The 56,602-nt window shown below is 70.2% G+C and carries 51 protein-coding genes, 1 pseudogene and 1 riboswitch (1 of these 53 cut by a window edge); of the genes and pseudogenes, 25 read left to right on the plus strand and 27 right to left on the minus strand.

Translation table 11 applies throughout. From position 1 onward, the window contains the following. The 3 genes from ACFWV3_RS41695 to ACFWV3_RS41705 form a co-directional block, all read right to left on the minus strand. On the minus strand, positions 1-1,202 hold a 1,202-nt coding region (locus ACFWV3_RS41695), incomplete at its 3' end, for a substrate-binding domain-containing protein (protein ID WP_382419489.1). Between the two features lie 112 nt (positions 1,203-1,314). Then, positions 1,315-2,112, minus strand: a complete 798-nt coding sequence (locus ACFWV3_RS41700; RefSeq protein ID WP_382419490.1) for a hypothetical protein — start codon at positions 2,110-2,112, stop codon at positions 1,315-1,317. A 60-nt stretch (positions 2,113-2,172) separates the two neighbouring features. After that, positions 2,173-2,664 carry a YcxB family protein gene (locus tag ACFWV3_RS41705; RefSeq protein WP_382419491.1) on the minus strand — a complete coding sequence of 164 codons (492 nt, stop codon included), beginning with the start codon at positions 2,662-2,664 and terminating at the stop codon, positions 2,173-2,175. Between the two features lie 175 nt (positions 2,665-2,839). Here ACFWV3_RS41705 and ACFWV3_RS41710 point away from each other — a divergent pair, with 175 nt between their 5' ends. From ACFWV3_RS41710 to ACFWV3_RS41720, 3 genes are read left to right on the plus strand one after another with little or no spacing between them, the layout of a single operon-like run. Further along, entirely contained in the window at positions 2,840-4,831 is a 1,992-nt protein-coding gene (locus ACFWV3_RS41710) for a N,N-dimethylformamidase beta subunit family domain-containing protein (RefSeq protein ID WP_382419492.1), read from the plus strand. Between the two features lie 55 nt (positions 4,832-4,886). After that, a complete protein-coding gene (locus ACFWV3_RS41715; RefSeq protein ID WP_382419493.1) occupies positions 4,887-6,278 on the plus strand; it encodes a sigma 54-interacting transcriptional regulator in 1,392 nt (463 codons plus the stop codon). Then, entirely contained in the window at positions 6,275-8,203 is a 1,929-nt protein-coding gene (locus ACFWV3_RS41720; protein ID WP_382419494.1) for a VWA domain-containing protein, read from the plus strand. Before ACFWV3_RS41715 ends, ACFWV3_RS41720 begins: the two co-directional genes overlap by 4 nt. Before the next feature lie 64 nt (positions 8,204-8,267). On the opposite strand, the gene ACFWV3_RS41725 is transcribed toward ACFWV3_RS41720, so the two are convergent. Next, on the minus strand, positions 8,268-10,691 hold the full coding sequence (locus tag ACFWV3_RS41725; protein WP_382419495.1) for a hypothetical protein: 2,424 nt from the start codon (positions 10,689-10,691) through the stop codon (positions 8,268-8,270). A 38-nt stretch (positions 10,692-10,729) separates the two neighbouring features. Further along, a complete protein-coding gene (locus ACFWV3_RS41730; protein WP_382419496.1) occupies positions 10,730-11,266 on the minus strand; it encodes a DUF4240 domain-containing protein in 537 nt (178 codons plus the stop codon). A 58-nt stretch (positions 11,267-11,324) separates the two neighbouring features. Here ACFWV3_RS41730 and ACFWV3_RS41735 point away from each other — a divergent pair, with 58 nt between their 5' ends. Further along, positions 11,325-12,137 (plus strand): hypothetical protein, encoded by an 813-nt coding sequence (locus ACFWV3_RS41735; RefSeq protein ID WP_382419497.1) that lies wholly within the window; start codon positions 11,325-11,327, stop codon positions 12,135-12,137. Here the strand turns inward: ACFWV3_RS41735 and ctaD are convergent. The 5 genes from ctaD to ACFWV3_RS41760 are packed head-to-tail and all read right to left on the minus strand — an operon-like array spanning position 12,134 to position 24,214. Further along, a complete protein-coding gene (gene ctaD, locus ACFWV3_RS41740) occupies positions 12,134-13,900 on the minus strand; it encodes a cytochrome c oxidase subunit I (RefSeq protein WP_382419498.1) in 1,767 nt (588 codons plus the stop codon). The genes ACFWV3_RS41735 and ctaD overlap by 4 nt on opposite strands. Before the next feature lie 38 nt (positions 13,901-13,938). Next, entirely contained in the window at positions 13,939-15,264 is a 1,326-nt protein-coding gene (locus ACFWV3_RS41745; protein WP_382419499.1) for an esterase/lipase family protein, read from the minus strand. Then, positions 15,261-19,160, minus strand: coding sequence for an AAA family ATPase (locus ACFWV3_RS41750; protein ID WP_382419500.1), 3,900 nt, complete (start codon positions 19,158-19,160; stop codon positions 15,261-15,263). The genes ACFWV3_RS41745 and ACFWV3_RS41750 overlap by 4 nt, the downstream gene beginning before the upstream one ends. A gap of 59 nt (positions 19,161-19,219) precedes the next feature. After that, on the minus strand, positions 19,220-20,002 hold the full coding sequence (locus tag ACFWV3_RS41755; RefSeq protein ID WP_382419501.1) for a slipin family protein: 783 nt from the start codon (positions 20,000-20,002) through the stop codon (positions 19,220-19,222). A gap of 51 nt (positions 20,003-20,053) precedes the next feature. Further along, complete coding sequence (locus ACFWV3_RS41760; RefSeq protein WP_382419502.1) at positions 20,054-24,214, minus strand: glycoside hydrolase family 2 TIM barrel-domain containing protein; 4,161 nt, start codon at positions 24,212-24,214, stop codon at positions 20,054-20,056. Positions 24,215-24,450: 236 nt separating this feature from the next. Between ACFWV3_RS41760 and mshC the strand changes: the two genes are divergently transcribed. Beyond that, a complete protein-coding gene (gene mshC / locus ACFWV3_RS41765) occupies positions 24,451-25,689 on the plus strand; it encodes a cysteine--1-D-myo-inosityl 2-amino-2-deoxy-alpha-D-glucopyranoside ligase (RefSeq protein WP_382419503.1) in 1,239 nt (412 codons plus the stop codon). Here the strand turns inward: mshC and ACFWV3_RS41770 are convergent. From ACFWV3_RS41770 to ACFWV3_RS41780, 3 genes are all read right to left on the minus strand, one after another. Further along, complete coding sequence (locus ACFWV3_RS41770) at positions 25,686-26,171, minus strand: hypothetical protein (protein WP_382419504.1); 486 nt, start codon at positions 26,169-26,171, stop codon at positions 25,686-25,688. The two genes, mshC and ACFWV3_RS41770, sit on opposite strands and share 4 nt — an antisense overlap. Position 26,172: 1 nt before the next feature. Then, positions 26,173-26,415, minus strand: coding sequence for an ATP-dependent Clp protease adaptor ClpS (locus ACFWV3_RS41775; RefSeq protein WP_382419505.1), 243 nt, complete (start codon positions 26,413-26,415; stop codon positions 26,173-26,175). Between the two features lie 91 nt (positions 26,416-26,506). Then, positions 26,507-28,285, minus strand: coding sequence for a S8 family serine peptidase (locus ACFWV3_RS41780; protein ID WP_382419506.1), 1,779 nt, complete (start codon positions 28,283-28,285; stop codon positions 26,507-26,509). A gap of 428 nt (positions 28,286-28,713) precedes the next feature. Between ACFWV3_RS41780 and ACFWV3_RS41785 the strand changes: the two genes are divergently transcribed. After that, the gene (locus tag ACFWV3_RS41785; RefSeq protein WP_382419507.1) at positions 28,714-29,814 is read left to right on the plus strand and encodes a S1 family peptidase; all 1,101 of its coding nucleotides are present in this window, start codon (positions 28,714-28,716) and stop codon (positions 29,812-29,814) included. 59 nt (positions 29,815-29,873) lie between these two features. On the opposite strand, the gene ACFWV3_RS41790 is transcribed toward ACFWV3_RS41785, so the two are convergent. Next, positions 29,874-30,365, minus strand: coding sequence for a GbsR/MarR family transcriptional regulator (locus tag ACFWV3_RS41790; protein WP_382419508.1), 492 nt, complete (start codon positions 30,363-30,365; stop codon positions 29,874-29,876). Positions 30,366-30,448: 83 nt separating this feature from the next. Between ACFWV3_RS41790 and ACFWV3_RS41795 the strand changes: the two genes are divergently transcribed. Together ACFWV3_RS41795 and ACFWV3_RS41800 are read left to right on the plus strand one after the other, a co-directional pair. Continuing rightward, on the plus strand, positions 30,449-31,336 hold the full coding sequence (locus tag ACFWV3_RS41795) for an ATP-binding cassette domain-containing protein (protein ID WP_382419509.1): 888 nt from the start codon (positions 30,449-30,451) through the stop codon (positions 31,334-31,336). Next, on the plus strand, positions 31,333-32,931 hold the full coding sequence (locus tag ACFWV3_RS41800) for an ABC transporter permease (RefSeq protein WP_382419510.1): 1,599 nt from the start codon (positions 31,333-31,335) through the stop codon (positions 32,929-32,931). The genes ACFWV3_RS41795 and ACFWV3_RS41800 overlap by 4 nt, the downstream gene beginning before the upstream one ends. Here the strand turns inward: ACFWV3_RS41800 and ACFWV3_RS41805 are convergent. Both ACFWV3_RS41805 and ACFWV3_RS41810 read right to left on the minus strand, forming a co-directional pair. After that, positions 32,861-34,021, minus strand: a complete 1,161-nt coding sequence (locus ACFWV3_RS41805) for an MFS transporter (protein ID WP_382419511.1) — start codon at positions 34,019-34,021, stop codon at positions 32,861-32,863. The genes ACFWV3_RS41800 and ACFWV3_RS41805 overlap by 71 nt on opposite strands. Positions 34,022-34,099: 78 nt before the next feature. Beyond that, entirely contained in the window at positions 34,100-35,002 is a 903-nt protein-coding gene (locus ACFWV3_RS41810; RefSeq protein WP_382419512.1) for a PAC2 family protein, read from the minus strand. A gap of 287 nt (positions 35,003-35,289) precedes the next feature. Between ACFWV3_RS41810 and ACFWV3_RS41815 the strand changes: the two genes are divergently transcribed. Further along, positions 35,290-35,946 (plus strand): HAD family hydrolase, encoded by a 657-nt coding sequence (locus tag ACFWV3_RS41815; protein WP_382419513.1) that lies wholly within the window; start codon positions 35,290-35,292, stop codon positions 35,944-35,946. Here ACFWV3_RS41815 and ACFWV3_RS41820 read toward each other — a convergent pair. The 3 genes from ACFWV3_RS41820 to ACFWV3_RS41830 all read right to left on the minus strand — a co-directional run bounded on the left by ACFWV3_RS41820 (position 35,943) and on the right by ACFWV3_RS41830 (position 37,807). Further along, a complete protein-coding gene (locus ACFWV3_RS41820; RefSeq protein WP_382419514.1) occupies positions 35,943-36,695 on the minus strand; it encodes a CbtA family protein in 753 nt (250 codons plus the stop codon). The two genes, ACFWV3_RS41815 and ACFWV3_RS41820, sit on opposite strands and share 4 nt — an antisense overlap. Positions 36,696-36,711: 16 nt before the next feature. Next, positions 36,712-36,900, minus strand: coding sequence for a CbtB-domain containing protein (locus tag ACFWV3_RS41825; protein WP_177229632.1), 189 nt, complete (start codon positions 36,898-36,900; stop codon positions 36,712-36,714). A 53-nt stretch (positions 36,901-36,953) separates the two neighbouring features. Then, positions 36,954-37,086: riboswitch (cobalamin riboswitch) on the minus strand. 70 nt (positions 37,087-37,156) lie between these two features. Continuing rightward, entirely contained in the window at positions 37,157-37,807 is a 651-nt protein-coding gene (locus ACFWV3_RS41830; protein WP_382419515.1) for a (2Fe-2S)-binding protein, read from the minus strand. A 108-nt stretch (positions 37,808-37,915) separates the two neighbouring features. Between ACFWV3_RS41830 and ACFWV3_RS41835 the strand changes: the two genes are divergently transcribed. From ACFWV3_RS41835 to ACFWV3_RS41845, 3 genes are read left to right on the plus strand one after another with little or no spacing between them, the layout of a single operon-like run. Next, the gene (locus ACFWV3_RS41835; RefSeq protein WP_030471498.1) at positions 37,916-38,179 is read left to right on the plus strand and encodes a phosphoribosyl-ATP diphosphatase; all 264 of its coding nucleotides are present in this window, start codon (positions 37,916-37,918) and stop codon (positions 38,177-38,179) included. Positions 38,180-38,192: 13 nt separating this feature from the next. Next, on the plus strand, positions 38,193-39,053 hold the full coding sequence (gene hisG / locus ACFWV3_RS41840) for an ATP phosphoribosyltransferase (protein WP_382419516.1): 861 nt from the start codon (positions 38,193-38,195) through the stop codon (positions 39,051-39,053). Further along, complete coding sequence (locus ACFWV3_RS41845; protein ID WP_330853167.1) at positions 39,050-39,361, plus strand: antibiotic biosynthesis monooxygenase; 312 nt, start codon at positions 39,050-39,052, stop codon at positions 39,359-39,361. Before hisG ends, ACFWV3_RS41845 begins: the two co-directional genes overlap by 4 nt. On the opposite strand, the gene ACFWV3_RS41850 is transcribed toward ACFWV3_RS41845, so the two are convergent. Further along, positions 39,322-39,993, minus strand: coding sequence for a phosphoribosyltransferase (locus ACFWV3_RS41850; RefSeq protein WP_382419518.1), 672 nt, complete (start codon positions 39,991-39,993; stop codon positions 39,322-39,324). The genes ACFWV3_RS41845 and ACFWV3_RS41850 overlap by 40 nt on opposite strands. Positions 39,994-40,071: 78 nt before the next feature. Between ACFWV3_RS41850 and ACFWV3_RS41855 the strand changes: the two genes are divergently transcribed. Genes ACFWV3_RS41855 through ACFWV3_RS41865 form a run of 3 tightly spaced genes read left to right on the plus strand, consistent with a single transcriptional unit; the run spans position 40,072 to position 41,571 of the window. Then, the gene (locus ACFWV3_RS41855; protein ID WP_382419519.1) at positions 40,072-40,254 is read left to right on the plus strand and encodes a hypothetical protein; all 183 of its coding nucleotides are present in this window, start codon (positions 40,072-40,074) and stop codon (positions 40,252-40,254) included. Positions 40,255-40,312: 58 nt separating this feature from the next. After that, positions 40,313-40,822 carry an RNA polymerase sigma factor gene (locus tag ACFWV3_RS41860; protein ID WP_382419520.1) on the plus strand — a complete coding sequence of 170 codons (510 nt, stop codon included), beginning with the start codon at positions 40,313-40,315 and terminating at the stop codon, positions 40,820-40,822. Beyond that, positions 40,822-41,571 (plus strand): OmpA family protein, encoded by a 750-nt coding sequence (locus tag ACFWV3_RS41865; protein WP_382419521.1) that lies wholly within the window; start codon positions 40,822-40,824, stop codon positions 41,569-41,571. Before ACFWV3_RS41860 ends, ACFWV3_RS41865 begins: the two co-directional genes overlap by 1 nt. Here ACFWV3_RS41865 and ACFWV3_RS41870 read toward each other — a convergent pair whose 3' ends face one another. Continuing rightward, entirely contained in the window at positions 41,572-42,336 is a 765-nt protein-coding gene (locus ACFWV3_RS41870; RefSeq protein WP_382419540.1) for a thioesterase family protein, read from the minus strand. Next, positions 42,333-43,178: a RecB family exonuclease gene (locus tag ACFWV3_RS41875; protein ID WP_382419522.1), complete on the minus strand. Its 846-nt coding sequence runs from the start codon at positions 43,176-43,178 to the stop codon at positions 42,333-42,335. The genes ACFWV3_RS41870 and ACFWV3_RS41875 overlap by 4 nt, the downstream gene beginning before the upstream one ends. A 95-nt stretch (positions 43,179-43,273) precedes the next feature. Here ACFWV3_RS41875 and ACFWV3_RS41880 point away from each other — a divergent pair, with 95 nt between their 5' ends. Further along, positions 43,274-44,392: a site-2 protease family protein gene (locus tag ACFWV3_RS41880; protein ID WP_382419523.1), complete on the plus strand. Its 1,119-nt coding sequence runs from the start codon at positions 43,274-43,276 to the stop codon at positions 44,390-44,392. Between the two features lie 15 nt (positions 44,393-44,407). Beyond that, entirely contained in the window at positions 44,408-45,232 is an 825-nt protein-coding gene (locus ACFWV3_RS41885; RefSeq protein WP_218133622.1) for a tRNA (adenine-N1)-methyltransferase, read from the plus strand. 54 nt (positions 45,233-45,286) lie between these two features. Here ACFWV3_RS41885 and ACFWV3_RS41890 read toward each other — a convergent pair whose 3' ends face one another. Together ACFWV3_RS41890 and ACFWV3_RS41895 are read right to left on the minus strand one after the other, a co-directional pair. Further along, complete coding sequence (locus tag ACFWV3_RS41890; RefSeq protein ID WP_382419524.1) at positions 45,287-46,144, minus strand: hypothetical protein; 858 nt, start codon at positions 46,142-46,144, stop codon at positions 45,287-45,289. An 86-nt stretch (positions 46,145-46,230) separates the two neighbouring features. Next, on the minus strand, positions 46,231-47,067 hold the full coding sequence (locus ACFWV3_RS41895) for a hypothetical protein (RefSeq protein ID WP_382419525.1): 837 nt from the start codon (positions 47,065-47,067) through the stop codon (positions 46,231-46,233). Positions 47,068-47,783: 716 nt separating this feature from the next. Between ACFWV3_RS41895 and arc the strand changes: the two genes are divergently transcribed. Both arc and ACFWV3_RS41905 read left to right on the plus strand, forming a co-directional pair. After that, the gene (arc, locus tag ACFWV3_RS41900; RefSeq protein WP_382419526.1) at positions 47,784-49,580 is read left to right on the plus strand and encodes a proteasome ATPase; all 1,797 of its coding nucleotides are present in this window, start codon (positions 47,784-47,786) and stop codon (positions 49,578-49,580) included. Between the two features lie 102 nt (positions 49,581-49,682). After that, positions 49,683-50,207: a hypothetical protein gene (locus tag ACFWV3_RS41905; protein ID WP_382419527.1), complete on the plus strand. Its 525-nt coding sequence runs from the start codon at positions 49,683-49,685 to the stop codon at positions 50,205-50,207. On the opposite strand, the gene ACFWV3_RS41910 is transcribed toward ACFWV3_RS41905, so the two are convergent. Beyond that, entirely contained in the window at positions 50,204-50,827 is a 624-nt protein-coding gene (locus tag ACFWV3_RS41910; protein ID WP_382419528.1) for a response regulator, read from the minus strand. The genes ACFWV3_RS41905 and ACFWV3_RS41910 overlap by 4 nt on opposite strands. Further along, a complete protein-coding gene (locus ACFWV3_RS41915) occupies positions 50,824-51,891 on the minus strand; it encodes a sensor histidine kinase (protein WP_382419529.1) in 1,068 nt (355 codons plus the stop codon). The genes ACFWV3_RS41910 and ACFWV3_RS41915 overlap by 4 nt, the downstream gene beginning before the upstream one ends. Positions 51,892-52,003: 112 nt before the next feature. Between ACFWV3_RS41915 and ACFWV3_RS41920 the strand changes: the two are divergent. The 5 genes and pseudogenes from ACFWV3_RS41920 to ACFWV3_RS41940 all read left to right on the plus strand — a co-directional run. Beyond that, positions 52,004-52,654, plus strand: a pseudogene (locus ACFWV3_RS41920) (ABC transporter ATP-binding protein); the annotation flags it as partial. 47 nt (positions 52,655-52,701) lie between these two features. Continuing rightward, complete coding sequence (locus ACFWV3_RS41925) at positions 52,702-53,457, plus strand: ABC transporter permease (protein ID WP_382419530.1); 756 nt, start codon at positions 52,702-52,704, stop codon at positions 53,455-53,457. A gap of 97 nt (positions 53,458-53,554) precedes the next feature. Next, positions 53,555-54,610 carry a glycoside hydrolase family 5 protein gene (locus ACFWV3_RS41930; RefSeq protein ID WP_382419531.1) on the plus strand — a complete coding sequence of 352 codons (1,056 nt, stop codon included), beginning with the start codon at positions 53,555-53,557 and terminating at the stop codon, positions 54,608-54,610. A gap of 66 nt (positions 54,611-54,676) precedes the next feature. Beyond that, positions 54,677-55,555, plus strand: a complete 879-nt coding sequence (locus ACFWV3_RS41935; protein ID WP_382419532.1) for an aldo/keto reductase — start codon at positions 54,677-54,679, stop codon at positions 55,553-55,555. 14 nt (positions 55,556-55,569) lie between these two features. Beyond that, positions 55,570-55,908 carry an antibiotic biosynthesis monooxygenase family protein gene (locus ACFWV3_RS41940; RefSeq protein ID WP_382419533.1) on the plus strand — a complete coding sequence of 113 codons (339 nt, stop codon included), beginning with the start codon at positions 55,570-55,572 and terminating at the stop codon, positions 55,906-55,908. Here the strand turns inward: ACFWV3_RS41940 and ACFWV3_RS41945 are convergent. Next, positions 55,892-56,383, minus strand: a complete 492-nt coding sequence (locus ACFWV3_RS41945; RefSeq protein ID WP_382419534.1) for an NUDIX domain-containing protein — start codon at positions 56,381-56,383, stop codon at positions 55,892-55,894. The two genes, ACFWV3_RS41940 and ACFWV3_RS41945, sit on opposite strands and share 17 nt — an antisense overlap. A 107-nt stretch (positions 56,384-56,490) precedes the next feature. On the opposite strand from ACFWV3_RS41945, the gene ACFWV3_RS41950 reads away from it, so the two are divergent. Further along, on the plus strand, positions 56,491-56,602 hold the beginning of the coding sequence (locus ACFWV3_RS41950) for an FtsX-like permease family protein (RefSeq protein WP_382419535.1). The gene runs 2,282 nt beyond the window's last position; only the first 112 of its 2,394 coding nucleotides appear in the window; its start codon is at positions 56,491-56,493; the stop codon falls past the right edge of the window.

Genomic DNA, 56,602 nt, shown 5'->3' on the forward strand with positions numbered 1-56,602 from the left:
GCGTCACCCGGTGCCGCCTCGGCGCGGTCGAGCGCGAGACCGGCCCGCACACCGAGGTCCTCGCGGAACTCCGACCCGGCGGCCTGGCGGGAGGGGCGCAGCCCCGCGGCGTTCAGCGCCGTCATGCCCTCCTGCGTGCCGAGCCACGCCTGGAACCGCCGGGCGGGCTCGCGGGCGGCGAGGTTCGACACGTCCGGCGCGTCCCACTCGACGAGGTTCACCGGGTAGTCGGCGCGGTAGGTGTCCGACGGGTACAGCGCGGTGAGGCACGGCTTCTGCGCGCAGCTGGTCCTGTTGTGCCGCATCAGCACCTGCTCGGTCGTGATCGTGGCGGCGTCCTGCCGCGGCCTGCCGGCGTCCTCGACCCGGCGTTCCACGACGGCCGGTTCGAGCGACTCGTACAGCGCCTCCGTGGCGAGCCTGCCGTCGATCGCCATCAGCGGGTCGGGCCTGCCGATCGCGATGCCCGTGTTGCCGACCTTGGTGAACAGCTCGCCCCACTTCTCCGGCGTGCTGGAGACGACGTCCTGCGCGATCGGCGTGGGGACGCCGAGCACGACGGGGGAGAACGCGACCGACTCGCCCGGCAGGATGCGCACCGCCGAGCCGATGCCGCCCGTGCGGCGCACCACCTCGGCCGTCTCCGCGGTCGAGTCGGGCAGCCACACGTCCGGGTGCGGTCCCACCTCCCGCAGGTCCTGCGAGGACCACGACGACCGCAGCGCGATGGCGCCCCGGTTGCCCGGCGCCGAGAACACGTACAGCCGCGCCGTGCGGCACCCGTGGCTGCCCGCCGCCGTGTGCTGCTCGAACTTCCGCGCCACCTCGCCGATCACCGGCGCCGCGTCCGCCGACGTGAGCACCCGCACCTCGGTCGGCTGTGGACACCCGAGCAGCAGCACCCGCCCGTACGCCACCAGCGGCGGTGCCGCCAGCGCGACCACGCCCGCCGCCGCCACCAGCACGACCGTGAACACCACCCAGCGCAACCGGATGCGCTTGGCGAGCCGGTTCAACCGGTCGATCGCGGACGCGGACAGCACCAGCAACGCCGTGCCGATGCCGTAGAGCACCCACGACTGCCACGTGGCGAGCGCGCCCGTGGCGGTCTCGGAGAGCAGGTGCCCGGCGACCGCGGCCAGCATGAGGGCGCCCGCGTACCGAGGCGCTGTGCTCGACCGGCGCTGGTCGACGTCCTCCATTCGGACCTCCCCCGACCAGCACCCTATGTCGCGGCACCGACAGTTCCGGGGGAGTTACCGGGTCAGGAGGACCTGGAGGAGGAGAACCACTCGTTCGGGTCAGTGCGGCGGCTCAGTGCCGGCCGGCGCCGCTGTCCGCCAGCACCCGCACGGCCTCGTCCACGGCCGCGCAGCGCGCCCGCCGGACCGCCTCCGACACCGGCCGCAGCGCGTCGGTGCGCGCGGTCATCGCCGACGCCGACATGGCGCCACCGGGCGAGTCCGACCGGGCCACGGACAGGATCGCGTCCACCTCGGCCGCCCGTTGCAGCACCCGCAGCGAGCGCGGCGGCATCGCGTCCGGCCACGGCAGCGACGAGTTCGCGGCGGCCAGGTCGGCGATCTCCTTGCGCACGTTCGGGCGGTGCTTGGCCACGTCCAGCGCGGCCAGGGCGGCCGTCGCCTCGCGCAGGGCCGCGCCCAGGCCGTGCTCGGCCTCGCCGATCGGGATGTGCTCCAGACCGTTGGACGACGGCAGGTCGAACACGGTCCAGCGCATCACGCCGTCGGCCACGATCTTCGGCACCAGGCCCACGTGCACCGACGGGATCACGAGCGCCTCACCGGAGCGCAGCGCGCACGTCGCGAGGGGCCCCTTGCCACCCAGGCCGCGCACGTCGCCCGGTACGGGCAGCACGAGCCGTGCGGACGTCGCGCCCGCGCGCCGCAGGGCGGCCAGCAGCAGGGCGGGGCCCACCGGGGCCTCGTCGGGACCGGGGAGGTCGAGCGCCGTGGCGGTGCCGTCGTCATCGGCCACCACCTCGTGCAGCTCGGCCCACGTGTGCAGGGCGTCGAGAACGTCGTCGGCGGCGGCCAGACCGTGCAGCCATCCCGACGTCCACACGACCAGCGTGGCACTAGCACAGGACACGCGACGAGATTACGTGGCCGCACCCCGCTAGCCCCACCCGGTGTGCCCGATCCGAAATGTCTAGTCGGCCGGACCGATGTGCTTCTCGAGAAGAGTGCGGAACGACGTCACGTCCTCATCGGACGCGAACGCCCGGTGCGGCACGGACAGCGACGCCGCGCCCTCGTCGAGGGTCTGCAGCACGAAGCCCTGCCGCGTCTCGGTCCAGCCGGGCAGCTCCTCCCACGCGATCTCCTCGCGCACGGAGCTGCCCACGGCCATCCGGAACGACTGGTCGTCCGCGCTGCCCACCACGGTCCGGCTGATCATCTCGTCCGAGGAGAACCGCCACCACACCGCCACGGGCTCCATCAGCGCGATGACCAGCGCACACGCCAGGCCGAAGACCGCGACGACCACCATGTCGTCGAAGCCGACCAGCAGCACGACCGAGATCGCGGCGAACGCGAGGGCGAACCACGGCGCCCACCGGACCATCGGCACCATCGCGCGCAGGCTGGCCCGCCAGTCCGCGGGGGAGGGCGCCCAGTTGAAGTCGACACAGTTGCTCATAGCGCCCCGCATTCTGCTGCACGATGACGGAATGCATCTGGGGGATGACGAAAAGAGAACTGTCGCGCGCCGAACGGTCCTCAAAGGGGCGGCAGCGGCGGTCGCGCTGGCGGCAGCGTCGCAGGGGACGGCGCACGCGGCTCAGGAGGACCCTGAACAGCGCCTTCTGCGGCTCGTGCCCGGTGGCAACGGCATCATCTACGCGCTCTACGCCGACGGCCGGCTCAAGTGGTTCAAGCACCTCGGCCGCCAGTCCGGCACCTACGACTGGGCCGACGGCAACGGCCGCGAGATCGGCTCCGGCTGGCAGATCCACCCGACGGTGCTCGCGTCCCAGGACGGCCAGCTGTTCGGCTTCTGCGGCGACGGCACGCTCTGGTGGCACAAGTGGGTGCTGACGAACCCCGCCACGGGCGAGGGTTATTGGGCGCCGGGGACGAACAACGTCATCCACACCGGGTTCGGCCAGTACTCGTACGTCTTCGGCGGCTGGGACGGTGTCTTCTACGCCGTGGACGCGCACGGCGACATGTACTGGTTCCGCTACCTGGCGGGCGACGGTTCCAACGGGCCCGGTGCGTGGGCGAACAACGGCGTCGGGCAGAAGATCGCGAGCGAGAAGCGCGACTACGACATGTTCTTCGCCGACGAGACCGGCGTGATCTACGGCATCCGGCACGGCGCCGCCCTGCACTGGTTCCGCTACCTCGCCCAGGACGGCTCGAACGGCCCCGGCGCGTGGGCGAACGGCGGCGCCGGCATCCCGATCGGCTCCGGTTGGGACTTCGGCTCGTGCGTCGAGCGGGTCGCGGAGCGCGGCGTGTTCTACGCGGTGTGGGTCAACCGCGACCACACCCAGCCCGACCACGAGCTGCGCTGGTACCGGCTCGGCAACTGGGAGACCGTGGACCAGACCGGCGGCGCGCAGTGGGTGAACGGCGACGGCGCGCTGGTCGGGACGGGTTTCACCGTGACCAGGGGCGCGAACCTGCAGGGGTGCGCGAACTGGTCGGTGGCGCCGGGGCAGACGCTCGACGTCGCGGTCTCCACGACGTTCGACTCGTTCACCGCCAGCGTGCTGAGGCTGACCGGTCCGATCGAGCACGGCGGCGCGACGCAGGTGTGGTCACCGCGGTCGTTCGCCGGCCGCCGGCACCTGCTCCGCAGCGGGTACCGCGCGAACGGGCCCGCGTGGCCGTCGGCCTTCTCGGTCACGGTCCCCGACGACTGGCAGTCCGGGTTCCACGTCGTGAAGCTGGAGGGGCCGCACGGTCTGAGGCAGTACATCCCGTTCGTGGTGAAGCCGAAGCAGCCGCGGCACGACGTGGCGCTGCTCCTGCCGTACCTGACGCACAACGCCTACAACCACTGGGGCGGGCACTTCCAGTACAGCTGGGAGCCGGAGAACCGACGGCGGCAGATCTCCACACGGAGGCCGTTCGCGAACGCCTACGTCGAGGCACCGGGCTTCATCGACGTACGGTTCTACGGCGACCTGCTGCTGATGAAGTGGTTCTCTGACAACAACATCGCCTATGACTGCTATCAGGACCTCGACCTGCACGACCCGTCGTGGCTCGCGCAGTACAAGGCGCTCGTGCTGGCCACGCACCCCGAGTACTGGACGCCGGAGATGCGTGACGCCGTGGAGACGTATCTGGCGAACGGCGGCCGTGTGATCTACACGGGCGGCAACAGCATGTACGAGCGCGTCGACTACGACGCGTCGGGCGGGTTCGTGCTGCACCGCCACGCGCAGGGCCACCGATGGCTGTGGCGCGACCAGGGGCGTCCGGAGTCGCAGGTGCTCGGCGTGGCCTACGACAGCTACTCCTACATGGACATGCATCCCTACGAGGTGGACGCCGACCACCCGTTCCTGGAGGGCACCGGACTGCGCGTCGGGGACCGGTTCGGCGAGACCGGCTACAACTTCGCGGCCAGCGGCTGGGAGGTCGACACCCGTGCCGGTGCGGGGCCCGAGGCACCGGGCGTGGTCCGGTTCGCTCACGGCGTACAACATCGCGGGGCCGAGATGTGCGTGCTGCCGAAACCGAACGGAGGATGGGTGTTCAGCGCTGGTTCCCTGTGTTTCAACGGCGCACTGGCCCACGACCCGCGGATGTCGCGGATCCTGCGGAACGTGGTCCAGACCGCCCAGGCGTAGGGGCTGGAGTCGCTCCACGTCGACGGGTCAGGTTTCGGTGCGTAGCGTCATTCGCGTGACCCAGAACCTGGCCCGCACGGCGGGCGAACTGCGCGCCGCCGGGCACCTGCCGCGCGGCGTCAAGACCGAGATCAGGGAGAACCTCCTCGCGGCGTTGCGCGAAGGACGCAACCCGTGGCCGGGCATCGTCGGTTTCGACCGCACGGTGCTCCCTCAGCTCGAACGCGCTCTGCTGGCCGGACACGACGTCGTCCTGCTCGGCGAGCGCGGGCAGGGCAAGACCCGTCTGCTGCGCACCCTCGTCTCGTTGCTCGACGAGTGGACGCCCGTCATCGAGGGCTCCGAGCTCGGTGAGCACCCGCTCGACCCGATCACGCCCGAGTCCCGCCGCCGGGCCGCCGAGCTCGGCGACGACCTGCCGGTGGTGTGGCGGCACCGCGACGAGCGCTACGCGGAGAAGCTCGCGACGCCCGACACGTCCGTCGGCGACCTGGTCGGCGACGTCGACCCGGTGAAGGTCGCCGAGGGCCGCTCGCTCGGCGACCCGGAGACGATCCACTACGGCCTGCTCCCGCGCGCCCACCGCGGCATCATCGCCATCAACGAGCTGCCCGACCTGGCGGAGCGCATCCAGGTCTCGCTGCTCAACGTCATGGAGGAACGCGACATCCAGGTCCGCGGCTACACGCTGCGGCTGCCGCTCGACGTGCTGCTCGTCGCCACCGCGAACCCCGAGGACTACACGAACCGCGGCCGCATCATCACGCCGCTGAAGGACCGCTTCGGCGCCGAGGTGCGCACGCACTACCCGCTGGAGGTCGACGCCGAGGTCGACATGGTCCGCCAGGAGGCCGAGCTCGTCGCCGAGGTGGGCGACCACCTGCTGGAGATCATCGCCCGGTTCGTGCGGCACCTGCGCGAGTCGTCGTCGATCGACCAGCGCTCCGGCGTGTCGGCCCGCTTCGCCATCGCCGCGGCGGAAACCGTTGCGGCGTCGGCACTGCGCCGCTCGGCCCTGATCGGCGAGAGCCCGGCCATCGCCCGTCCGATCGACCTCGAGTCGGTGCCGGACGTGCTGCGCGGCAAGCTCGAGTTCGAGGCGGGCGAGGAGGGGCGTGAGGAGGAGGTCCTCGTGCACCTGCTGCGCCGCTCGATCGCGGACACGGCCCGGTCCCGGCTGGCGGGGCTGAACCTGCGCGCTCTCGCCGAGGTCGTGTCGGACGGCCACCCGGTCGCGACCGGCGACCGCGTGCACGCCGGCGACCTGCTGGCGGCGCTGCCGGAGCTGCCGATCCTGCACGAGGTCGCGGCCCGCATGGGCGCCGGCCCGAAGGACCCCGTCGGCCGCATCGCCTCGGCGGTGGAGCTGGCCCTGGAGTCGCTGTACCTGACTCGCCACCTGTCGAAGGACACGTCCTCCGACGACGACCGATCGGTGTACGGATGAGATATCGCTACGGACGCTGGGGCGGCGGCGCAGATCCGCTGGCGCCCCCGGTGGACCTCCGCGCGGCCGTCGACGAGCTCGGCCGCGAGATCATGGAGGGCGCGTCCCCGAACTCCGCGCTGCGCGAACTGCTGCGGCGCGGCGTCGACGGCACCCGAGGCCTCGACGACCTGACGTCACGGCTGTGGCAGCGCCGGTCCGCCATCCAGCGCCGCCACCGCCTCGACGGCACGTTGAACGAGGTCCGCCAGCTCCTGGACAAGGCCGTGGAGGCCGAACGCCGCGCGCTGTTCCCGGACCCGTCCGACGACGCGCGCTTCCGCGAGGCCCAGCTCGACGCCCTGCCCCCCGGCACCGCGGCGGCCGTGCAGGAGCTGTCCTCGTACGACTGGCGCTCGCAGGAGGCCCGCGAGGCGTTCGAGCAGATCCGCGACCTGCTCGGCCGGGAGCTGCTGGACCAGCGGTTCCAGGGCATGAAGCAGGCACTGTCCAACGTGGACTCCGAGGACGTCAAGCGGATCCAGCGGATGCTGCGCGACCTCAACTCGCTGCTGGAGGCACACGCCGCCGGCTCCCCGGACACGCCGCGCCTGTTCGACGACTTCATGCGCAAGCACGGCGACTTCTTCCCGGAGAACCCGCGCACCGTCGACGAACTCATCGACGCACTGGCGGCCCGCTCGGCCGCCGCGCAACGCATGATGAACTCGATGACCGACGAACAGCGCGCCGAGCTGTCCGCGTTGTCCCAGCAGGCCTTCGGCGGCATCGGCTCCCAGCTGTCCACTTTGGACTCCCTGCTGCAACGTCTGCGCCCCGGCGAGGACTGGACGTCGTCCGCCCGCTTCCGCGGCCAGGACCCGCTGGGCCTGGGCGAGGGCGCGCAAGCCATGGCCGACCTCGCCGAGCTGGACGCCCTGGCCGAACAGCTCGGCCAGTCCTACCCCGGCGCCCGCCTGGAGGACATCGACCTGGAGGCCCTGGAACGCCAGCTGGGCGAGTCGGCCTCGGTCGACGCCCGCCGGTTGGCCGACCTGGAGAAGGCCCTGCGCCAGCAGAACATCCTGGAACGGGCCCCGGACGGCTCGCTGCGCCTGACCCCGAAAGCCCTGCGCCGCCTGGGCGAGACAGCCCTGCGCGGCGTGGTCGACCAGCTCCGCTCCTCCCAGGGGTCCCGGGAGACCACGTCAGCAGGCGCCGCAGGCGAACTGATGGGCTCGACCAGACCGTGGCAGTTCGGCGACACCGAACCGTGGGACGTGCCACGAACCTTGCGCAACGCAGTGCTGCGCTCAGGCTCGATGTCCCTGGACGTGGTGGACCTGGAGGTCTCCGAAACAGAACACCGCACCCGCGCCGCGGTGGCGCTGTGCGTCGACACCTCCTGGTCGATGGTGCAAGACGGCCGCTGGGTCCCGATGAAACGCACGGCCCTCGCCCTGCACCACCTCGTACGCACCCGCTTCCGCACCGACGCCCTGCAACTCGTGACCTTCGGCCGCTACGCCGAGGCCGTGGACATCGGCCAGCTGACGGCGTTGGAAGGCGTGTGGGAGCAGGGCACAAACCTGCACCACGCCCTACTGCTGGCCGGCCGCCACATCCGCCGCCACCCCGACGCCCAACCCGTGGTGCTCGTGGTGACCGACGGCGAACCCACCGCGCACCTCGAACCGGAGGGCGACGCGGAGTTCAACTACCCACCGCTGCCGCGAACGCTGACCAAGACGCTCAACGAGGTCGACGCCCTGGCACGGCTCGGGGCGACCATCTCGGTGTTCAAGCTGGGCGACGACCCGCGCCTGGCCGCGTTCGTGGACATCGTGGCCCGGCGGGGCGGTGGCCGGGTGGTGTCGCCGGACGAGGAGGGGCTCGGGGCGGCGGTGGTGAGCGACTACCTGAAGTCTCGCCGCCGTCGTCGGTGACGCTCGCCGACCAAGCGCGGTGACGGATCGCCTTGCGCTGGGCTCAGCGCAAGGCGATCCGTGTCTACGACGGCGCTGAGCGTGCTTCCCCAGTGGTGGGGCCCTGCGCTGTCCGGTCGTCTTGTTCGTCGATTCGGCGAACAAGGGCGAGCACTTCTTTCCACCGCCCTGCCAGGTCTGGATGAGTGGGCAGGAGCGATCGGTACCGCTCGACGGCTTCGGTGGCGTGCGCGTGTGCCCGGGCCGTGCGGTCGTCGGCCGAGGTGAGCAAGGTGATCTCGGCGGCGTTGTGCAGCAGTTGGGCGAGCACGGGTGCGAAATCGGCGATGTCGTCGTCGAGGTGGGTGCGGGCAAGGCCGATCGCGGTCAGGACGTTCTGCAGCGCACTGTCCGGATGTCCGGCGGCGGCCTGGTACGTGCCGTACTCGTTGAGGCTGACCACCGCGGCCTTGCCGTAGTACTCGGGTGAGACACCGGCCAGGTCCCGGTAGTGGAGCGCGGCGATGCGCGCGGCCCGGACCGCCTGGAGCTGCTGGGAGTTCGCGGCGTAGCGGCGGGCCAGACGAGTGGCCGCGTCCGCGAGCGACGGTCGCATCGGGCTCGGCCCGGTGACGCGCTCCGCCAGGTCCATCGCCTCGGTCTCGGCGGCTGCCGCTTCGTCAGGGCGGCCGGACCGGCTCAGGACGACGGCTTTGTTGAGCAGAGCGCTGACGAGCGTGATGTCGCGCTCCGCGTCCTCGGCACCCTTGATCCCGCGCAGGATGCCGATGCTCTCGTCGAGCCCCCGGAGGGCGCCGGGCAGGTCCCCGTGTCCTGCTGTGTGGCTCTTGCCGTTCATCAGCACCTGCGCTGTCCGGAGCGCGAGGTCGCGGTCGTCCGGCGACTTCCGCCAGGCGTCGACCATGATCGAGGTGGCACGCTCCACGAGGCCGGTGAGCGCGGCTGGGTCCTGGCCGCTGTTCTTGAGCCGCATGGCCAGGTTCATCAGCACGGCGGCCCTGGTCTTCGCGGGGAGGTCGTCGCTCAGGTTCTTCGCCAGCGCGCCGGTCAGCTCCAGCCCTGGCTGCCGCATGCCGATGTCGGGATGGGGCAGTTGGTCGACGACAAGGGCTTGGACGTCGAACGGCGCGTGCTCGATGGCCAAGCGGACCAGCTCGGGGCCCGGCGCGAAGGAGAGCGACGGGGACTCGGGAAGGATCTTCCACAACACGTCTCGCACCGCCGCGTGCCGGGCCGCGGTCGCGACCAGGACAGCAGCAGGGCGGCGGGACACCTTGCGAAGGACCGGTGTGCTCTGGGCCGCGCGCACCACCAGCCGCGCCGCCCGCGGATGTGTTCCGAGGTGGTCGGCGACGAAGTCCTCGCCGAACCGGTCCGGCATCAGCGGCGGCAGCTCCTGGGACTCCGGGTAGACGCGGTCGTGCCAGGACAGGAGCTCACGGCCCGCCGCTACGCCGTCGGTCACCCCGCTTGCCTCGAGCAGGGCCAGTGCGTCGTCCTCGGAGTCCAGCGGTCCGAACAGCGTTGCGAGGAGAACAGCGTCCGCGCCGCGCGGGTGAGGCGGCCAGAGGCGGCGTTCGTGGGCGAGCAGGTAGCTGGAGAGGTCGTCACGGTGCGGGATGGTGTCGTGGTCGTGGCCGGCGCACACGGCGGCGAGAGCGGCCATGTGCAGGACCAGCGGTGAGGCGTAGTCGTCGTGGCCAAGGTCGGGCGGCGGCGTGGCGGTGCAGGGTTCCGGCAGAGCGAGCTTCGCGTGGAAGGCCTGGGCCGCATCGAGGAACGCTTCGGCGCGAGCAGCGGCGGAGTCCGTGAGGTCGAGGAGCTCGATCGGATCGGGCAGGTCGACCGGAGTGAGGTCGAGGTGGTCTTGCAGCGGCTGCCAGACGTCCTGGACGGAGCGGGCCAGCAGCAGGACGCGCAGCGTGACCTGGGCGTGCTCGCGGGTCAGGTCCGAGATCAGCGTCTTCAGGCCGACGTCGGACCAGCGTTCGGCGTAGTCGACGGCCACCAGTACGCCGGCGCACTCCGTCGAGCCGGTGGGAGATGCGGCAAGCGGACTGGAGGCGGGCACCATCGCATGCCTGTCGGTCGTGCGGTTGACGGCGTGGGCGACGCGCCAGCCCGACAGGTGCGCATGGCCCGCGAACGCGTTGGCGAGGCGGGTCTTGCCCCGGCCGCCGGCGCCGTGCAGGAGCAGGACCGAGCTGGGAGCCTTGGAGCCGAGCCAGGCCAGGAGGCGCTTCTGCACGGCCGGGCGATCCCGGTAGGGCACGACTTCCCGGCGGGCGTCGAGAAGACGGCTGGGAGTCCGGTGGCGTTCGGGCAGGAAGGTCGGGCGGGTGACGACGGGCGCGAGCCAGTGGACCTGGTAGTCGGGACGGTCGACGGCGAGGGTGAGAGTGCCGGTGACCGACCCGATCTGAACCGCGACGCCGGAGACGAACGAGTTGCTGATGGTGTTCGCCGTGTCCGAGCCACCTTGATCCATGTTCTCTCATCGCATCGAGGCGCCCCGGCGTGACACCGTCAGAGCTCGTACAGCGCCGCCAGCCGAGGCAACCGCACGGCCATCTCCGCCCCGTCGTCGAAGTCGAAGTCCCAAGCCGGGTCGAGCTCCGGGTAGCGGATCCGGAACGCGTCCTGCGGCAGCTGCATGCCGGTGGCCTTGATGTGGGCGTTCCAGGCGATCGACAGCGCGTCCTCGCCCTCGAGCTCCATGCCGGACTCGGCGGCGGCCACCACGACCGGCAGGTCGGCCAGCGAGTCGGGGGAGGCGAGAACGGCCTCGTAGACCTCGCGGCCCTGGGTCAGGAGCCAGCCGCGGAAGTAGTCGAAGCCGTCGTCGGAGCAGCCGCCGTTGATGACGTAGGCCGCGGCCCACAGCGGGTTGAGGTACGAGGCGGCCATGAGGTCCCACAGGACCTGCTGGGCGGCGACGATCTCGGACGGCGGCTGCTCGGCCAGGAGGTCGGTGGCCGCGGCCACCACGGCCTCGGTGTCGGACGGGTCGGGGACGCTCGCCCTGGCGTCGGCGATCAGCTTCCAGAAGGTGTTCGAGTCCACGTCGCGAAGCTTGGCAGAGGGGTCTGACAATTCCTGGCGGGCGGCTAGGTTGGCAGACATGATCAGGACTCTGTTTCGCTCCCTCGAGCCCGTGCACGGAATGATCTACTTCGCCCCCGAGGCGGACAGCCGGTACGCGAGCGCGGGGCTCGACCGGCCCGGTGGGTACTTCGCGTCGCGGGCGGCTGCCATGGGGGCGGTGGGGGCCGAGGTCGTGATCGCCACGTTCTACAACTTCAACCCCGAGCTCGTGCGGGCGCGGATTCCGCAGGCGTGGGAGAAGGTGACGCCGCAGCAGATGCTCGAGCTGCGGCTGGAGGCGGCGGACGAGGCGTTGCGCAAGGTGCTGCCGGACGACCTCGAGGAGATCACCGGGCTCGCCAGGCGGGCGGCCGAGCGGTCCAAGGACATGTTGCACGGCCGGCCGTTGTTCGCCGCCCACGCGAGTCTGCCGTGGCCCGACGAGACGCTGCTGCAGCTGTTCCACGCCCAGACGCTGCTGCGCGAGTTCCGCGGCGACGGGCACCTGGCGGCGTTGCTGCGGCACAACATCACCGGGCTCGAAGCGCTCGTGCTGCACGTTGCGACGGGCGACTACCCGGCTGACGCGTTGCGCAAGACGCGGGCCTGGTCGCAGGAGCAGTGGGACGCGACGGTCGAGGACCTGCAGCGGCGCGGGCTGGTGAACGAGGACCGGCTGCTGACCGACCAGGGCCGTGAGCTGCGGCAGGGCATCGAGGACGACACGGACCGGATGGCCGCGCCCGCCTACGACGTCCTGTCCGACCAGGAGAAGGAGCGGTTCGTCGAGCTCGCCACGCCGCTGGCCAAGGCCGTCGTCGAGGGCGGTCTGATCCCCGGACGGCGCTAGGACTCGTCCGTGCCGTTGCGATGCGTCGAGGCGAGCGTCTTCTCGGTGGTCTCGTCCTTGCCCACCCGGTGCCGACCGGGATGGGCCAGCGAGAAGTGCGCTTCCTCGCGCATCCGCTCGACCATGTGCGGGTAGTGCAGCTCGAACGCCGGCCGCTCTGACCGGATTCGCGGCAGCTCCTTGAAGTTGTGCCGCGGCGGCGGTGAGGTCGTGGCCCACTCCAGCGAGTTGCCGTAGCCCCACGGGTCGTCCTGCGGCGCCGGGTCGCCGTAGCGGTAGGAACGGAAGACGTTCCACACGAACGGCAGCACGGACGCGCCCAGCAGGAACGAGCCGATGGTCGAGAACGTGTTGAGGAACGTGAACCCGTCCGTGGGCAGGTAGTCGGCGTAACGGCGCGGCATGCCCTCGTTGCCCAGCCAGTGCTGCACGAGGAACGTGCCGTGGAACCCGAAGAACGTCGTCCAGAAGTGCAGCTTGCCCAGCGGCTCGTTGAGCATCCGGCCGGTCATCTTCGGGAACCAGAAGTAGATGCCCGCGTAGGTGGCGAACACGATCGTGCCGAACAGCACGTAGTGGAAGTGCGCCACCACGAAGTACGTGTCGGACACGTGGAAGTCGACGGCAGGCGAGGCCAGCAGGATGCCCGTCAGGCCGCCGAAGAGGAACGTCACCAGGAAGCCGACCGCGAACAGCATCGGCGTCTCGAACGTCAGCTGCCCCTTCCACATCGTGCCGATCCAGTTGAAGAACTTGATGCCGGTCGGCACCGCGATGAGGAACGTCATCAGCGCGAAGAACGGCAGCAGCACCGCGCCGGTCGCGTACATGTGGTGCGCCCACACGGCCACCGACAGCATCGCGATCGCCAGCGTCGCGAACACCAGGCCCTTGTAGCCGAACAGCGGTTTGCGGCTGAACACCGGGAAGATCTCCGTCACGATCCCGAAGAACGGCAGCGCGACGATGTACACCTCGGGGTGGCCGAAGAACCAGAACAGGTGCTGCCACAGGATCACGCCGCCGTTGGCCGGGTCGAACACGTGCGCCCCGAGGTGCCGGTCCGCCGCCAGGCCCATCAGCGCGGCCGTGAGGATCGGGAACGCCAGCAGGATCAGCACGGACGTCACCAGGATGTTCCAGGTGAAGATCGGCATCCGGAACATCGTCATGCCCGGCGCCCGCAGCGTCACGACCGTCGTCGTCATGTTCACCGCGCCGAGGATCGTGCCGAGACCGGACACCGCCAGGCCCATGATCCACATGTCCGCGCCGACGCCCGGCGCGTGCACGGCAGACGACAGCGGCGTGTAGGCGAACCAGCCGAAGTCCGCCGCGCCGCCCGGCGTGACGAACCCGGCGACCACGATGATGCCGCCGAACAGGTAGAGCCAGTACGAGAAGGCGTTCAGGCGCGGGAACGCGACGTCCGGCGAGCCGATCTGCAGCGGCAGGATGTAGTTCGCGAACCCGAACAGGATCGGCGTCGCGTACAGCAGCAGCATGATCGTGCCGTGCATGGTGAACAGCTGGTTGTACTGCTCGTTCGACAGGAACTGCAGGCCCGGCCGCGCCAGCTCGCCGCGCATCAGCAGCGCCATCACGCCGCCGATCAGGAAGAACGCGAACGACGTGGTCAGGTACATGATCCCGATCTGCTTGGGATCGGTCGTCTTGAACAGCTGGAGGAAGTACGAGCCCTTCGGCCGTGCGCGCGCCGCCCCGGGGTGGGGCACTACGGGCGTTGGCTTGATCGCGGTCATCGCGCCTCCTCCGTGGCAGGGCTAAATCGTCCTCCCGGTCAGACCGCGGGGCAATCCATGGCGAGCACCGCGGAGGTCACCGGGACCACCGGAGCACCCACCGAAATGCCGCTGACCTGCACGTAATAGGCGCCGGGAGGCAATTCGTCGAATTTGATCGCCATGCTCTCGGAAATCGCCGGACTGCGCGATTCGACCTGTTTGCCGTTCTCGTCGAGCAACGCGACCTTCAACGCACGCGGGGTGGTGTCGCGCAGTTCGACGGTGACCTCCAGCGTCTCCCCGGTGAGCACCAGATCGGGCACGCTGACCTGCGGTTCCGTCGTCGTGACGTTGCGCGGGATGATCGTCTTCGCGGTCAGGAACGACTCCACGGCGTCCAGCACCGCCGCGTTGTCCTGCAACGACGTGTGCTGCTCGGTCACCCGGTGCAGCGTGTTCGACGACAACGCCAGCCCACGCCGGGCAGCACCGACCATCGGCACGGTCGCGTCGCCGTACAGGTCGTCGCCCTCGTACGTCCGGTAGCAGGTCGCCTTGCCGTCCGCGATACGCGCCGTCGTTGCCGTGGGCTGCTTACCGCCGATGATCGCGTACGTCTTGTCGGCGAACGTGTCGGTCAACGCGCCGTGGAACGCCATCGCGTCCGCGACCATCTTCGTGTCGAGCTCGGGCAGTGCCACCTCGGTGGTCTTGAGCAGGCCACCCGGCGACTCGATGCACGCGTACTCCGGCAGCAGCTGGTGCAGCGACGGCATCGACCGCGAGAACTCCGTGAGGTCGACCGCCAACGGCCCGAGACCCTTCCGCACGCCGTTGACCAGCTGGTCCAACGCGGCCGCGGCGCCGCGGTACGGCGTGCCCATCGTGATCAGCTTGTCGGTGCGCTCGGCCATCCCGCACTGCTCGATGCACCACCGCGCGACCAGCCCGCCCATCGAGTGGCACACGAAGCTCACCCTGGCGTCCTGGCCGATCCGGTCCAGCGCCTCGTCCACCCGCCGGGCCAGCAGCGCGCCGTTGTAGCGGTTCGACAGCCGCCAGTCGTAGGCGAACAGGACGAGGTTGCCCTTCTCGACGCTGTAGCCGAGCGAGTTCATCCGCCGCGTCACCCGGTCGTAGCCCTTCAGCGGCGTCCAGATGCCGGGGATGACGTGCAGGTCGGCCATCAACGCCACGGGCTCGACGCCGTCGCCGGGGTGCTCGTCGCCGATGCCGGCCGGGAGCTTGAGCCGCTGGAGGCTGCGGCCCAGCGACAGCACCGCGCGCAACGCGGCCTTGCCCGACACCTCCCAGACCATGCCGTCCTTGTCGCGCAACGTGCTGCCGAGAATGCCGGGCAGGACGACGACGAGATCGCTCATCTGGACTCCTCGGCGAGCGTGCGGATGAGGGTGAGCAGCTTCGGGTCCGCGGGCACCAGGTAGGTCAGCTCGCGGATCCACTTCAGGCGCTGGTCCGGCGCCGGCAACGCCCATCGCGTGTCACCGGCCCGAGCGCGCGCTACCGCCTTGTAGAGCGCCGCCAACGCGTGCGGTTCCAACGCAGTCACGGCCTGCGTGAGTGCCTGCGGTGACGCGGTACCGGCCAAGCCACGCAGGACCTCCACGACCCGTGCGGGGTCTTCCAGCGCCTCCAGCACGAGGTCGACCACGTCGGCGTCCTCGACCGCGAGCAGCAGCAACGCCTGCACGGGCCGGTTGTCGCGCACGTTCTTGAGGACTTCCTTGTCCAGCAGCTCTTCCCGGCGCGTGGCGAGCAGTTCGCGACGACGGGCGGGCGTCGCGTCGACGAACTCGTCCGCGAGGCTGGCCAGCAACCACGGCCGGTACGCGAGCGCCACCCCCTGCTGCTGCGCGGTCGTCCGGCGCGACTGGATGACCTGCGCCTCGATCAGGCTCGTCCCGTACAACGCCTCGGTGACCGCGACGTCGGCGTCCGTCGACAACAGCTCGGGATGCTCGACCAGGATCGCGCGCTCCTCGGCGTACGACCGCGCGAACACCCACGCGCGCGCGGTCTTCAGCAGCCCGCGGTCCACCGTCAGCCAGTCCGGGACGGAGTCCCACGGCCACGGGCCCGAGTCGTGGTGGCGGCGGGCGATGTCGTGCACGTCGTGGATCGCCTGCCGCGACTGGCCCACGTGCGTCAGCGCCTGGCACAGCCACTTCGCCGCCGCCGGGTCGCCGGGCCTGGTCGCCGCCGCGCGCAGCATCAGCAACGTGGCGAGGTGCGGGCCGGTGAACCGCGCGGTGACCCGGTCCCAGGTCTCGTCGACGATCTCCGGCTGTCCCAGGCCCGCACAGATCGTGTCGATCGTGAACAACGCGGCCGCCAGCGTCGACAGCCGGTCGGAGCTCTCCGGCAGCAGGCACACCTCGACGGTCCGCAGCCCGGTCGCGAGCGCCTCTCGGTCCTTGTCCGCGTCGCGTTGGCGCCGCATCAGGTTGTGCAGCGCCTGGGCGTGGACCCGCAGCCCGTCGGCGAGGTCGGCGGCCTGCCGTGCCGCGGTGAGGGCCGCTTCGGTGCGGTCGACCAGGCTGTAGGCGACGCTCAGGCTCAGCGCCGCGTCGGCGAGCTGCGGGCGGAACGCGGCGTGCCGGCCGAGCGTGCCGCTGATCTCCGCGGCCTGCTGAGTCGTGCGGTCGGCGTCGGAAAGCCGGCCGAGGGCCAGGTAGTCGCGGCTCAGCTCGACCTGCGCGGTGACGAGGTCGGCGAGGAACACCGGGTTCGTCTGCGCGAGGGAGAAGTACAGCTCGACGGCCTGCTTCGAGCGTTGCATGGCCTCGTAGCGACGGCCGGTCTCGCTGCACCGCGCCGCGAGAGCGGTCATGGCGCGCGCAAGTGGTGCATCGGTGTCGACGACGGCTACGGCGTCGCGAGCGGTCGACAGCGACTCGGTCCTACGCCCGAGCATCGCGTAGACCTCGCTCAGGTCCACCAACGCGCCACTGAGGTGCGCCGAGTACGTGGTGTTGTCGCTGCCGTGCGTCGCCGACTTCGCGATGCGTTGCGCCAGCCTTTTGTGCGTCAGGCTTTCCGCGGTCGTCGGGGTTGACGCGACCAGCTCGCGGTACCGGACCACAGCTTCTTCCGCGGGCGCCACGGCCTGCTGCAACCGGCCGGCCTCGCGGAACCGCCGGCCGAGCTTGTTGAGCACGAAAGCCAGGTCCGCCAAGTACATCCGCAACGTCGGCACGAGAGCGCGGAAGTGTTCGGCGGCCTCCTCGAACGGTGCGATGGCCTCGTCGCCGCGACCCCAGTGCATCAGCTCGTTGGCCGCCGTCGTCGTTGCGAGAGCGATGTCCGGCAACAACATCGGGTTCATCACCGCGAGCGCGCGCAGCCCGTCCAACGCCTGCGTACCGGCATGCCCGCAGTGCCGCCACGCGTACTTCCACAGGTAGCCCGGCGCGTTCGGCGGAACGCCGGCCTCGATCCGCTGCTGGTACAACGAGATCAGGGCGCACGCGACCGTCTCCGCACCCGGCGCGAACACCTCGTCGCGGCTCGGCGCGAACTGCGGGCGCAGGTGGTCCGCGAACGTCTGGTGCGTGAGCTTGAAGACCGCCGTGCCCTCCTCGCCGTCCTGCACGATGTGACGGCCCAGTTCGGTGAGCACGGCCGTGACGTCCTCACGGCTGAACTTCCCGCCCGACAACGCTTCGGCGACGACGCGCCACTCCTCCTCCGGGAAGCCCGCGCCAAAGCTCCACGTCAGCGCCGTCAGCAACGCACGGGCCGAGGGCACCTTCGCCAGCTCGCGGTCGAATGCCGCGTCCAGCGACAGCTTGAAGTCCACGCCACCGTCTTCGAGCAGCTGGTCGGTGATCATCCACGCGGTCAGGAACGGCAGCTTCGCCAGTTCGTCCACAGTGGACTGCGGGACGCGGGAACCCAGCCGTGCCAGCACGTAGTCGCGGACGTCCGCGTCGTCGTCTGCGTCGTCGAGGTCGAGCACCTCGACCGGCGACAGCTCGGTCAGCAGCGGCGCGCCACCCGCGACCCGGTGCGCCTGGCGGGTCGAGACGATCACGACGGCGTACCCGGCGAGCTTGGTCAGCAGCGACGTGGCGATCGAGAACGACTCCCCGCGCGCCTCGTCCAGGCCGTCGACGATGAGCACCGGGGGAGTGGTCAGAGCGCTGACCGCGCCGACCAGTTCGGCGGCACCGCGTCGCGGTCCGTCAGGAGGGGCGATCAGGCCCGCGCCGACGAGCTGGCGGCTGAGCAGGTCCGCAACGCGGTCGGCGTCCATCGCGCGGGCGTGCACGGCGGCGTCGACGGAGTCCGGCCCGGGATCGGCGTGCCGGAACGACGACCCGGCGGTCAGCAGCAGGTCCCGTTCCGCGGAGTTCGACAGGCTCACCACCCGGCCGACCACCGCCGACTTGCCGGTGCCGGGCGACCCCGTGACCACGCGCAGACCGGCCGTCCCGGACCTCACCCAGCTCACGACCTTGTCGACCTGCGCGGTGCGGCCGGTGAACCACGACCGGTTGTCCGCCGAGTCACCGCCGCGCGCCGCGAGCAGGAGGTGCTTCACGACCGTGCCCGCGGCGTAGAGCGGATTGGGCAGCATCGGCTGCGCGGAGCCGTACTGCATGAAGCGCGGCCGTTGGACTTCGCTGTCCCACGCATTCAGCAACGCCGTCCCCACGGCACCACCGTCGACCAACGCCGTGCGGTCGCTCCACCGCCGTGCGTCCTCCACCGCTGTGGGGCCGGCACGCAGCAGCTTGCGCAGCTGACCGCCGAACAACCCGTCACGGGCCGTTTCGACACTCGAACACGACACCAGCACGCCCGCCCAGTGCACCTGCCCGGCCAGCAGCTCCTCCTGCACGGCGGCGACCGTGCGCACGGCCTCGTCGAGCTGGGCGCCGGAGTAGCAGGCGTCGACGACGATCAGCACCTGGTGGGCGCCCGACGCGGCGCACCACAGCGCGAACTCGTGCAGCATGATGCCGTCGACCGCGCCGTCGTTGTCCCTGGCCAGCAGCCTGAGGTTGCCCGCGACGGGGATGGCGTGCCCGCTCCACAACGCCACCAGCGCGCCGCCGTCCTGCGGCTGCCGGCGCAGCGCCTTCATGTGCTCGCGGACCTCGGCCTCGGTCGGGTCGGCCAGTGGCTCGCCGTCGTACCCCTTGAGCAGGGCGCGCAGCTCCCGCACGTCGCTCACGGCGTGCTGCAGCGGCTGCACCAGCTCGTACGAGCCGACGCCGATGCCGACGAACCTGCCTCTGACCCTGTCCTGCATGCCTCACCAACCCCCTGCACGGACGTCGTCCGGCGCAGGGGGTCGTTACGCGGGGTACCTCATTCGGCCGAGTCCTTCGGCAGCTCGAGGTTCGTGTTCTTCTCCAGGAACCTCAGCAGCTCCACGGGGAACGGCAGCACCAGCGTCGAGTTCTTCTCCGCCGCCACCTCCACGATGGTCTGCAGGAGCCGCAGCTGGAGCGCGCCCGGTGTCTGCTCCATCGTCCCGGCCGCCTCGGAGAGCTTCTTGGACGCCTGCAGCTCGCCGTCCGCGGTGATGATGCGCGCGCGGCGTTCGCGTTCGGCCTCCGCCTGCCGCGACATCGAGCGCTTCATGCTCTCCGGCAGCGCCACGTCCTTGATCTCGACCCGGTCGATGTCGATGCCCCACTCGAGCGCGGGCGTGTCGATCATCAGCTCCAGCCCCTGGTTCAGGTGCTCGCGGTTGGACAGCAGGTCGTCCAGCTCGCTCTTGCCGATGATCGACCGCAACGACGTCTGCGCCACCTGCAACATCGCGAACCGGTAATCCTCGACGTTGACGACGGCCTTCGCCGGGTCCTGCACCTTGAAGTACACGACGGCGTCGACGCGCACGGTGACGTTGTCGCGCGTGATGCCGTCCTGGGCCGGCACGGGCAGGGTGACGATCTGGAGGTTGACCTTGCGGAGCTGGTCGACCCCCGGGATCAGCATCGTCAGCCCCGGCCCGCGCACGCCCTGCTGCAGCTTGCCGAACCGGAACACCAGTCCCTGTTCGAACTGCTTGATGACCCGCGCGCTCATGGCGAGGCCGAGGCCTCCGAGCGCGACGAGCCCGCCGAGGATTTCGAAGAAGACCATGAGACCCCGCCCTTCGACCGGCGAATGCCCTTGATCTCCAACGGTACGCCTCTACGCACAGGTCAGGACCGGGTTCGCCCAGTCGGCGTGGTCGTGGGCGTTGCCATCACCTCCGTCTGTGGCCCGGAACGTCACGACCGTTGCTCCACTCGTGTCCACCGTGATCGGTACAGCGGCGCTTTGTCCTGACAGCACAGGGCTTTGGTACACGGACTGTCCGTCCGTGAGCACCTCGAACCGGACGGTGCCCTCCCCGTTCGTCTCGTCGTCGACACCGATCGTGGCGGTCAGCGTCGAGCACTTCCCGCCCGTGTAGACCTGGAACTCCGAGTCGGGGTGCACGCCTACGCCACGGTCGAACTTCGCGCCCCTGATGCTGATCGGCAGGCCGTCCCCGCCCTGCTCCTCGCCGTTGCTGGTGTCGCGTTCGACCGGGCCCCATCCGTTGCGCACGTCGAGGAAGTCCAGCGCGGAGACCTGAGCCTCGCCCTGCGGCGCACGGGGCGTCGCGGTGAAGTCCTTCGTCAGGGTGGAGACGCCCTTGCCGGAGGTCACCTCGACGAACACCGAACGGGTGCCGGTCGGCCCGCCGTCGCGCTTGATCGTCACCTTCGCGGAGCCGGTCGACAGGCCGGCCGTCGAGGGCGACACCGACCAGCCGTCCGGTGCGGTCAGCCTCGCCGTCGTGGTGCCGGGGCAGGGCTGGGTGACGACCAGGTCCGCCTCGACCTGCTCACCCGGTTCCAGCGCGGTGTCGGCGGCCCTCAGCTCGGCGACGGGCGCGCAGTCCACCCGGTTGCCGAGCTTGCCCGTGGCGGCTTCCACGGGCGTGAGCGGGCGCAGCAGCACGGAGTACGCGTACTCGTTGCCCGCTTCGACCTGGTACTGCGGCAGCGGCTCGTGGAACGTCTCGCTCACGCCCGTCACGCGATGTGCCGCGTGCAGGGTGGTCCAGCCGTCGTTCTTCTTGAGCGCGAACGGGTACGCGGCGCGGTCCAGGTCGTCGTACTGCGAGACCCGCACGTCGAGGTCACCCGCGACGAGCACGCCCGCGCGGCCGTTGGACAGCGCCGCCCAGCGCGTGTCGGCGTGGTTGCCGTAGTCCTGCGGCTTGTAGTAGTCGTTGAACTCCCTGTCCACGGTGGACTGGTAGACGCCGACCGGGTTGCCGGCCTTGCGGTCGTCGTAGTTCTCGCCGGGACCGCGGCCGTACCAGGAGAACTTCTGGTAGTCCTGCGGCACCTTGAGCGTGAAGCCGATGCCGGGCAGGTAGCTCAGGTCGCGCATGCGGTCCTGCGCCGCGACCCGGTGGCCGACGTGGATCTCGCCGTCACCGGTGATCCGGTAGGTGAAGGTCTGGCCGAACGACGCGTTCTGCACCGCCTGGGCCGTGGACTTCGCCGTGATGACCGTGTCGGCGCCCGACTGCGCCACCGTGACGCTCGAGGGCGTGGTCCTGAGCCGGTCGAGGCCGTTGCGGTACCAGGGGGTGTCCTCGCTCTGGAACTCGTTCGACAGCGGCGCGCGCCAGGCGTCGAGCTCCGGGCCCGCCTTGATCAGCTCGGTGCCGCGCACGCGCATGGACGTGAGCGTGCCGGAGGACTTGCTGACGACGTAGCGGAAGTCCCTGCCCGACACCACGACCTCGGTGCCGGTCTCGGTGGTGGTGAGCTTGCCGGGGAAGCCGGTCGTGTGCAGGCCGGTGACCTGCGTGCCGCCCAGCGGGAACTGGCCGATGCCGACGTCGTCGCCCCTGCGGTCGACCGCGCGGACGGTCAGGAAGCGCTCGGTCGGGGCGCTGAAGTCCGGCAACGCGATCGTGCCCGGCTGGAGCCTGCCGCGGTGCTGGGCGACCGTGCGGCCGTTGTCCTGGACCTCCCAGCGCAGCTCGAGGTCGTCGGTGCCGGTGAACTGGCGTTCGCTGACGATCGTGAGCTTGCCGCCGGCGAAGGAGAAGCGGATGGGGGAGTGGACCGCCATCAGCTCGGTGGTCTCGGGCTGCGGCCTGCGGTCCGCCCACACCAGGCCGTCGACGCCACCGGTGCCCGCGCCGTAGAACTCCTTGCGGCCCTTGTCCTCCAGCTTCTCGAAGTCCAGCGCCAGGACGGCGGTCTTCTTCGGGTCCTGCGCCAGCTCCGCCTCGGTCAGGGCGCGGTGGTAGACGCGGACCTGGTCGATGGCGCCGTGGGCCATCCGGGTGCCGACGTTCTCCTGCATGGTCTCCGAGTTGCGGCCGATGTTGACCGGCCAGTGCGACCAGTCGACCGTGCCGGTGAAGTCCGCGGTGGCGGCCTCCTTCCCGTCGATCAGCAGGCGCAGCTTGGTGCCGTCGAACGTGCCGGTGACGCGGTGCCAGTTGCCGTAGAAGTCGGCGGGGACCGTCGCCCGGACGGCGCGCCAGGTGCCGCTGTGGATGAAGAACTCCAGCGTGGTGGAGTTGGACATCTTCAGCGCGTACTGGTGGTCGCCCTTCGCGATGACCGTGAAGTCACCGGTCCACGTGTCCGGCTTGACCCAGGCGTCGAGCGTGAGGCCGTCGCTCACCTCGTCGAGCTTGCGGTCGCGGTAGACCTCCACGAAGTCGTCGAGACCGCTGAGCTGCAACGCCTTCCCGTGCGGTCCGTCCACCCGGGACGGTTTGCCGGAGAGGTACGAGAGGATGCCGTTGGCGTCGTCGGGTGTCGTGTAGAGGGGCAGGGCGATGTTCTGCTCGGCCCAGTCCCAGATGAAGCCGCCCTGCACCTGCGGGTAGGCGCGCACGACGTCCCAGAACTCCTGGAAGTTGCCGAGGCTGTTGCCCATGGCGTGCGCGTACTCGCCCATGATGATCGGCTTGGTGGTCGTCCTCGCCTTGGCCTCGAGGCTCGCGGGCGAGGGGTAGCGCGGTCCGGCGACGTCGGCGAACGGAGCGTCGCCGTCGGGCACGTTCGGCTGGTGGTAGAGCGGGCGGGTGTCGTGGGCGCGGGCGTACTCGGCCATCGTGTAGTGGGCCTTGCCGAGCCCCGCCTCGTTGCCGGTGTCCCACATGATCACGCTGGGGTGGTTCTTGTCGCGCTGCATCATGGCGACGAAGCGGTCCTGGAACGCGTCCTGCCACTCCGGGCGCTCGGCCAGGCAGTTGGTCGGGCAGCCGTCGTGGTGGTGGGTCTCGATGTCGACCTCGTCGTCGATCATCAGGCCGGTGCGGTCCGCGAGCTCGTAGAAGTACGGGTCGCTCGGGTAGTGCGAGGTGCGGACGGCGTTGATGTTGAGCTTCTTCATCAGCTCGACGTCTTTTTCCTGGTCGGCGCGGGTGACGTAGCGGCTGCCGTGCACGCTCGTCTCGGCCCGGTTGGTACCGCGGAACAGGACGCGCTTGCCGTTGATCTTGAGCTGCTTGTCGATGATCTCGATCTTGCGGAAGCCCACGGGCTGCTTGCCGGTCTGGACGACGCGGCCGTTCTTCAGCAGCTCGATCTTGAGCTCGTACACGTTCGGGGTCTCGTCGGTCCACTTCAACGGGTTGGCGACCTTGCCGCCGTCGATCTTCACCTCACGACCCTGCGGGTCGAAGAGCCTGGTCCGGACGGTGTGGCCCTCCTGCGGTCCGCCGATCCGCACGTCGGTGTTGATGGTGGCGTCGCGGTACTGGGCGTCCAGGTCGGTCTTGATCGTCACGTCCTGGAGGTAGGTCTTCGGCGTCGAGTAGAGCCAGACCTCGCGGAAGATGCCGGAGAACCGCCACTGGTCGTAGTCCTCCAGGTGCGAGCCCGCCGACCAGCGGTGGACCTGGAGCTTCAGGGTGTTGCGGCCGGGCTTGAGCTTGCTCGTGATGTCGAACTCGGCGGGCGTGTAGCCGCCCTGGTCGTAGCCGACGTACGTGCCGTTGACCCAGACGAGGTAGCCGCTGGTCACGCCCTCGAAGCGGACCAGCGTGCGGTCCCAGTCCGCGGGCAGGTCGAATGTCTTCTCGTAGACGCCGGTGGGGTTGACGTCGCGCGGGATCGCCGGCGGGGCGTCCGGGTACATCTCGGTGGGGATGTTGCGGAACATCGGGTGGTCGAGGAAGTCGGTCTGCCACGTGTGGGGGACCTTGACCGTGCGCCACCCGTCCGGGGTGTCCCTGACGTCCTCCGGCCTGTCGAACATCCGGATGCGCCAGTCGCCGTTGAGGCTCAGGCGCTTCTCGGGCTTCAGATCGGGGTGCGGGGGTTCCTGGTTCTCGCCGGTCATTCTGGGGTTCTCCAGATATGCCAACGCATCCAGGGATTCCGCGTGTGCGGTTGCAGGGGAGAGTGAGAGCGCTACCACCGTGGCTACGACGACACGAAGCATGCCTTCGGAAGCTAGGGGCGCCCTGACAACGTCGTCAACGAATGTCCGATCTTTCTGTCTCGACGTGTCCGGCGTGGTCGTCCCAACAGCCGGAAAACGCACTCCATCCGGCGGCACGCGTTAGTGTCGGAAGCATGCAGACCTGGTCATCGATTCCTGTGCCGCGGGTTCCGGGGGACCCCCGCCCGCTGCGGCTGTTCGACACGGCTACGGGCGAAGTGCGCCCCACGGCTCCAGGAGACACCGCCAGGTTGTACGTCTGCGGCATCACGCCGTACGACGCGACGCACCTCGGCCACGCCGCCACCTATCTGGCGTTCGACCTCGTGCACCGCGTGTGGCTCGACAACGGGCACAACGTGCACTACGTGCAGAACGTCACCGACGTCGACGACCCGCTCCTGGAGCGCGCTCTGCGCGACAAGGACGACTGGGTCGTGCTCGCCATGCGCGAGACCGCCCTGTTCCGCGAGGACATGGAGGCCCTGCGCGTCCTGCCGCCGCAGGACTACGTGGGCATCGTCGAGGCCATCCCGGAGATCGTCGAGGTGGTCGCGAAGCTGGTGGCCGACGGCCACGCCTACCGCGTCGACGACAGCGAGTACCCGGACGTCTACTTCGCGCACGACGCCACGGGCCGCTTCGGCTACGAGTCGAACTACTCGGCCGAGGAGATGCTGCGGCTGTTCGCCGAACGCGGCGGCGACCCGGACCGCCCCGGCAAGCGCCACCCGCTCGACGCGCTGCTGTGGCGCATGAAGCGCGACGGCGAGCCCTCCTGGCCGTCCGAGCTGGGCGAGGGCCGCCCCGGCTGGCACATCGAGTGCAGCGCCATCGCCCACAACCGCCTGGGCATGGGCTTCGACGTGCAGGGCGGCGGCTCCGACCTGATCTACCCGCACCACGAGTACTCGGCCGCGCACGCCGAGGCCCAGACCGGCGAGCACCCGTTCGCCCGCCACTACGTGCACGCGGGCATGATCGGCCTCGACGGCGAGAAGATGTCGAAGTCGCGCGGCAACCTGGTCTTCGTCTCGAAGCTGCGCGCGGAGAAGGTCGACCCGAACGCGATCCGTCTGGCCCTGCTCGCGGGCCACTACCGCTCGGACCGCCCGTGGTCGCAGTCGTTGCTCGACTCGGCGCTGGCCCGGCTGGACAAGTGGCGCCGTGCGGCCGCACTGGACTCCGGACCGTCCGCTGTGGACACCGTCACTCGGTTGCGTGACCACCTCGGCAACGACCTCGACACTCCGCGCGCGTTGGCCGCTCTCGACGCTTGGGCGGATGAGGCGTTGGCGCATGGTGGGGTGGATCGGCACGGGCCTTCTCAGGTTCGTACGGCTGTGGACGCGCTTTTGGGTGTGGAGCTCTAGATCGGCCATCCGGTGGCGGTCCTCGGTTCGAGGGCCGTCACCAGTGCGTACTGCACGCCGCTGAACGACTGGGCGCTGGCCGTCGTCACTCCGGTCCGCGTCCGGTGCAGACCCCGCAGCTGGGCGAAGGCGACGAGCCAGTCGTCGACCTCGTCGAACCCGATCAGCCACGGGGTCGGCTCCGTGCAGCGCTCGCGTACGCGCCGCGCCGGCCCGGAGTCGGTCAGCACGTGCCGGTGGCGTTCCCAGAACGCGTCCGCTTCGGCGGCGGAGCCGGACACGTCGGGGAACATCCGCCGCATCAGGGCTTCGGCGGTGGGAGCGCGCCAGAACCGCTTCTCGCGCTGCCCCGGCACCACGTCGTCGTCCAACAGGGCGATCAGCTCGTCCAGCACGGGCAGCGCGGAGGCGACGAACGGATCCGATGCCCGCATGAGCAGGCCGTCGCCCATCGCGACCACGAGGTAGACAGGCTCCTCCACCTCAGACCTTCCCGAGCTCGGCGTGCAGGCCGAACCTGACCAGGCTCAGCGCGACCGCCTCGGCCTCGTCACGGCTGCCGTACTCACCGACCACCGACCGGCCCTTGCGGTGAATCTCGTTGGTCTTCTCCCGCGCGACGGCGTCGTTCGCACCGCACACCTTGCGCATCAGGTGGTGCACGACGGCGAACAGGTTGTGGTCGTCGTTGTGCACGACGACCTGCCATCTCTCCACGGGAGCCACGCGCAGAGTATGCGCGACGACCACAGGGGACCGCGAAGGGAACCGCCCCCGAGGCGGAAGCACCGGGGGCGGTTCGTTCAGCGACAACGGATCACACGTCGAGCGTCCAGCTGTTCAGCGTGCCGGTGTCCAGGAACGCCGCGTCGCGCACGCGCAGCGTCCAGGTGCCGTTGGCCGCCTCCGAGGAGAGGTCCTTCGTGTAGGTCTCGTTGATGTTGTCGGCCGAGCCGCCGGTCCGGTTGTGCAGGTTGTAGACCGAGCCGTCGGGCGCGAGCAGGTCGACCACCAGGTCGCCCTTGTAGGTGTGCGTGATCGAAACCTTGATCGACGCGCTGGCCGAGGCGTTGCCCGCGCAGCCGGAGACCACGATCGTGCTGGTCACGGTGCCCAGGTCCGGGATCGAGGCCGGGGTGGAGTTGGTCTTGGCGTCGCAGTTGCCGCCGATCTCGTTCACGACCCACGAGAAGGTCGCGGTGCCGGACTGGCCGGCCGAGTCGGTCACCGTCGCGGTCACCGCGGAGGTGCCCGCGGTGGTCGGCGTGCCGGAGATGGCGCCAGAGGAGGACGCCGACAGGCCGGCCGGGAGGCCGCTGACGGACCAGGTGTACGGCGAGGTGCCGCCCGAGGCCGAGAGCTGCAGCGAGACCGCGGTGCCGACCGTCGAGGTCTGCGTGCCGGGGTTGCTCACCGAGGGGCTGCCGGGCTGGCCGCCGCCCCACAGGGTGTAGAGCAGCTTGTTCGGCGTGTTGGCGCCGACGTTGCTGATCTTGTTGGGGGTCGAGGCCGCGTCCAGGCCCGACCACACCGCGGCGGGGGAGTCGGTCGGGTGCGTGGCGAGCCACAGGGCCGCCGCGCCCGCGACGTGCGGGGTGGCCATCGAGGTGCCGGAGATGTTGTTCGTCGCGGTGTCGTTGGTGTTCCACGACGACACGATGTTCTGGCCCGGCGCGTAGATGTCCGTGCAGGAGCCGTAGTTCGAGAACGAGGCGCGCGCGTCGGTGTTGGTCGACGCGTTGACGGTGATCGCCTCGGTGACGCGTGCGGGCGAGGTGCTGCAGGCGTCGGTGTTCGAGTTGCCGGACGCGATCGCGTAGGTCACGCCGGAGGCGATGGAACGACGCACGGCCGCGTCGAGGGTGGAGTCGGCGCCACCGCCGAGCGACATGTTGGCGACGGCGGGCTTCACCGCGTTCGCCGTCACCCAGTCGATGCCGCTGACGACGCCGGCGGTGGTGCCGGAGCCGGAGCAGTTCAGGACCTTGACCGCGACGATCTTGGCGCCCTTCGCGAGGCCGTACTGCGAGCCCGCGATGGTGCCGGCGACGTGCGTGCCGTGGCCGTTGCAGTCGGAGTTGTTGCCGTCACCGGAGGTGTTGGTGCCCCACGTGGCGCGGCCGCCGAACGTGGAGTGCGTCGTGCGCACACCGGTGTCGATCACGTACGCCGTCACGTTCGACGCCGTGGTGTCGTACTGGTAGCTGTTGCTCAGCGGCAGGTCGCGCTGGTCGACGCGGTCCAGACCCCAGGACGGCGGGTTCTGCTGCACGTCGAGCATGTGGATCTCGGCGTCCTGCTGGACGTACGCGACCTTGGGGTCCGCGGCGAGCTTGGCGGCCTGCTGGGCCGTCATCTTCACCGAGAAGCCGTTGAGCGCGTGCTGCCAGACCTGGCCGACCTGGCCGCCGTACTTGCTCGCCAGGCCCGGCGCGGCGGCCCTCGACGCCGTGTCGGCCTTCAGCGAGACGATGTAGCTGTCCTTCACGACGTCGGCGCGGTCGGCGCCGAGAATCGTCCCCACGTTTTCTTGAGCTGACGCGGCGGGCACCACGGCGGCGGCCAGACAGACGGCGGCCGCGGCGGTGAGTCCCATACCCAAGACTCTTCGCATTGCAGGGTTCTCCCTCGTGCAGGGAACAGGGTGACCAGCACGGTAGACCTGCGCCGCAGGTCAGAGGGATACGCCGTCGGATGCGAACTCTTGACAGATTTGACGTTTCGTGAAAGTCCGATTGGTCGCTCTGTGTCACGAAATAGACCGAGCGGACGCATTTTCGTCGCCTATATCAACTTCGACGCCGAAAGATCCACCCTCGATCGGCCCTACCGGCCGGTAGGCAGCACGACATAGCGTCGCCCAAACGGAGGAACGAACTGATCGGGCAGTTCGACCGCCTGGGGACGCCATGTCATCCGGTGTCGTGCGAGCTGTGTTGCAGCACAGCTGATCTCCTCATCGCGGTTGCCCGGTCCGGCGTTACACCGGCCCTGCACAAAACCGAAGATCAAGGAGAACTGCCTATGAAGCGCATGGCTGTCGCGGCTGTGGCCGTGCTGACGGGTGCACTCGCGACGACGGTTTCCCCTGTCGCCGTCGCCGCACCGCAACCGTCCGCCGACCTGCTCGCCGCGATGCAGCGCGACCTCGGACTGGACGCCGTGCAGGCGGCGCAACGGCTGCGTCAGGAGAGCGCGGCCACGGCCCTGCAGCGAGTCGCGGAGGGTTTCGCGGGTGACAGCTACGGCGGTGCGTGGTTCGACGCCTCCACCGGCAAGCTCGTCGTCGGCGTGACCGACGCGGCCAAGACCGACCGGCTCCGGCAGCTCGGCGCGGAGCCCCGCACGGTCGCGCACAAGGCCTCCGACCTGGACGCGGCCAAGGCGAAGCTCGACGCGTCGCCGGCTCCCGCCGAGGTCACCGGCTGGTTCGTCGACACGAAGGCGAACGCGGTCACGATCACGGTCAAGCGCGGCCAGGCCAACGCGGCGAAGGCGTTGGTGGACAAGGCCGGCTCGGTCGCGAAGGTCGTGGAGACCGACGAGGCCCCGCGGTTGTTGAAGGACATCCGCGGCGGCGACGCGTACTACATCAACAACGCCGGACGGTGCTCGGTCGGCTTCGCGGTCGACGGCGGGTTCGTCTCGGCCGGTCACTGCGGGTCGCCCGGTGACTCGGTCGCGGGCGCCGACCAGTCGGCGCTGGGCGAGTTCGAGAAGTCGTCCTTCCCGGGCAACGACTACTCGTTCGTCCGCGCCAACTCGTCGTGGACGCCGACCGCGAACGTGAACCACTACGGCGGCAGCGACGTCGTCGTGTCGGGTCACGCCGAGTCCGCGGTCGGCGCCTCGATCTGCCGGTCCGGCTCCACCACGGGCTGGCACTGCGGTGAGGTCCAGGCGAAGAGCCAGACGGTGAACTACCAGGAGGGCTCGGTCAGCGGCCTCACGCGCACGAACGTGTGCGCGGAGCCCGGTGACTCGGGTGGCTCGTGGGTCAGCGGCACGGAGGCGCAGGGCGTCACCTCGGGTGGCTCCGGTGACTGCACCAGCGGCGGCACGACCTACTTCCAGCCGGTCAACGAGATCCTCGACGCGTACGGCCTGACGCTCACCACGGGCTGATCACCCGAAGGGCGAGGGGGAGCTTCCGCTGGAAGCTCCCCCTCGTCGTGCGTTCAGGACTACCGCTCGTCCAGCCACTTCTCGCGGTGCACGCGCCACCGGTCGAGCAACGAGCCGAGCTCACCGTGCACGAACCGGAAGAACTCGCGCGTCTCGTCCAGCCGCGAGCCCGCCTCGCTGTCCGCGCCGAGCGCCTCGACGCCCTCGCTGAGCACCTCGTCGATCAGGACCAGCATCTGGTCCTTGCGCAACGTCGTCTCGTACCAGACGTTGTCGCGCATCCGGAACACGTCGCGGCGGGATCCCGGCTCGCGTTCGCGGCTGACGATCTGGACCGTGGTCAGGTAGCGCACCGCGCCCGACACCGCCGCCGGACTGATCTGCAGCAGGTCGGCGATCTCGGCTGCGGTGAGCCGTCCCGAGTCCGTCGTCAGCAGCGCCGCGAGGATGCGAGCCGGCATGCGGGGCACGCCGGTGTCCGCCAGAATCCCGCCGAACCGTTCGACGAACTGGCTCACCGCCTGCGCGTCACGCTCCGTAGCTCTCGTCACGGCGGCATCATCCCCTTTCGTCAGCCGATCGGGCAAAATTTACGCGCTTCACGAACTTGTGAAACAAGTGTAGCTTACCGGCCATGACATCTGCGATATCCGTGTCGGGCCTGGTCAAGACCTTCGGCCCGACGCGTGCACTGGACGACCTGAACCTGGACGTCCAGACCGGTGAGGTGCACGGCTTCCTCGGCCCGAACGGGTCCGGCAAGTCGACGACGATCCGGATCCTCCTCGGCCTGCTGCGTGCCGACTCCGGCACCGCGCGGCTGCTCGGCGGCGACCCGTGGAAGGACACGGCAGCACTGCACCGCCGCCTCGCCTACGTCCCCGGCGACGTCAACCTCTGGCCCAACCTGACCGGTGGCGAGGTCATCGACCTGCTCGGACGGCTCCGCGGCGGCCTGGACAAGGCCCGCCGCGCCGAGCTCCTGGAGCGGTTCGAGCTGGACCCGCGCAAGAAGGGCCGCACCTACTCCAAGGGCAACCGGCAGAAGGTCGCGCTGGTCGCCGCCCTGTCGAGCGACGTCGAGCTGCTCATCCTCGACGAGCCGACCTCCGGCCTCGACCCGTTGATGGAGGCCGTCTTCCAGGACTGCATCAACGACGAACGCGAGCGCGGCCGCACCGTGCTGCTGTCGAGCCACATCCTCGCCGAGGTCGAGGCGCTCTGCGACCGCGTGTCGATCATCCGCAACGGCCACATCGTCGAGACCGGCACGCTCGCCGACCTGCGCCACCTGACCCGCACGTCGATCTCCGCCGAGCTCGCCGGGCCGCCGAACGGGCTCGCGTCGATGGCGGGCGTGCACGACCTCGTCGCCGAGGGCAACCGCGTCAAGTTCGAGGTCGACTCGGACAAGCTCGACCCCGTGCTCAAGCAGCTCGTGTCGTCGGGCGTGCGCACGCTGACCTCGCAGCCTCCCACACTGGAAGAGCTGTTCCTGCGGCACTACGAGGACGCGAAATGATCAGGACCGCGTTCATCGGTACCGGGCAGCTCGTGCGACTGGCGCTGCGCCGCGACCGGATCCTGCTGCCGATCTGGGTGCTGTTCCTGGTCGGCGTCACCTACTCCACGACGACCGCGCTCGCCGAGCTGTACAGCTCGCCGCAGTCGCGGGCCCAGCTCGGCGCCACCGCGAACGCCAACTCCGCGTTCCTCGCGCTGCTCGGCCCGTTGCACGACTGGTCGTCGCTCGGCGGCCTGGTCGTGTGGCGCTGGGGCGTGTTCTCCGACCTGTTCATCGCGATCATGGCCCTGCTGGTCGTCACCCGGCACACCCGCACGGAGGAGGAAGCGGGCCGCACCGAGCTCATCAGCGCGACGGTCGTCGGCCGGCACGCGCCGCTGGCCGCGGCGGTGGTCGTCGCGGGTGGCACGAGCCTGCTGATCGGCGTGCTGCAGGCGGTGGCGCTGATCGGCAAGGACCTGGACGCGACGGGCGCGTTCGCGTTCGGCCTGTCCACCGCGAGCGTCGGGCTCGTGTTCACCGGCGTCAGCGCGTTCACGGCGCAGCTGTCGGAGAACTCCCGCGTGTCCAACGCGCTCGCGGGCGGGTTCCTCGGCGTGACCTACATGATCCGCGCTGCGGGCGACGCGGCGGGCGAGGCGGGGCCGCAGTGGCTCACCTGGTTCTCGCCGATCGGCTGGACCGAGAACGTGCGGTCGTTCGGTGACAACAGGTTCTGGGTGCTCGGCATCGCGCTGGCGGTGTTCGTGGCGCTGGTCGGCGTCTCGGCGTACATCGTCACGCGCCGCGACGTCGGGCTCGGTCTGTTCGCGACCCGGCTCGGGCCGCCGGAGGGTGCGATCGGCACGCCGTTCGGGCTGGCGTGGCGGCTGCAGAAGGGCTCGCTGATCGGCTGGTCGGTCGCGCTGTTCCTGGTCGGCGTGATCTACGGCAGCGTGGCGCAGGCGGTCGGGCAGATGGTGGAGGACAACCCGACGCTCGGCCAGATCGTGCAGCAGATCGGCGGCGCCGACGCGATGGTGGACGCGTTCTTCGCGACCGTCACCCAGCTGGTGGGCCTGATCTCGGCGATCTACCTCGTCCAGACGGTCCTGCGGCTGCGGTCGGAGGAGACCTCGTTCCGCGCGGAGCCGCTGCTCGCCACGCCGGTCTCGCGCTGGGGCTGGGTGGCGTCGCACGCGGTGTTCGCCCTGGCCGGCGGCGCGGTCGTGCTGGCGTTCGCGGGTCTCGGGCTGGGCCTGGTGTACGGCCTGCAGATCGGTGACGTCGGCGGCGAGCTGCCGAAGATGCTCGGCGCGGCTCTCGTCCAGCTCCCGGCCGCGTGGGTGATCGCGGGCGTGGCGCTGCTGCTGTTCGGGGTGTTCCCGCAGTTCACGGGCGTGAGCTGGGCGGTGGTGTCGGGGGCGCTGGTGCTCACGCTGCTCGGGCCCGCGCTGCAGCTCGACCAGTGGGTGATCGACGTGTCGCCGTTCAGCCACGTCCCGAAGTACCCGGACATCACCTTCGGGCCGCTGGCGTGGCTCACCGCGGTGGCGGTGGTGCTCCTGGCTGCGGGCTTCGCCGGGTTCCGGCGCCGCGACCTGACCACGTGACGACCGCCGGCACGAGGATCAGCAGGGCCGCTGGGACGAGGAACCCCAGCAGCGGATGCGACTGGTAGAGCGGGACGAACGCCAACGGGGCCGAGGCGGCGCCCATGAAGCGCAGCGACTGCACGACGCTGACGCTGCCACCCCTGTTGGCGTTCTCGCTCTGCAGCACCAGCGCGTTGATGCTCACCAGCACGCCCTGCGCCGCCGCGCCGGTCAGGGCCCACGCGATGACGACCATCGCCGCGAACGGCGAGGTGCCCGCCGCGGCGATCAGCGCCCCGCCGAGCGTCGAGCCGACGACGACAATGGTGGTGGCGCCGAACCGGTCGATGGCCTTGCCGATGTACCGCGCGGTCAGGAACCCGACGATGCCGAACCCGGTGAGCAGCAGCCCGCGTTCGCCGGCGCCGAGCCCGAACACGTCGTCGAGCCGGAACGCCACGAGGAACGACAACCCGCCCAGACAGCCCCAGCCGACGAACGCGATGACGGCGGGCCGGATGGTGCTCGGCACGAACGCGCTGCGCAGGCTCGCGTTGCGCTCGGGTTCGGCATCGGTCTGCGGCACACCGAGAACGGCGAGCCCGACGGCCACGACCGCGATCACCACGAACGCCAGCCGCCAGTCGATCTCGGCGGTGAGCCCGCCGACGAGCGGCGCGGAGGTCTGCCCTGCCGCCTGCATCGACCCGAACAACCCGAGCGCGCGCCCGAGCTTCTCCTTCGGCGTCGACGCGGCGATCACCGCGAGCAGCACCGGCGTGGTGAACGAGTTCGACGCGCCCTGCAACGCCCGCGAGGCCAGCAGCACCTCGAACGACCACGCGGACGCGGCGAGCAACGACGTGACCGCGTAGGCGATGTAGGCGATCCGGACCGTCCGTTGTGGACCCCAGCGCTGCGCCAGCGTGCCGGACACGAGCATCAGCACGGCGAACGGCACGAGGTAGTACGTCAGCGTCGACGCCGCCTCACCCGGTGAGCGGCCGAAGCTGCCGCCGATCTCCGGCAGGATCGACGTCGTCACGGCGCCGCCGAACGGCCCGATCAGGGCACCGGCGTACAACCCGGCGCGGGTCAAGCGGCCCACAGACACCTCCGCCGCTCACCCTAGTGGGGGAGCGGCGGAGATGCTTGCCTCAGCTAACTTTTTTCGGGGCCGACTTCGTCACTGGCGGGGACCGGCCGACGGCCAGCCGGGACCGCGGCCGCGCCGGCGCAGGTACCGCTCGAACTCCGCGGCGATGTCGTCCCCGGAGGCCTCGGTGATCTGCATGGCCGCGTCGCCGCGTTCCTCCAGCGCCCGCACGTAGTTGCGCACGTCCTCGTCCTCGTCGGCCATCTCGGTGACCGTGCGCTCCCACTCCTCCGCCTGCTCCGGCAGCGCGCCGAGCGGGACCTCGATGTCGAGGACCTCCTCCACCCGGTGCAGCAGCGCGAGCGTGGCCTTGGGCGACGGGGGCTGCGAGACGTAGTGCGGCACGGCGGCCCAGAACGAGATCGCCGGGACGCCCGCCTGCACGCACGCGTCCTGGAACACGCCGACGATGCCGGTCGGGCCCTCGTACTTCGAGTGCTCCAGGCCGAACTTCTCGGCGGCGTCCGGGTCGTAGGCGGTGCCGGTCACGGGCACGGGCCGGGTGTGGGGCGTGTCCATCAGCAGCGCGCCCAGCGTCACGACGGTCGTCACCCCGAGGGCGTCGATGTGGCCCAGCAGCTCGGCGGCGAACTTGCGCCACCTCATGTTCGGCTCGATGCCGTGCACGAGGATCACGTCCGCAGAGGAGCCGGGGGGCCTGCACACCGACAGCCGCGTCGTCGGCCAGTCGACCCTGCGGGTGACGCCGTCGACCATGCGGACGGTCGGGCGGGTCACCTGGAAGTCGTAGTAGTCGTCCGGGTCGATCTCGGCGAGCGGGGTGGCGTCCCAGGTGAGTTGGAGGTGCTCGATCGCGGTGCTCGCCGCGTCACCCGCGTCGTTCCAGCCTTCGAAGGCGCACACCATGATCGGGCTCGTGAGTGGCTGGCGCGGGTTCGAGGGGGTCGGGGATTCCTGGGACGGATCGTTCACGGCGCCAGACTACGGCCTCCCACGCACTACTCGTCGCAGGCTTGGCCCATGCGTGATCGCGGAGCGTCGCCGTTCCCGGACGCGCTGGTCAGCAGGCCGCCGACCACGCCGGCGACCTGGTCGGCGCGAACGCGTATCGTGAGTCCCCGGAAGTCCACGGACTGGGGACCGGCTCGTCGAAGCGCCGGCCGGGCACTGGCACAGGCGGGTCCGCGAGGACTCCGGCTGCACCCGGAAACAGTCCACCGACGCCTTCGTGGCGCACCACCCGGAGGCGAAGTACTTCGATGTCTGACTTGCAGGCCGTGCTGTGGGACATGGACGGCACGCTGCTCGACTCCGAGAAGCTGTGGGACATCCCGCTCTACGAGTACGCCGAGAAGCTCGGCGGCGTGCTGTCGCTGGAGACCCGCGAACGCATGGTGGGCAGCAACGTGCCGACGACGATGCGCCTGCTCTTCGCCGACGTGGGCATCGAGCCCACCGACGCCGACATGACCGACGGGGCCGCGTGGATCTCCCGCCGCACCGAGGAGGTCTTCCGCGCGGGCCTGCCGTGGCGTCCCGGCGCGGCCGAGGCGTTGCGCGCGGTGCGTGCCTCCGGCGTGCCGATGGCCCTGGTGACGTCGACCGAACGCTCGCTGACCGAGGTGGCGCTGGACACGATCGGGCGCGACCTGTTCGACGTGACGGTGTGCGGTGACGAGGTCGACGGGCTGAACAAGCCGCTGCCGGAGCCGTACCTGAAGGCGGCGCGGCTGCTCTCGGTCGATCCGGCCCGTTGTGTCGCCATCGAGGACTCGCCGACCGGTGTCGCGGCGGCTGTGGCGGCCGGGTGCACGGTGCTCGTGGTGCCTTGTGACGTCGAGGTGCCGACGGGGGAGCGGCGGGTGTTCCGCGACTCCCTCGCCGGCGTCGATCTCGAGGTGCTGCGCGCGCTCTAAAGCGCGGCGGCGGGTGTCTTCGTGTTGCGCGTAGCGGGGTCGACCAGCAGGCCGAACACCACGCCGATGCCCACGTAGAGCGTGGCCAGCTGCGCGAGCGAGCTGAGCCGGAACTGCCACAGCACGGCCACCGGCATGTCCGCCGGGATCGTGTCCGGCGGCGCGGGGAACGCGAGCAGCACCACCGCGACGGCCGCGACCACCGCGAGGAGCACGCCCGTGACCCGCACCGGCTGCGACTGCGCGCGCAGCTGGTCGGCGAGCCAGCTCGCGCCCCACACGATCGCCAGGCCCGCCACCACCACGCCCAGGTAGAGCGCGGTCCGGTAGTTCACCGTCTCCGGGTCGCCCACGGCCGGCGGGTTGGCCGGGTACTTGAGCCACGGCAGCAGGGCCACCGCGCCGAACACCGCGGCGCCGAAGCTGAGGCTGCGGCTGAACGGGGTGCGGTCGGTGAACCAGCGCTTCGACAGCGCGTAGGCCGTGGCGAACACCAGGCCCACGGCGATGCCGACGATCACCACGCCGAGCATGCCGCCCACGACCTGAGCGCCGCGGCTGACCAGCTCTTCCTCGCCGCCGTGGGAATGGCCGGCCTCGTCGCCGGCGGGTGCGCGAGCCTCCTCGACCGCCAGCGCGGCGCGGATGGGGATCTCGGTGACCAGGAGCTGCACGAGCGCGGAGGCGACACCGGCGATGCCGCCGGCCGCGATCCCGCGCAGTGCGATCGACTTGTACGTCGTCGTCATCTGCGTGATCAGCGGATCAGTGGCAGGGGACGCCGAGGGCGTGGCGGCCGTCGTGGAAGAACTCGTGCAGCAACTCGGAACCCGCGCCGAGCGCGAGGCCGTTCTCCTGCAGGACCAGGTAGGTGACGATCAGGCCGAGCAGTGAGACGGCGAAGGCCCATTTGGGCACGCGGACGGCGGACAGGCTTGCTGCGGGGCTCGTCATGACGGGCTCCTCCATACCTCGTGGAAGGTCAACTCTCCTTGCGGCGCCGCAGCCGGTCTCCTGACTCCCGGATCACCGCTGCCCCCGCGTCTTCCCAGTCCCGGCGGGGACCAGTGACGTGCTCGGCGAGGGCCGCTTCCCGGTCACAGTGGCGAGGACCGCGCCGGATTTCCACCGGCTTCCCGTCACTGCGGCGCGTGCACCGTAAGTTGAGCGGCCCGTTAAGCACAACCGGCCATAAGAGTTGTTGCGTTCCTCACTTCACGAGTGGACAGTCGCCACACTTCCCACCTGCGGCGACGCGGTAGTAAAGACAACAGCTCCGGCGCCGGAACGCGACCTCGCCGGGGATCGAGAAGAATTCTCCCGCCTGCTCGAACGGCGGCGCGCTCATCAGCCGCGCACCGCGCAGTTCCGCTTCCTCGGCCGTGAGCATGCGTGCGCGCACGACCATTTTCAGGGCGCCCGCGATGTTCGACATGGCATTGCCCCACAGCAACCCGCGTGCCACCGGGGCTACGTCCTGGATCGCCTCCACCACGGGGGCGAGCGCCTCCGCCGCCGGTGGGCCCAGGCGCGGCAGGTCGATGCGGACGCTCAGGCCGTTGACCGGGTCGTGGTGCCACCACAGGTTCTCCGGCCGCACGTCGATCGAGAGGTCCGCGGCCGTGAGCGGGCTGAGCAGCCGCGCGGTGTAGCTGAGGAAGAACAGGCTGGCCGCGACGCGGGGTTCGTCGGCGTCGTACCGGGTCGCGATGGCGTCGATGGTGTTCCTGAGGGCGGGACCTTCGAGCAGCGCCGTCCCCGGCAGCCACGAGTCGTCGGGCCTGCCCACGTCGAGGGCGAAGAACGGGTTGATCCCGCGCACCCGGCGCAGCGCTTCGAGGACCTCGGCGAACTCAGACACGGAAGTTCACGCTACTGGGTGTCCATGCAGGACAAATCACGTCCAGGCCGTGGGACGGATCCGACCGCGGTGTGGACGGGGGTTCGTGGGATGGGAGGATGTGGAGTCGTGAAGACCTTCGACTCCCTGTTCGCCGAACTGACCGAACGAGCCGCCACCAAGCCGGCAGGATCCGGCACCGTCGCAGCGCTCGAGGCCGGCGTCCATGCGCAGGGGAAGAAGGTCCTGGAGGAGGCGGGCGAGGTCTGGATCGCCGCCGAGTACGAGTCCGACGAGAAGCTCGCCGAAGAGATCTCGCAGCTGCTCTACCGCCTCCAGGTGATCATGCTGGGCCGTGGCCTCACCCTCGAAGACGTTTACAAGTACCTCTGAAAGAGACTTCCACATGCTGCGCGTAGCAGTCCCGAACAAGGGCGCGCTCGCCGAACGCGCCTCCGCCATGCTCACCGAGGCCGGCTACCGGCAGAGGCACGAGCCGCGCGACCTGACCGTGCTCGACCCCAACAACGACGTCGAGTTCTTCTTCCTGCGCCCCAAGGACATCGCGATCTACGTGGCGTCCGGCGACCTCGACCTCGGCATCACCGGCCGCGACCTGGCGGCCGACTCCGGCGCCGACGACAACGGCTCGTCCGTTGCCGAGCTGCTGGCCCTGGGCTTCGGTTCGTCCACCTTCCGCTACGCGGGCCCCCGCGGCACGGACTGGAAGGTCGAGGACCTGGAGGGCAAGCGCCTCGCCACGGCCTACCCGAAGCTGGTGGGCCGCGACCTGCGCGCCCGCGGCATCACCGCCCAGGTGATCCGCCTCGACGGCGCCGTCGAGATCTCGATCCAGCTCGGCGTGGCCGACCTGATCGCCGACGTGGTGGGCTCCGGCCGCACGCTGAAGCAGCACGACCTGGTGCCGTTCGGCGAGCCGATCTGCGAGTCCGAGGCAGTGCTCGTGCACCGCGCGGGGACCGAGGTGACTGCGGCGAAGAGGCAGCTGACGGCCCGCCTGCAGGGCGTGGTGTTCGCCCAGCAGTACCTGATGCTCGACTACGACTGCCCGCGCTCGATCCTGGACCAGGCCGTGGGCCTCACCCCGGGCCTCGAGTCGCCGACCGTCGCACCGCTGGCCGACGACAACTGGGTGGCCGTCCGCGCGATGGTGTCGCGCAAGGAGGCCAACCAGGTGATGGACGAGCTGGCCGCCATCGGCGCCAAGGCCGTGCTGGCGTCGGACATCAGGTTCTGCCGCCTGTGATCCTGGAGCAGGCCGTCCTGGACGTCGTGCCGGGACTCTCGGACGAGTTCGAGTGGGCGTTCGGCGAGGCGCGGTCGTTGATCAGCGCCTCGCCGGGCTTCCTCGGCCTGGAACTGCTGCGCTGCCTGGAGACGCCGTCGCGCTACCTGCTGCTGGTGCGGTGGGAGTCGCTGGAGGCGCACACGGTCGGGTTCCGGCAGGGGCCGTCGTACGAGCGGTGGTCGTCGCTGTTGCACCGGTTCTACTCGCCGTTCCCGGTGGTGGAGCACTACTCCAGCGCTCTGAGCACCTCGTCGTCCGTGGTCTGATCGAAGCTCTCGTACCACCGGCTCACCGATCCGAAGTTGCGTGGCGTGAGGACGGCTATCACCGGTGAGGTGAAGGTCGTGAGCGATTCCCTTGCGGCTACCGGAACCGCGAGGGTCGTGCTTCGCGGGTCGTGCTTGCTTATCCAGTGCAACGCGGCTTTGGCCGTGACACCCGTGGCCAGGCCGTCGTCGACGACGATGACGTCTCGGTCCCGGATGCGCAGCGGCTTTTCGTTGCGGTAGAGGGCGGTGCGCCGTTCCGCTTCTTTGCGCTCTTCGTCGCACGTGCTCGCCAGTTGTTCTTCGGTGAGGTTGAACGCTCTCAGGACCCTGTGGTCGTAGATGGGTTCGCTGTCGGCCGTGACCGCGCCCACGCCGTACTCCGGTTTGCCCGGTGCGCCGATCTTGCGTGCCACGACCACGTCCAGTTGGGCGTTGAGGGCGGTCGCCACTTCTCTCGCGACTGGGACGCCGCCTCTTGGCAGGCCCAGGATCAGCGGGTCGTGCCAGGGGTGGGTGGCGAGTCGCGCTGCCAGGGCGCGGCCCGCTTCCTGCCGGTTCGCGAACCTCTTCACAGTCCCGGTGACGCTACGCGTCTCCTGCCCGTGCGGCGAGCGCGGAATGCTTGGCACACCTGGAATACCTGCCCCGGTCGAGTGAATCTTGCTGCCTTGGTTGCGGTAGTTCGACCTTGCGCGCCCCTCAGCGTCATGACACGACGCAAAGGCGGCCGGCCCGGTCGCGGCGAGGCAGTGGTGCTGGTCAACGGACTGCTCGCCGGAGTGGGCAGCCTTTACGTGCTGACGGGATCGGTTCCCGTCACGGTCGGGGCCGCCGTGCTCGCGGTGGTGCTGGCGGCCATGTCGATGTTCAGCCGGCCCAGCGGGTCGTGACGTGATGACCTTGTCCCGCGATCTCGTGGGTGACTCGTCATCCGACGCTCGGAGACCGATGGAGCAGGAGCCACCGCCCGACCACGAGGTGGTCTACCGGCGGTTCCACCAGGCCGAGTACGCGGAGGTGGTGGCCCACCTCTGCCATCTGGGCTTCGCCCACCACATCGCCGACGAGGCGGCTGCCGAGGCGCTGGTGCAGCTCTACCGGTCGTGGTTCAAGGTGCACAGCAACAAGCACATGTGGGTGCGGACCACGGCCTACCGGCTGGCCATACGAGCTGCGAAGGCCGAGAAGTGGCCCATCCGCCTGCTGTCGAAGGGCTTCTGCCCGCCGTCCCACGACGACTCCGGGTTCGGTGAGGTGGTGGAACGCCATGGCGGCCTCGTGCGTGCGATCAACAGCCTGCCCGCACGCCAGCGCGTCGCGTTCGCACTCCACCTGGCCGGCTTCACCGCCAAGGAGATCGCCGAAGACCTGAACGTGAAGGAGCGCACCGTGCACGACCGCATCCGGAAGGCCCGCGCCGCGCTCCGCACGAAGCTCGTTCCTGGGGAGGACATCTGATGACCGACGACGAGTTCGACGAGATGCTGGCGGCGCGGCACAGGGCGTTCGTCGCCGACCTGACCACAGCGGCGGAGCCGGTTCGTCGGGTTCCGCCGCGGCGGAACCTCGTGGCGGTCCGCGTCGAAGCTCTTCGGGGAGTGCGGGTGACGGCCGGCTCGGTAGCCCTGGCCATGGTGCTGGGACTGATGTTCGCATCCGGTCAGCGCGACCAGCCCGATCAGCGGATCTCCGCGTCGATCTCACCAGAACCGCCGGCGAGCGCGGTGTCCTCCGTGCCCGACAAGCTGAAGGCCGTGCCGGGTTCGGCCTCGTCGTCGGCACGGCGTACAGCACCGCAGACCGCCGCCGCTCCTTCCAACCGGGGAATGAACGGAGAGGACCCCCCGCCCCCGCCCCCGCCGGTCGAGGTGGAGCCGGCGTCCTCGGGCGAGGAGCTCACCCTGTGGTTCGCGGCGAACTCGGTGGAGCTCACCGCGGACGAAGCGGACCTGGTCCACGCACTCAGCCGGCGGTTGCAGGAGGAGGACCAGGTCAGCGTCGTCGGGCACACGTCCAGGATCGGACGGGCCGACAGCGCCTTCGAGTTCAGCCTGCGTCGCGCCAACGCCGTGCGCGCGGAGCTGCTGCGAGCCGGGACCGCTGACTTCGTCATCAAGTGCTACGGCGTCGGCTACACGCAGGCTCGCACCGAGGTGGATGCTCGTGACCGGCGTGTGGTCGTGACCGTCACGCGGCCCGTCGCGTGATCAGCGCTCCCTCACGAACAACGCCTGCGCCGTCGTCCCCACCGGCCCGTCCACGTCGTGCACCACGCTGGTCGCCACCCCGACCCCGTCCGGGCCGATGGTCGTGCGGGCGTCCAGGCCGACCCACTCGCCAACGGGCTGGCGGTGCAGGTGCACGGTCAGGTCGGTGTTGATGGCGTACCACTTGCGAATGTCCACACGGGACGAGACGCCGCTGGCCGAGTCGACGACCGCGAACAGGCGCTCCAAAGGCGATGTCTCGAAGCCTTCGACGACGGACACGCGGGGGCGGGCCCAGACTCGGGCGTCGCCCGGGGTGAAGATGCCGCCGGACAGGGAAAGCCATTCCACGGCGGCGAGGTAGCCGCCGCCCCAGTGGTCCGGGATCTCCATCGGCACCGCGGAGGAGGGTGGACCCAGGAGCGGGCCCACGCCGCCTGCCACGGCTGTGGTGTCGGAGCCGACCATGTGCCACGCCCGCGCTGTCAACGCCACGCGGCCTTCGCAGGACAGGGAGGCGGACAGGAGCTCCACGGAGCGGCCTGGGCGTTCGACCGAAGTGGACACCGTCAGGTCGGCCACCGGGACGGGGCCCAGCACCTCGAAGGTGACGCGGGACAACGTGGGGCGCAGCTGCGACAGGGCGCGCACCAGCAGTGCCGAGGGTGGGCCCAGGTGTTGGCTGTCCGGGCCCCACGGGCCGACGGTGTGCGCCGTGGAGCGGAACACGCCCTCGGAGACGGGCAGGTAGAAGGCCGGCATCAGTCGCGGTCCTGGAGGGGTTCGGAGTCGTCGGGCTCCGGCCAGCCGGGGTACGGGGGCGGGGTGCCGTCGAAGGCCGGGCAGAAGGCCTTGTGGTCGCAGTAGTCGCACAGGCGGCTGGGGTTGGGGCGGAAGTCGCCGGTGGGGGCGGCGCGCATGATGGCCTGCCAGATGGCGTCCAGCGTGCGTTCGAAGCGGGCCAGCTCGCCCTCGTCCGGGGTGTAGGCGAGGGCCTGGCGGTCGGCCAGGTACATCAGGCGGAGCTGGCGGGGGACCACGCCGCGCAGCTTCCAGAGGACCAGGGCGTAGAACTTCATCTGGAACAACGCCTTCGCCTCGCCGATCTCGCGCGGGGCGGCGCCGGTCTTGTAGTCCACCACGCGGATCTCGCCCGTCGGGGCCACGTCCACGCGGTCGATGTAGCCGCGCAGCAGGACGCCGGACGGGAGCTCGGACTCCACCAGCAGCTCGCGCGACTCCGGTTCGAGGCGGCGCGGGTCCTCCAGGCCGAAGTAGCCGTCGAGCAGCTTGGTGGCGGAGGCGAGCCACTCCGCCTCCTCCTCACCGCCGGTGACGTCGAAGAGCGTGGCGAACTCCGGGCGCTCGGACTTCACGCGCTCCCAGGCAGGGGCGATCATCGTGCGGGCGCGGTCGGGCACGCGCTCGGCGGCGGGCAGGGCGAACAGGTCCTCCAGCACCGCGTGCACCACCGTGCCGCGCACCTGCGCCTTCGTCGGCCTCTCCGGCAGCCGGTCGACCGCGCGGAAGCGGTACAGCAGCGGGCACTGCTTGAAGTCGCCCGCCCTGGACGGCGACAGCGCGGGCCTGCGCAACGTGGTGCTCATGGTTCGACCCTAGGACAGGGGTCTGACAATTCCGGACCAGGCCCGGCCGGGCCACCGAACCGCGAGATCACACCACCCGCTCTACAGTGCTCTGCGTGGCCGCGCGGATCAGTGAACGGGAGAGCGGCCTGCTGCTGTTCCGGGTGGCGGGCATCCCCGTGCTGCTCGCGCCCTCGTGGTGGATCGGCTCGGCGATCGTGGTGGCCTTCTACGCACCGCTCGTCGACGACCTCGCGCCCGGCACGCCGCCCGGCATCGGGCTCGCGGTCGCCGCGCTGTTCGCCGTCTTCCTCGGACTCTCCGTGCTGGCTCACGAGCTCGGCCACTGCGTCGCGGCGCTGCGGCTGGGCCTGCCGGTCAGAAGACTGCGCCTGTACCTGCTCGGCGGCGTCTCCGAGATCATGCGCACCCCCGGCAAACCCAGCCACGAAGGCGTGGTCGCGGGCGCCGGACCCGCTGTGTCCGTGGCGCTGGCCGTCCTCTTCGGCATCGGCGGCTTCGCGATGAACTCCGGCGGCCTGCTGTGGCTGCTCGTCGTGCAGGTGGCCGGCGCGAACCTCGTCGTCGCCATCTTCAACCTCCTGCCCGGCCTCCCGCTCGACGGCGGGAGGATCGTCAGGGCGGGCGTGTGGGCCGCGACGGGGCAACGGGCGATGGGCACGCGTATCGCCGTGGTCGGCGGGTTCGTCGTCGCCGCCGCGTTGGTGGTGTGGTCGCTCTACGGCATCGCGGAAGGCGCGGAAGACCGTTGGCTGCGGTTCGGCGTGTGCGTGCTCACGGCGTGGGTCGTCGTCGCTGGAGCCCGAGGCGAGCTCGCGAGCGAACGCCGTCGCACCTGGCCCGCCGGCGTCACCCTGAACGACCTCATCCTGCCCGTTCTCCAGCTGCCGGCCGAAAGTCCCGTCAAGCACGCGCTGAGCACGTCGGCGGGCCGGGGTGTCGTGCTGGTGCGGGCGGACGGCGTCGCGGCGGGGCTGCTCGACACCGAGGCGGCCGAGAAGCTCGCCGCCGCCAGCCCGTTCGCCCCCGCGGAGCAGGCAGCCGAACCGATCCGGCCGGAGACCGTGCTGCTCGCCGACGAGCCCGGCGAGGAGATCGTGGAACGAGTCCAGGGCACCGCCGCGTGGCAGTTCCTCGTCGTCGACCTGGAGGGGCGTCCCGCGGGCGTGCTGCGCAGGGAGGACCTGCGTGCGGCCATTGAGAAGGGCGTTTGACACCATTGCGCGGTGATTAGCGCAAGTGGACCGTTCCAGCCGGGTGACCGGGTTCAGCTGACCGACCCCAAGGGCCGGCACTACACGGTCGTCCTCGAGCCCGGCAAGGAGTACCACACCCACCGCGGCGCCATCCCGCACGACTCGCTCATCGGTCAGCCGGAGGGGTCGGTCGTGGCGTCCGTGGGCGGCACGAACTTCCTGGCGCTGCGCCCGCTGCTGCCGGACTACGTGCTGTCGATGCCTCGGGGCGCGCAGGTGATCTACCCGAAGGACGCCGCGCAGATCGTCATGTACGGCGACATCTTCCCGGGCGCGCGCGTCCTGGAGGCCGGCGCCGGGTCCGGCGCGCTGTCGTGCTCGCTGCTGCGCGCGGTGGGGGAGAAGGGCAGCGTCCAGTCCTACGAGGTGCGCGACGACCACGCGGTCCACGCGATCCGCAACGTGGAGACGTTCTTCGGCGAGCGCCCCGGCAACTGGTCGATCACCGTCGACGACGTGAAGAACCACGAGGGCGAGGTCGACCGGGTCATCCTCGACATGCTCTCGCCGTGGGAGGTGCTGCCCACGGTCGCGAAGAACCTCATCCCCGGCGGCGTCCTGGTCGTCTACGTCGCCACCACCACGCAGCTCTCCACGGTCACCGAGGCGCTGCGGGAGATGACGTGCTGGACCGAGCCCCACGCGTGGGAGACGCTCGTCCGCCCGTGGCACGTCGTCGGTCTCGCCGTGCGCCCCGAACACCGGATGATCGCGCACACCGCGTTCCTGCTGACGACGCGCAGGCTCGCGGAGGGCGTGACGGCGCCGAAGCCGCAGCGCCGCCCCAGCAAGGGCTGAGACACGCGAAAGGGGCCCCGTCGCGATGACGGGGCCCCTTTCGCGCGTGTCAGGTCAGTTGCCCTCGATCTTGTCGATGCCGCAGACCTTCCAGTCGCCGCCTTCCTTGGACAGCTTGTAGACGATGCTGCCCGAGGTGGACTTGCCGGGGTTGTTCGGGTCGACGAGCCCGGAGAGCTTCTGGACGAACGTGCCACTGCTGCCCGAGGTCTTGACCTCCCCGACGGTGGCCGACGCGCCCGGCTGCGCCTTGCCGGACTGCGCCTTGAGCTTGGGGAACTCTGCCGAGCACACCAGCGACTTGACGTCGGCCGGGTCGCTGTTGCCCGCGCGGACGCCCTTCAGCACGATCTCGGTGAACTCCTCCGCGACGTCCTTGGCCGCGGAGTCGCCGCCGCTCGACGAGCTCTTCGACGACGACGTGGACGGCGGCGCGCTGGTGTCGTTCGTGTTGCTGTCCGCCGCGATCGTGGGCGACTTGGGGTCGTCCTTGCCGGTCAGCAGGACCGCCGCCGCGATGCCGCCGCCGACGAGCAGCAGCACGACCACCAGGACGCCGACGACCAGGCCCGTCTTGCTCTTCTTCGGCGGGGGACCCCCGTACCCACCGCCGTAGCCGGGCTGCTGGCCGTACGGGCCGGGCTGACCGGGCTGGCCGTACGGGCCCGGCTGCTGGCCGTAGGGCCCCTGCGGACCGGGCTGCCCCTGCTGGGGGAAGCCGCCGCTCTGCGGTCCCTGCTGGCCGAACGGGTCCTGCTGCGGCTGGCCGTACTGGCCGGGCTGCGGTCCGTGGCCGGGCGGCGGCTGCTGCCCGTACCCAGGTTGCTGCCCGTACCCCGGTTGCGGCGGCTGCTGACCGTACGGGCCCGGTTGGTGCCCGTGCGGTCCCGGCTGCTGCGGCGGGTAGGTCATCGAATTCCCCCGATGGTGATGTGCGCGATCGAATTGTCCGGTGGTCCGGCCGTGAGGGCCTGCCGCGTTCCGGCGGGCCGCGGAGGTCACCGGGTGGTCGGAACCTCGAAGTCCGGCAGCTTGAGGTCGCTGGAGAGGGTGCAGAACTTCCAGTCGCCCGATTCCTTCTTGAACTTCACCGTGGTGTCGAAGGCCTTGGACTCGGTGCCCATCGTCACGGTGGTGGAGACGCCGACGTCAGCGGTGTCGCCGGACACCTTGGCGTCCTTGACGGTCACCTTGGGCGAGGGCATGTTCTTGAGCTGCTCGGCCAGCTTGCGCTGCTCCGGCGTGAGCTTCTTCTCCAGCTCCTCGGCCTCCTTGAGGGCCGCGGAGCAGGCCATCGACTTGGCCTTGCTCTCGTTCTTGGCGGCGCTGGCCGCGTAGTACTCCTCCGCCGCCTTCTTCACGTCGGCCACGTCGTCGCCGCTGCTGGAGGACGTGGAGCTGCCCGAACCGCCGCCGCCCCACAGCACGAAGCCGGTGATGCCACCGCCCACCAGCACCAGGACGGCGACGACGACGCCGATGATCAGGCCGGTGTTGCTCTTCTTCGGAGGCGGCGGACCGCCGAACCCGCCGGGGCCCGGCTGGCCGTACTGCGGTTGCCCGTACTGCGGCTGGCCGTAGGGGCCGGTCTGCGGCTGCCCGTGCGGGCCCGGCTGCGGGAAGCCGCCGCTCTGCGGTCCCTGCTGGCCGAACGGGTCCTGCTGCGGCTGGCCGTACTGGCCCGGCTGCTGGCCGTAACCGGGTGGCGGCTGCTGGCCGTAGCCGGGCTGCGGCTGCTGGCCGTACCCCGGCTGCTGCGGCGGCTGCTGCTCGTACGGCCCGCCGGGCGGCGGCTGCTGCCCGTAGGGACCGGGCTGCTGCGGCGGGTAGGTCATCGAATCTCCCCCGATGAGGATGAGGTGGTCTGGCTGGGGACATTGTCGTACGCCGGAGGCCTGCTCGCGGCCGAATGAGACCCGCCGACACGCGCGCGAGTGGTCGCGCACATCACTTCAAGTTTCCTTCCGGTCACGTGAAGGCCATGTCTGATAACGATTGTGGCAACTCCACCGGGACTCGAGCGCGATGCTCTGCGCTGTCGGGGTGGTGCGCCGGACGCGTCGGTGGAACCACCCGGTTGGCCGCACGCCCGCCGGTCCTGGTGGAGGCCCGCTCGAGGGCGGCCTCCGACGAGCTCGAACGGGGTGGGTCGCGGTGCGTGACCACCGAACGGATCAACCAGTGGTCCACCTGGTGGGACGACGGCGGATTGCCGCTCGTCGACGGCCCGCGAGCCGCACCACGCGTGTCCGCGGTCGCCCGAGGGTGGTCGCGGAGGGTGGGGACCGGGCGTCCGCCCAGGTGTTCCCATGACCGGTCTCCTCCGGCTTCTCGCAGGTCGGCGGCGTGTCGCTGGGCGAAACGCCGGTGGTGGCGATGAAGACGCACGGTAGCGGTCGGGCGTTCGCGGCGGACACCGAGATGGAGCAGCCGACCTCCGTCAGAGGCATTGCCGTTGCGTCACACGAGCGAAGATGATGTTGTGAGTACCCCATTTTGTCGGTGATCGCCGGTACCGTAATCGGTACGAACACGGGAGGAGGGTGCCGACATGCAGCACGGTCATCCCGGCAGCCAACCCGATGAGGGTGGCGAGCTGAACCAGGGCAACAATTCTGCTGAGCTGACAGCGCAGATCAGGTTCCTCGAGGACGAGATCGCGTCGTTGCGTCGCAAGCTGACCGAGTCGCCGCGGCACACGCGGTTGCTCGAGCAGCGCTTGGCTGAGGCGACTGAGCGCGTCAGCCAGCTGACCGAGCGAAACACGAAGCTCATAGACACCCTCCGCGAAGCACGAAGCCAGCTGCTCGCGTTGCGTGAGGAAGTCGACCGGCTGGCGCAGCCGCCCAGCGGGTACGGCGTCTTCATGGCGCGTTTCGACGACGGGACGGTGGACGTCTTCACGTCCGGCCGGAGGATGCGCGTGGCCGTGTCCCCCGCGGTCGAACCGGAGAAGCTGTCCTTCGGCCAGTCCGTCCGCCTCAACGAGGCGCTGACCGTGGTCGAGGCCGGCGGGTTCGAGCGCTCCGGTGAGGTCTGCGCGCTGCGGGAGGTGCTCCCCGACGAGGGCGAGGACCTGATCGCCCGCGCGCTGGTCGTCGGCCACGCGGACGAGGAGAGGGTGGTCTGGCTCGCCCAGCCGCTGCTCGACTCGCCGCTCAAGCCCGGCGACTCGTTGCTGGTCGACTCGAAGGCGGGCTTCGCCTACGAGCGGGTCCCCAAGGCCGAGGTCGAGGACCTCGTGCTCGAGGAGGTCCCGGACATCGACTACAACGACATCGGTGGCCTCTCCCGGCAGATCGAGCAGATCCGCGACGCCGTGGAGCTGCCGTTCCTGCACGCCGACCTCTTCCGCGAGTACGAGCTGCGCCCGCCCAAGGGCGTCCTGCTCTACGGCCCTCCCGGCTGCGGCAAGACGCTCATCGCCAAGGCGGTGGCGAACTCGCTGGCCAAGAAGGTGCGGGAGATCCGCGGCGAGACCGACAAGCAGGCGAAGTCGTACTTCCTCAACATCAAGGGCCCCGAGCTCCTCAACAAGTTCGTCGGTGAGACCGAGCGGCACATCCGCCTGATCTTCCAGCGGGCTCGCGAGAAGGCGTCCGACGGCACCCCGGTGATCGTGTTCTTCGACGAGATGGACTCGATCTTCCGCACCCGTGGCTCCGGTGTGTCGTCCGACGTCGAGACGACGATCGTGCCCCAGCTCCTCGCCGAGATCGACGGCGTCGAGGGCCTGGAGAACGTTATCGTCATCGGCGCCTCCAACCGCGAGGACATGATCGACCCGGCGATCCTCCGCCCCGGCCGACTCGACGTGAAGATCAAGATCGAGCGACCGGACGCCGAGGGCGCGAAGGACATCTTCAACAAGTACCTGACGCCCAACCTCCCGCTGCACGCCGACGACCTCGCCGAGTTCGGCGGGGACCCGAAGGCCTGCATCGAGGGCATGGTGCAGCACACCGTGGAGCGCATGTACGAGGAGTCCGAGGACAACCGGTTCCTGGAGGTCACCTACGCCAACGGTGACAAGGAGGTCCTGTACTTCCGGGACTTCAACTCCGGCGCCATGATCCAGAACATCGTCGACAGGGCCAAGAAGGCGGCGATCAAGTCGCTGCTCGACACCAAGCAGCCCGGCCTCTCGGTCCGGCACCTGCAGGCGGCCATCCTCGACGAGTTCGCCGAGAACGAGGACCTGCCGAACACGACGAACCCGGACGACTGGGCGCGCATCTCGGGCAAGAAGGGCGAGCGGATCGTCTACATCCGCACGCTCGTCACCGGGAAGAACCAGGACGCCGGCCGCGCGATCGACACGGCCACGAACACCGGCACGTACCTGTAGGACCGCTCGAACGGCAACCGCCCCGGTCGTTTCGGCCGGGGCGGTTCGCGTTTCCACCCGGCGGTCGTGCCCGCCTGCCTAGAATCCCGTTCGGGGGGAAACATGAGGCGGACTTGGCACGTGCTGGGAGCACTGGGGCTCGTCACCGCGCTGGCCTACGCCGGCGACACGGCGGACCCGGTCTCCGTCCCGGGAAGACCGGTACCGCTGTCGGCCGAGTCGATGCGGGTCATGGCCGACCGCAGCTGTGAGCGGCCGCCCGGATACGTGCTCGGGACGCGTCAGCGGGTGCGGGACTTCGTCGTGGAGGCGGGCGTCACCACTGGCCAGATGATCGTCTGCACCGTCCACGGCGACGGGTTTGCCGTCTCGAAGGGCGAGGCCGGCGCGCCCGGCACCCGCTACGTCGCGGGTCGCACGGGTCTGGTCTGGGACGGCGGGAGCCTCGAGGTGGGGCGCGTCGCCACCGAGGTGGCCGTGCTCGAGTTCGTGCTGCCGGGCGGCGAGGTCTTCAAGGCCGAACTGCACGGGGAGGTCTTCGTCTGCGCCCTCCCCGGGGTGATCACCGCGGTGCGGATCCGGGCCTACGACGCGGCCGGGCACCTCCTGCGCGACGCCGTCATCTAGACGAGCCCCGACTCGTAGGCCGCGATCACCAGCTGCGCCCGGTCGCGCGCGTGCAGCTTCGCCAGCAGGTTCCCGATGTGCGTCTTCACCGTGCCGGCGCTGACGTGCAACGCGGCCATGATCTCCGCGTTGGACAACCCGCGCGCGACCAGCGAGAGCACCTCCTTCTCCCGTTCGGTCAACCGCTCCAGGCCCTTGACGGTCGGCGACGACGGTCGCACGAACTCCGCGATCAGCCGCCGGGTGACGGACGGCGACAGCAGCGACTCGCCCGACGCCACCACCCGGATCGCGGCCAGCAGCTCGGCGGGCGGGGTGTCCTTCAGCAGGAAACCAGAGGCGCCCGCCCGCAACGCGCCGAACACGTACTCGTCGAGGTCGAACGTCGTCAGCACGAGCACGCGTGGGCCGTCCAGGAGGCGTGTGGCCTCGATGCCGTCCATCTCCGGCATGCGGATGTCCATCAGCACGACGTCGGGCCGCAGCGACGACGCCAGCGCGACGGCCTCGGCGCCGGTGCCGGCCTCGCCGACCACGTGCAGGTCCGGTTCGTTGTCGACCAGCAGGCGGAAGCTGGCGCGCAGCAACGCCTGGTCGTCGACGATCAGCACGCTCGTCATCGGTGCGGCAGCTCCGCCACGACCCGGAAACCGCCGCCGGGGCCTGGTCCGGCGCTGAACGTGCCGCCGTAGACCGCCACGCGTTCGCGCATGCCGACCAAGCCGTGTCCCACGCCGAGTTCCTTCACGCCGGGTCCGTCGTCGGTCACTTCCACGCGCACTGACGACGGCGTCACGTCCACCAGCACCGTGCACGACGTCGGTGCCGCGTGCTTCACCACGTTCGTCAGCGCCTCCTGCACGATCCGGTACACCGACAGCCCGATCCCTTCCGGCACGACGGACTCGCCCCGCACGTCCAGCGTGATGCGCACGCCCGCCAGCGACGCGCGGTCGGCCAGGTCGGAGAGGCCGTCGAGGCCGGGGGAGGGGGCGAGGTCGGCGTCCGAGCGCAGGACGCCCAGCAGGCCGCGCATCTCGGTCAGCGCCGACCTGCTGGTCTCGGAGATCACGGTCAGCGCCTCGTAGGCGTGCTCGGGTGAGCGCACGTGTGCGGCGTTGGCCGCCTGCACCGCGATCAGGGACAGGTTGTGCGCCACCACGTCGTGCAGCTCGCGGGCGATGCGCAGGCGTTCGCCGGCCAGCGCCTGCTCGGCCCGCTGGGACGCCTCGCGATCGAGGAACGACCGCCGCAGCCGGGTCGTGTAGCCGATGGCCCACACGGCACCGAGGGCGGCGATGACGACCACGATGTTCTCCGGTTCGGCGCCGGTGACGGCGGAGATGAGGGCCACGGAGATCACGAGCCCGGCGAGCGACCACGTGCGCGGGCGCTCGGCCGCGACGGTGTAGAGCGCGAAGCACACGGCTCCCATCGGCGCGCCCAGGGCTTCCAGCGGCAGCACCTGACCGATCACCACCGCGGCCGTGGCGGCGGTGGTGATCACGAGGGAGGACACCGGCCAGAGGCGGCGGACCGCGACGGGCGCCGCGACCAGCAGGGTGCCGGGAACGACGAGCCACCAGGGCTTCTCCTGGTGCTCCACCATCGCGTAGCCCACGAGCACGCCGATCACCACCGCGGCGGCCGCGTCCACCAGGTAGAGGTGCAGTCGTGTGATCACGGAGCCGACCGTAACGACCGCGTGGCCAGGACGCCTCGGACCACGGTCCGATTCCCGGGATCGGAGCACGGGCCGATCCGCCGCGGGACCCCGAACCCCGACGCTGGCAGCCATGATCGAAGTGCGGAACCTGACGAAGAGGTACGGCGGCACGACGGCCGTCGACGACCTGTCGTTCACCGTCCACCCCGGACTGGTGACGGGCTTCCTCGGCCCGAACGGCGCCGGCAAGTCCACGACCATGCGCATGGTCCTCGGGCTGGACCGGCCCAGCGGCGGCGAGGCGCTCGTCGGCGGACGGCGCTACCAGGACCTCGACCACCCGCTGCGGCACGTCGGCGTGCTGCTCGACCCGGCCGCCGTGCACCACGGCCGCAAGGCGCTCGACCACCTGCGCTGGATCGCCGCGAGCAACGGGATCGGCGACGCGCGCGCCGTGGAGCTGATCGAGCGGGTCGGCCTGGGAGGCGTGCGGCACAAGCGGATCCGCGCGTTGTCGCTCGGCATGAGGCAACGGCTCGGCGTCGCGGCCGCGTTGCTCGGCGACCCGGAGGTGCTGATGTTCGACGAACCGGTCAACGGCCTCGACCCCGAGGGCGTGCGCTGGATCCGGGACCTCATGCGCGGCCTCGCTGCCGAGGGCCGCACGGTGTTCGTCTCCAGCCACCTGATGAGCGAGATGGCGCTGACCGCCGACCACGTCGTGATCGTCGCAAGAGGACGGCTTGTCGCGGAGACGTCCATCAGGTCGTTGACGGAGAAGGGATCGCTCGAGGATGCGTACCTGGAGCTCATCTCGGGGAGGGGACTGTGACGCACGCGCTCACCGCCGAGTGGCTCAAGCTGCGGACCGTCCGCGCGCCCTACGGCATCATGCTGGCCATCGGCCTGATCCTCGTGTTCGGCGCGACGATCTCGTTCCTGATCGTGCAGGACTACGACACCTCACCGGCCGCCGACCAGGCGAAGTTCGCCTCCGCCGACTCCAGCGTGGTGATCACCCCGGTCGTGGAGTTCCTCGTCGCCGCGCTCGGCGCCCTGGTGGCCACGTCCGATCCGCGGCTCGCCGCGCTGACCGCCGTCCCGGACCGGAAACGCTTGCTGCTGGCCAAAACCGCGCTCGTCGCCACCGCGGCCGTCGTGCTCGGCACCGTCGCGCTCGCACTGAGCACCGGGTCCAGCCGGCTGATCATGGGGGACCGGCCGCCGCCGATCGCGCCGTGGGACGGGCTGGGCGACGTGCTGCCGTGGGCGGGAGCGGCCGTTCTGTCGATCCTGGTGACGGGACTGACCGGGCTCGGCGTGGGGCTCGCGGTGCGGTCGACGGCCGTGACGGTCGTGGTGGTGGGCGTGCTGCTGTGGGGGATCCCGGCCGTCACGCCGATGCTGCCGGAACCGTGGAACGTCGACGCGTCGGCCGTGATGGTGCCCTACCTGGTGTGGGAGGTCGCCGGGGTCGTCGAGGACCCACCGCTGAGCCCGGTGGCCGCGGTCGTGGTCCTGCTCGGGTACGCCGTCGTGACCCTCGGTGCCGGTGCGGTGACTCTCCTGCGACGGGACGCTTGACTCGGCAGGAAGTCCGCTTTATGGTCGTCTATACCTTTAATAGGTAAGGAAACTTACCTAACTAATCCGCCGCCGGCAGTCCGAGAGGAGACGCTGAATGGCCTGGCAGAAGTCTGCGGTGGCACTCGCCGCGGCAGTCGTGCTCCCGTTGACCGGTGTGATGGCGAGCAGTTCCGTCGCCGCGGCGCCTGCGGGTGACGTCTCCGCCGCCGCGCTGCCCCCTGGGTCGCCCGCGGCGGTGAACGGCCAGCTCAAGGTGTGCGGCGTCAAGCTGTGCAACCAGAACGGCAAGCAGATCCAGCTGCGCGGCATGAGCACGCACGGCATCCAGTGGTATTCACAGTGCGTGAAGACCGCGTCGCTGGACGCGCTCGCGAGCGACTGGAAGGCTGACGTCCTGCGCATCTCGATGTACGTGCAGGAGGGCGGCTATGAGTCGAACCCCCGGAAGTTCACCGACCTTGTGCACGGCTACATCGAGGAGGCGACCAAGCGCGGCCTGTACGCGCTGGTCGACTGGCACCAGCTCTCGCCGGGCGACCCGAACCACAACACGGAGCGCGCGAAGACGTTCTTCAAGGAGATCGCCCAGCGCCACAAGGACAAGACGAACATCATCTACGACATCGCGAACGAGCCCAACGGCGTCACGTGGTCGCGGGTGAAGTCCTACGCGGAGGCCGTCATCCCGACGATCCGCGCGGAGGACCCGGACAGCCTCGTGCTCGTGGGCACGCACGGCTGGTCGACGTTCGGCCTGTCCGACGGCCGGGACGTCACCGAGGTGAGTCGCAACAAGGTCAACGCGTCGAACCTGATGTACACGTTCCACTTCTACGCGAAGGACCACCGCGACTCCTACCTCGACGCGTTGCGGACGGTCTCGAGCCAGGTGCCGGTCTTCGTCACCGAGTTCGGGTCGCAGGAGGCCTCCGGTGACGGTCCGAACGACTTCACCATGGCGAACAAGTTCATCGCCTTCATGAAGGAGGCCAAGATCTCCTGGACGAACTGGAACTTCTCCGACGACCACCGCACGGGTGCCGTGTTCACCAGCGGCACGTGCTCCGGCAGCAGCTTCGCGGGGGAGAGCCGGCTGAAGGAATCCGGCAAGTGGGTGCGCAACCACCTCCGGACCGCCGACGACTTCTGACCTCGTCCGGTTGATCCGGGTCACGTGAACGGCGGTCCTGGGGGGCCGCCGTTTACCTTGGTCGGCATGGCACAACTCGCGCTCGGACTGGCGTCGCTCGGTCGTCCCGCCTACATCAACCTCGGCCGCGAGGACGCGTTGCCCCCGGTGCGCGACGTCGAGTCGATGCGCGCGCAGTGCCACCTCGTCCTCGACACCGCCTACGAGCTGGGCATCCGCTGGGTCGACGCGGCCCGTTCGTACGGGCTGTCGGAGGACTTCCTGGCGTCCTGGCTGCCGGGCCACGACGACGTCACGGTCTCCAGCAAGTGGGGTTACGCCTACACCGCGGACTGGCGGCCCGACGCCGAGGTGCACGAGGTCAAGGAGCACTCGCTGGCCCGGTTCACCCGGCAGTGGCAGGAGACCACCGCCCTGCTGCCGCGCGTCGACCTCTACCAGGTGCACTCGCTGACGGCCGACAGCCCGCTGTTCGAGGACGCGGCGCTGCGGGACGCGATGGTCGCGACCGGTGTCCCGCTGGGCTTCTCGACGTCGGGGCCGAAGCAGGCCGACGCGATCCGCAAGGCGCTCGACCTCGGCGTGTTCCAGTCGGTCCAGTCCACCTGGAACCTGCTGGAGACCTCGGCCGGCGACGCGTTGCGGGAGGCGCACGACGCGGGGCTGCGGGTGATCGTCAAGGAGGGCGTGGCCAACGGCCGGCTCGTCGTGGAGCCTCCGCAAGCGGTTGCGGCACAGGCCGAAGCGCTCGGCGTCGGTCCGGACGCGGTGGCGCTGGCGGCGATCGTTCGGCAGCCGTGGGTGGACGTCGTGCTGTCCGGTGCGGCGAGTCCTGGGCAGCTGCGGTCCAATGTGGACGCGTTGCGGATCGACGTCGACCTGCCGGACCTCTCCGAGCCCGCCGACGAGTACTGGAAAATCCGTTCGGGTCTGAGCTGGAACTAGCCTATGGTCCGGGCGTGAGCGACGTGCCGATGCCGGCTTTCGAACCCCCTTACTACGCCGCTGTCTTCACCACCGTGCGGACTCAGGAGCAGACCGGCTACCGTGAGACCAACGCGCGCATGGAGGAGCTCGTCAGGGACATCCCCGGCTACCTGGGGATGGACCACGCGCAGACCCCCGGCGGCCTCGGCATCACGGTCGGCTACTTCCGCGACGCCGAGGCGCTGAAGCAGTGGCGGTCCAACGCCGAACACCGTGCGGCACAACAGCGCGGGCGCGACGCGTGGTACGAGAGCTACACCCTGCACATCGCCAAGGTGGAGCGCAGCCACGGGTTCACCCGAAGCGGCTGATCCACTCCCTGCCGATCGCGCGGCCGTCCGGCACCAGCGGCCAGCCGGGGTCCTCGATCCTGCCGCGCAGCTCGGCCAGGTCCATCCACCCGCCCCAGGCGACCTCCTCCGGCTGGTGGGTGAACGGGCCGTCGCACCACGTCTCGTAGATCCACGCGTGGTAGCGGGTGTGCTCGTCGACGTAGGTCGTCTTGAACAGGAACTCCAGGGGCGACTCGACGCCGAGCTCCTCGCGCAGCTCGCGGACGGCGGCCACGTCCGGGGTCTCGCCCGCGTCGATCACGCCGCCGGCCGCGTAGTCGTAGAGGCCGGGGAAGATGTCCTTGGTGTCGGTGCGGCGGTGGACGTAGACCCGTTCGCCGTCGACCGAGTGCACCAGGGTGAGGACGCAGCCGTGCCAGAGGTTCTCGGCGCGCATCCGCTCGCGCGTGACCTCCCCGATCACGTTCGCGGCCTCGTCGTAGAGGTTGATCATCCCCGTGTCCTCCTGTGGTCGTACGTCAGGCTGCTACCGCAGTCCGACGCCCGCTGATCGCCTTCCTTCCTACCTTCGTGACCGTCAGACGTCACCGAGGAGGATCCGTGTCCACTTCCCTGCGGCTCGGCGTCGCCGAGTTCCGCGCCCGGCCGGGCCGCGCGCTGCTGCCCGGCGTCGCGCTCGTCGTCGGCGTGGCCTGCCTGCTGGCCGCCCTGG

The organism is Lentzea sp. NPDC059081, assembly GCF_042738015.1.
Lineage (GTDB): Bacteria > Actinomycetota > Actinomycetes > Mycobacteriales > Pseudonocardiaceae > Lentzea.

Excerpts from the sequence above, each read along its gene's own strand:
- ACFWV3_RS41735 (WP_382419497.1), top strand. The coding sequence starts at position 11,325 with ATGATCAGGACTCTGTTTCGCTCCCTCGAGCCCGTGCACGGAATGATC.
- ACFWV3_RS41890 (WP_382419524.1), bottom strand. The coding sequence starts at position 46,144 with ATGACCTACCCGCCGCAGCAGCCGGGACCGCACGGGCACCAACCGGGC.
- ACFWV3_RS41935 (WP_382419532.1), top strand. The coding sequence starts at position 54,677 with ATGGCACAACTCGCGCTCGGACTGGCGTCGCTCGGTCGTCCCGCCTAC.
- ACFWV3_RS41760 (WP_382419502.1), bottom strand. The coding sequence starts at position 24,214 with ATGACCGGCGAGAACCAGGAACCCCCGCACCCCGATCTGAAGCCCGAG.
- ctaD (WP_382419498.1), bottom strand. The coding sequence starts at position 13,900 with ATGACCGCGATCAAGCCAACGCCCGTAGTGCCCCACCCCGGGGCGGCG.
- ACFWV3_RS41865 (WP_382419521.1), top strand. The coding sequence starts at position 40,822 with ATGACCGACGACGAGTTCGACGAGATGCTGGCGGCGCGGCACAGGGCG.
- ACFWV3_RS41855 (WP_382419519.1), top strand. The coding sequence starts at position 40,072 with ATGACACGACGCAAAGGCGGCCGGCCCGGTCGCGGCGAGGCAGTGGTG.
- ACFWV3_RS41705 (WP_382419491.1), bottom strand. The coding sequence starts at position 2,664 with ATGAGCAACTGTGTCGACTTCAACTGGGCGCCCTCCCCCGCGGACTGG.
- ACFWV3_RS41905 (WP_382419527.1), top strand. The coding sequence starts at position 49,683 with ATGAGGCGGACTTGGCACGTGCTGGGAGCACTGGGGCTCGTCACCGCG.
- ACFWV3_RS41815 (WP_382419513.1), top strand. The coding sequence starts at position 35,290 with ATGTCTGACTTGCAGGCCGTGCTGTGGGACATGGACGGCACGCTGCTC.
- ACFWV3_RS41725 (WP_382419495.1), bottom strand. The coding sequence starts at position 10,691 with ATGGATCAAGGTGGCTCGGACACGGCGAACACCATCAGCAACTCGTTC.
- ACFWV3_RS41860 (WP_382419520.1), top strand. The coding sequence starts at position 40,313 with ATGGAGCAGGAGCCACCGCCCGACCACGAGGTGGTCTACCGGCGGTTC.
- ACFWV3_RS41720 (WP_382419494.1), top strand. The coding sequence starts at position 6,275 with ATGAGATATCGCTACGGACGCTGGGGCGGCGGCGCAGATCCGCTGGCG.
- ACFWV3_RS41785 (WP_382419507.1), top strand. The coding sequence starts at position 28,714 with ATGAAGCGCATGGCTGTCGCGGCTGTGGCCGTGCTGACGGGTGCACTC.
- ACFWV3_RS41875 (WP_382419522.1), bottom strand. The coding sequence starts at position 43,178 with ATGAGCACCACGTTGCGCAGGCCCGCGCTGTCGCCGTCCAGGGCGGGC.
- ACFWV3_RS41910 (WP_382419528.1), bottom strand. The coding sequence starts at position 50,827 with ATGACGAGCGTGCTGATCGTCGACGACCAGGCGTTGCTGCGCGCCAGC.
- ACFWV3_RS41895 (WP_382419525.1), bottom strand. The coding sequence starts at position 47,067 with ATGACCTACCCGCCGCAGCAGCCCGGTCCCTACGGGCAGCAGCCGCCG.
- ACFWV3_RS41795 (WP_382419509.1), top strand. The coding sequence starts at position 30,449 with ATGACATCTGCGATATCCGTGTCGGGCCTGGTCAAGACCTTCGGCCCG.
- ACFWV3_RS41755 (WP_382419501.1), bottom strand. The coding sequence starts at position 20,002 with ATGGTCTTCTTCGAAATCCTCGGCGGGCTCGTCGCGCTCGGAGGCCTC.
- hisG (WP_382419516.1), top strand. The coding sequence starts at position 38,193 with ATGCTGCGCGTAGCAGTCCCGAACAAGGGCGCGCTCGCCGAACGCGCC.
- ACFWV3_RS41825 (WP_177229632.1), bottom strand. The coding sequence starts at position 36,900 with ATGACGAGCCCCGCAGCAAGCCTGTCCGCCGTCCGCGTGCCCAAATGG.
- ACFWV3_RS41820 (WP_382419514.1), bottom strand. The coding sequence starts at position 36,695 with ATGACGACGACGTACAAGTCGATCGCACTGCGCGGGATCGCGGCCGGC.
- mshC (WP_382419503.1), top strand. The coding sequence starts at position 24,451 with ATGCAGACCTGGTCATCGATTCCTGTGCCGCGGGTTCCGGGGGACCCC.
- ACFWV3_RS41745 (WP_382419499.1), bottom strand. The coding sequence starts at position 15,264 with ATGAGCGATCTCGTCGTCGTCCTGCCCGGCATTCTCGGCAGCACGTTG.
- ACFWV3_RS41945 (WP_382419534.1), bottom strand. The coding sequence starts at position 56,383 with ATGATCAACCTCTACGACGAGGCCGCGAACGTGATCGGGGAGGTCACG.
- ACFWV3_RS41750 (WP_382419500.1), bottom strand. The coding sequence starts at position 19,160 with ATGCAGGACAGGGTCAGAGGCAGGTTCGTCGGCATCGGCGTCGGCTCG.
- ACFWV3_RS41930 (WP_382419531.1), top strand. The coding sequence starts at position 53,555 with ATGGCCTGGCAGAAGTCTGCGGTGGCACTCGCCGCGGCAGTCGTGCTC.
- arc (WP_382419526.1), top strand. The coding sequence starts at position 47,784 with ATGCAGCACGGTCATCCCGGCAGCCAACCCGATGAGGGTGGCGAGCTG.
- ACFWV3_RS41780 (WP_382419506.1), bottom strand. The coding sequence starts at position 28,285 with ATGGGACTCACCGCCGCGGCCGCCGTCTGTCTGGCCGCCGCCGTGGTG.
- ACFWV3_RS41800 (WP_382419510.1), top strand. The coding sequence starts at position 31,333 with ATGATCAGGACCGCGTTCATCGGTACCGGGCAGCTCGTGCGACTGGCG.